Origin of the sequence: Oceanibaculum pacificum (assembly GCF_001618175.1) — a bacterium.
Lineage (GTDB): Bacteria > Pseudomonadota > Alphaproteobacteria > Oceanibaculales > Oceanibaculaceae > Oceanibaculum > Oceanibaculum pacificum.
Window position 1 is genome coordinate 54,292 of the sequence record NZ_LPXN01000116.1, and the last position, 45,102, is coordinate 99,393.

General features: G+C 63.0%; 45 protein-coding genes and 2 riboswitches (1 of these 47 only partly in view). Of the genes, 20 read left to right on the forward strand and 25 right to left on the reverse strand.

Annotated features, from left to right (window positions below; genetic code table 11):
* Nucleotides 1-439 carry the 3' portion of an IS5 family transposase gene (locus AUP43_RS11650; protein WP_084462755.1) on the forward strand. It extends 386 nt beyond the left edge of the window, so the window shows 439 of its 825 coding nt (coding positions 387-825); its start codon lies beyond the left edge, outside the window; it ends in the stop codon at nucleotides 437-439.
* 60 nt (nucleotides 440-499) lie between these two features.
* On the opposite strand, the gene AUP43_RS11655 is transcribed toward AUP43_RS11650, so the two are convergent.
* Together AUP43_RS11655 and AUP43_RS11660 are read right to left on the reverse strand one after the other, a co-directional pair.
* The gene (locus AUP43_RS11655; RefSeq protein ID WP_067556978.1) at nucleotides 500-1,765 is read right to left on the reverse strand and encodes a type II toxin-antitoxin system HipA family toxin; all 1,266 of its coding nucleotides are present in this window, start codon (nucleotides 1,763-1,765) and stop codon (nucleotides 500-502) included.
* Entirely contained in the window at nucleotides 1,755-2,096 is a 342-nt protein-coding gene (locus AUP43_RS11660; protein ID WP_067556981.1) for a helix-turn-helix transcriptional regulator, read from the reverse strand. The genes AUP43_RS11655 and AUP43_RS11660 overlap by 11 nt, the downstream gene beginning before the upstream one ends.
* A 216-nt stretch (nucleotides 2,097-2,312) precedes the next feature.
* Between AUP43_RS11660 and AUP43_RS19685 the strand changes: the two genes are divergently transcribed.
* The 8 genes from AUP43_RS19685 (at nucleotide 2,313) to AUP43_RS11695 (ending at nucleotide 13,852) form a co-directional block, all read left to right on the forward strand.
* Nucleotides 2,313-2,540, forward strand: coding sequence for a ribbon-helix-helix protein, CopG family (locus AUP43_RS19685; protein WP_084462756.1), 228 nt, complete (start codon nucleotides 2,313-2,315; stop codon nucleotides 2,538-2,540).
* Nucleotides 2,537-5,731 carry an SIR2 family protein gene (locus tag AUP43_RS11665; RefSeq protein WP_067556984.1) on the forward strand — a complete coding sequence of 1,065 codons (3,195 nt, stop codon included), beginning with the start codon at nucleotides 2,537-2,539 and terminating at the stop codon, nucleotides 5,729-5,731. Before AUP43_RS19685 ends, AUP43_RS11665 begins: the two co-directional genes overlap by 4 nt.
* Nucleotides 5,728-6,549: an AbiJ-NTD4 domain-containing protein gene (locus AUP43_RS11670; RefSeq protein WP_232315095.1), complete on the forward strand. Its 822-nt coding sequence runs from the start codon at nucleotides 5,728-5,730 to the stop codon at nucleotides 6,547-6,549. Before AUP43_RS11665 ends, AUP43_RS11670 begins: the two co-directional genes overlap by 4 nt.
* Nucleotides 6,546-7,337 (forward strand): hypothetical protein, encoded by a 792-nt coding sequence (locus AUP43_RS11675; protein ID WP_084462757.1) that lies wholly within the window; start codon nucleotides 6,546-6,548, stop codon nucleotides 7,335-7,337. Before AUP43_RS11670 ends, AUP43_RS11675 begins: the two co-directional genes overlap by 4 nt.
* A gap of 277 nt (nucleotides 7,338-7,614) precedes the next feature.
* The gene (locus tag AUP43_RS11680; RefSeq protein ID WP_067556991.1) at nucleotides 7,615-10,911 is read left to right on the forward strand and encodes a DEAD/DEAH box helicase; all 3,297 of its coding nucleotides are present in this window, start codon (nucleotides 7,615-7,617) and stop codon (nucleotides 10,909-10,911) included.
* Nucleotides 10,912-11,455: 544 nt separating this feature from the next.
* Nucleotides 11,456-11,740 carry a type II toxin-antitoxin system prevent-host-death family antitoxin gene (locus AUP43_RS11685; protein ID WP_232315105.1) on the forward strand — a complete coding sequence of 95 codons (285 nt, stop codon included), beginning with the start codon at nucleotides 11,456-11,458 and terminating at the stop codon, nucleotides 11,738-11,740.
* Nucleotides 11,741-11,750: 10 nt separating this feature from the next.
* Nucleotides 11,751-12,176, forward strand: coding sequence for a hypothetical protein (locus AUP43_RS11690; RefSeq protein WP_067556996.1), 426 nt, complete (start codon nucleotides 11,751-11,753; stop codon nucleotides 12,174-12,176).
* Between the two features lie 11 nt (nucleotides 12,177-12,187).
* Nucleotides 12,188-13,852 (forward strand): recombinase family protein, encoded by a 1,665-nt coding sequence (locus AUP43_RS11695; protein WP_067557001.1) that lies wholly within the window; start codon nucleotides 12,188-12,190, stop codon nucleotides 13,850-13,852.
* An 89-nt stretch (nucleotides 13,853-13,941) separates the two neighbouring features.
* On the opposite strand, the gene AUP43_RS19590 is transcribed toward AUP43_RS11695, so the two are convergent.
* Nucleotides 13,942-14,412 (reverse strand): EamA family transporter, encoded by a 471-nt coding sequence (locus AUP43_RS19590; protein WP_067557004.1) that lies wholly within the window; start codon nucleotides 14,410-14,412, stop codon nucleotides 13,942-13,944.
* A 61-nt stretch (nucleotides 14,413-14,473) separates the two neighbouring features.
* On the opposite strand from AUP43_RS19590, the gene AUP43_RS18700 reads away from it, so the two are divergent.
* A complete protein-coding gene (locus AUP43_RS18700; protein WP_084462758.1) occupies nucleotides 14,474-15,034 on the forward strand; it encodes a bifunctional transcriptional activator/DNA repair enzyme AdaA in 561 nt (186 codons plus the stop codon).
* Here the strand turns inward: AUP43_RS18700 and AUP43_RS19025 are convergent.
* The 18 genes from AUP43_RS19025 to AUP43_RS11790 form a co-directional block, all read right to left on the reverse strand.
* Nucleotides 14,992-15,327 carry a hypothetical protein gene (locus tag AUP43_RS19025; RefSeq protein WP_067557008.1) on the reverse strand — a complete coding sequence of 112 codons (336 nt, stop codon included), beginning with the start codon at nucleotides 15,325-15,327 and terminating at the stop codon, nucleotides 14,992-14,994. The two genes, AUP43_RS18700 and AUP43_RS19025, sit on opposite strands and share 43 nt — an antisense overlap.
* Nucleotides 15,328-15,376: 49 nt before the next feature.
* Entirely contained in the window at nucleotides 15,377-16,255 is an 879-nt protein-coding gene (locus AUP43_RS11710; RefSeq protein ID WP_067557011.1) for a nucleotidyl transferase AbiEii/AbiGii toxin family protein, read from the reverse strand.
* Complete coding sequence (locus AUP43_RS11715; protein ID WP_067557014.1) at nucleotides 16,248-16,868, reverse strand: type IV toxin-antitoxin system AbiEi family antitoxin domain-containing protein; 621 nt, start codon at nucleotides 16,866-16,868, stop codon at nucleotides 16,248-16,250. The genes AUP43_RS11710 and AUP43_RS11715 overlap by 8 nt, the downstream gene beginning before the upstream one ends.
* A gap of 132 nt (nucleotides 16,869-17,000) precedes the next feature.
* Nucleotides 17,001-18,011 carry an isopenicillin N synthase family dioxygenase gene (locus AUP43_RS11720; protein ID WP_067557018.1) on the reverse strand — a complete coding sequence of 337 codons (1,011 nt, stop codon included), beginning with the start codon at nucleotides 18,009-18,011 and terminating at the stop codon, nucleotides 17,001-17,003.
* Nucleotides 18,012-18,109: 98 nt separating this feature from the next.
* Entirely contained in the window at nucleotides 18,110-18,907 is a 798-nt protein-coding gene (locus tag AUP43_RS11725) for a MetQ/NlpA family ABC transporter substrate-binding protein (RefSeq protein ID WP_067557021.1), read from the reverse strand.
* A gap of 340 nt (nucleotides 18,908-19,247) precedes the next feature.
* On the reverse strand, nucleotides 19,248-20,855 hold the full coding sequence (locus tag AUP43_RS11730) for a long-chain-fatty-acid--CoA ligase (RefSeq protein ID WP_067557024.1): 1,608 nt from the start codon (nucleotides 20,853-20,855) through the stop codon (nucleotides 19,248-19,250).
* 5 nt (nucleotides 20,856-20,860) lie between these two features.
* Nucleotides 20,861-21,892, reverse strand: coding sequence for an isopenicillin N synthase family dioxygenase (locus AUP43_RS11735; RefSeq protein ID WP_067557027.1), 1,032 nt, complete (start codon nucleotides 21,890-21,892; stop codon nucleotides 20,861-20,863).
* Nucleotides 21,893-21,903: 11 nt separating this feature from the next.
* Nucleotides 21,904-23,214, reverse strand: a complete 1,311-nt coding sequence (locus tag AUP43_RS11740) for an O-acetylhomoserine aminocarboxypropyltransferase/cysteine synthase family protein (protein WP_067557030.1) — start codon at nucleotides 23,212-23,214, stop codon at nucleotides 21,904-21,906.
* Nucleotides 23,215-23,254: 40 nt separating this feature from the next.
* Nucleotides 23,255-24,229, reverse strand: a complete 975-nt coding sequence (locus AUP43_RS11745) for an ATP-grasp domain-containing protein (protein WP_067557033.1) — start codon at nucleotides 24,227-24,229, stop codon at nucleotides 23,255-23,257.
* A gap of 80 nt (nucleotides 24,230-24,309) precedes the next feature.
* Nucleotides 24,310-24,388: riboswitch (SAM riboswitch) on the reverse strand.
* A 171-nt stretch (nucleotides 24,389-24,559) separates the two neighbouring features.
* Nucleotides 24,560-25,720, reverse strand: coding sequence for a sulfate/molybdate ABC transporter ATP-binding protein (locus AUP43_RS11750; RefSeq protein WP_084462759.1), 1,161 nt, complete (start codon nucleotides 25,718-25,720; stop codon nucleotides 24,560-24,562).
* A complete protein-coding gene (gene cysW / locus AUP43_RS11755; protein WP_067557036.1) occupies nucleotides 25,707-26,558 on the reverse strand; it encodes a sulfate ABC transporter permease subunit CysW in 852 nt (283 codons plus the stop codon). Before cysW (AUP43_RS11755) ends, AUP43_RS11750 begins: the two co-directional genes overlap by 14 nt.
* A gap of 2 nt (nucleotides 26,559-26,560) precedes the next feature.
* A complete protein-coding gene (gene cysT / locus AUP43_RS11760; protein WP_322096432.1) occupies nucleotides 26,561-27,445 on the reverse strand; it encodes a sulfate ABC transporter permease subunit CysT in 885 nt (294 codons plus the stop codon).
* A complete protein-coding gene (gene cysP / locus AUP43_RS11765; RefSeq protein ID WP_067557039.1) occupies nucleotides 27,442-28,464 on the reverse strand; it encodes a thiosulfate ABC transporter substrate-binding protein CysP in 1,023 nt (340 codons plus the stop codon). Before cysP ends, cysT (AUP43_RS11760) begins: the two co-directional genes overlap by 4 nt.
* A 28-nt stretch (nucleotides 28,465-28,492) precedes the next feature.
* Nucleotides 28,493-29,044: a carboxymuconolactone decarboxylase family protein gene (locus AUP43_RS11770; protein ID WP_067557042.1), complete on the reverse strand. Its 552-nt coding sequence runs from the start codon at nucleotides 29,042-29,044 to the stop codon at nucleotides 28,493-28,495.
* A gap of 83 nt (nucleotides 29,045-29,127) precedes the next feature.
* Nucleotides 29,128-29,206: riboswitch (SAM riboswitch) on the reverse strand.
* 86 nt (nucleotides 29,207-29,292) lie between these two features.
* On the reverse strand, nucleotides 29,293-30,171 hold the full coding sequence (gene cysW / locus AUP43_RS11775; protein ID WP_067557045.1) for a sulfate ABC transporter permease subunit CysW: 879 nt from the start codon (nucleotides 30,169-30,171) through the stop codon (nucleotides 29,293-29,295).
* Between the two features lie 5 nt (nucleotides 30,172-30,176).
* Nucleotides 30,177-31,025, reverse strand: a complete 849-nt coding sequence (gene cysT / locus AUP43_RS11780; RefSeq protein ID WP_067557048.1) for a sulfate ABC transporter permease subunit CysT — start codon at nucleotides 31,023-31,025, stop codon at nucleotides 30,177-30,179.
* 3 nt (nucleotides 31,026-31,028) lie between these two features.
* Complete coding sequence (locus AUP43_RS11785; RefSeq protein ID WP_067557051.1) at nucleotides 31,029-32,042, reverse strand: sulfate ABC transporter substrate-binding protein; 1,014 nt, start codon at nucleotides 32,040-32,042, stop codon at nucleotides 31,029-31,031.
* A gap of 25 nt (nucleotides 32,043-32,067) precedes the next feature.
* Nucleotides 32,068-32,547 (reverse strand): rhodanese-like domain-containing protein, encoded by a 480-nt coding sequence (locus tag AUP43_RS11790; protein ID WP_067557054.1) that lies wholly within the window; start codon nucleotides 32,545-32,547, stop codon nucleotides 32,068-32,070.
* Between the two features lie 555 nt (nucleotides 32,548-33,102).
* Here AUP43_RS11790 and cysG point away from each other — a divergent pair.
* The 6 genes from cysG to AUP43_RS11820 all read left to right on the forward strand — a co-directional run bounded on the left by cysG (nucleotide 33,103) and on the right by AUP43_RS11820 (nucleotide 37,943).
* Entirely contained in the window at nucleotides 33,103-34,524 is a 1,422-nt protein-coding gene (gene cysG, locus AUP43_RS11795) for a siroheme synthase CysG (protein WP_067557057.1), read from the forward strand.
* Between the two features lie 9 nt (nucleotides 34,525-34,533).
* A complete protein-coding gene (locus AUP43_RS11800) occupies nucleotides 34,534-34,842 on the forward strand; it encodes a DUF2849 domain-containing protein (protein WP_067557060.1) in 309 nt (102 codons plus the stop codon).
* The gene (locus AUP43_RS11805; RefSeq protein ID WP_067557063.1) at nucleotides 34,839-36,539 is read left to right on the forward strand and encodes a nitrite/sulfite reductase; all 1,701 of its coding nucleotides are present in this window, start codon (nucleotides 34,839-34,841) and stop codon (nucleotides 36,537-36,539) included. The genes AUP43_RS11800 and AUP43_RS11805 overlap by 4 nt, the downstream gene beginning before the upstream one ends.
* Nucleotides 36,526-37,026, forward strand: a complete 501-nt coding sequence (locus AUP43_RS11810) for a DUF934 domain-containing protein (protein ID WP_067557066.1) — start codon at nucleotides 36,526-36,528, stop codon at nucleotides 37,024-37,026. Before AUP43_RS11805 ends, AUP43_RS11810 begins: the two co-directional genes overlap by 14 nt.
* 198 nt (nucleotides 37,027-37,224) lie before the next feature.
* Entirely contained in the window at nucleotides 37,225-37,359 is a 135-nt protein-coding gene (locus AUP43_RS19595) for a hypothetical protein (RefSeq protein ID WP_269746874.1), read from the forward strand.
* A gap of 92 nt (nucleotides 37,360-37,451) precedes the next feature.
* Nucleotides 37,452-37,943 (forward strand): Lrp/AsnC family transcriptional regulator, encoded by a 492-nt coding sequence (locus AUP43_RS11820; protein WP_067557072.1) that lies wholly within the window; start codon nucleotides 37,452-37,454, stop codon nucleotides 37,941-37,943.
* 29 nt (nucleotides 37,944-37,972) lie between these two features.
* Here the strand turns inward: AUP43_RS11820 and AUP43_RS11825 are convergent, their stop codons facing one another.
* From AUP43_RS11825 to AUP43_RS11840, 4 genes are read right to left on the reverse strand one after another with little or no spacing between them, the layout of a single operon-like run.
* Nucleotides 37,973-38,845: a TauD/TfdA dioxygenase family protein gene (locus AUP43_RS11825; RefSeq protein WP_067557076.1), complete on the reverse strand. Its 873-nt coding sequence runs from the start codon at nucleotides 38,843-38,845 to the stop codon at nucleotides 37,973-37,975.
* A 24-nt stretch (nucleotides 38,846-38,869) separates the two neighbouring features.
* A complete protein-coding gene (locus tag AUP43_RS11830; RefSeq protein ID WP_232315117.1) occupies nucleotides 38,870-39,700 on the reverse strand; it encodes an ABC transporter permease in 831 nt (276 codons plus the stop codon).
* Nucleotides 39,693-40,541 (reverse strand): ABC transporter ATP-binding protein, encoded by an 849-nt coding sequence (locus AUP43_RS11835; RefSeq protein ID WP_067557082.1) that lies wholly within the window; start codon nucleotides 40,539-40,541, stop codon nucleotides 39,693-39,695. Before AUP43_RS11835 ends, AUP43_RS11830 begins: the two co-directional genes overlap by 8 nt.
* Nucleotides 40,542-40,543: 2 nt before the next feature.
* Nucleotides 40,544-41,566, reverse strand: a complete 1,023-nt coding sequence (locus tag AUP43_RS11840) for an ABC transporter substrate-binding protein (RefSeq protein ID WP_067557085.1) — start codon at nucleotides 41,564-41,566, stop codon at nucleotides 40,544-40,546.
* Nucleotides 41,567-42,393: 827 nt separating this feature from the next.
* Here AUP43_RS11840 and AUP43_RS11845 point away from each other — a divergent pair.
* The 4 genes from AUP43_RS11845 (at nucleotide 42,394) to AUP43_RS19030 (ending at nucleotide 45,040) form a co-directional block, all read left to right on the forward strand.
* Nucleotides 42,394-42,645, forward strand: coding sequence for a hypothetical protein (locus AUP43_RS11845; RefSeq protein ID WP_067557088.1), 252 nt, complete (start codon nucleotides 42,394-42,396; stop codon nucleotides 42,643-42,645).
* A gap of 18 nt (nucleotides 42,646-42,663) precedes the next feature.
* Nucleotides 42,664-43,605, forward strand: coding sequence for a sulfurtransferase (locus AUP43_RS11850; protein ID WP_084462760.1), 942 nt, complete (start codon nucleotides 42,664-42,666; stop codon nucleotides 43,603-43,605).
* Between the two features lie 119 nt (nucleotides 43,606-43,724).
* Nucleotides 43,725-44,900 (forward strand): YeeE/YedE family protein, encoded by a 1,176-nt coding sequence (locus tag AUP43_RS11855; RefSeq protein WP_067557091.1) that lies wholly within the window; start codon nucleotides 43,725-43,727, stop codon nucleotides 44,898-44,900.
* On the forward strand, nucleotides 44,897-45,040 hold the full coding sequence (locus tag AUP43_RS19030) for a hypothetical protein (RefSeq protein WP_157089333.1): 144 nt from the start codon (nucleotides 44,897-44,899) through the stop codon (nucleotides 45,038-45,040). The genes AUP43_RS11855 and AUP43_RS19030 overlap by 4 nt, the downstream gene beginning before the upstream one ends.
* The last annotated feature ends 62 nt before the right edge of the window (nucleotides 45,041-45,102 follow it).

Here is a 45,102-nt window from a genome sequence, read left to right on the forward strand (position 1 = left end):
GGGCGCAGCGCGGGGATACGACGCGGCGAAGAAGACGGTCGGCCGCAAGCGCCACGTGGTGGTCGACACCGACGGGCGATTGCTGATGGCCAACCTGACCCCGGCCGACATCTCGGACAGTGCCGGGGCGCAAATGATCCTCGACGCCATCCGCAAACGCTGGCCGTGGCTCAAGCACCTGTTCGCCGACGGCGCCTACGACCGGACGCAGCTCATGGACAAGGCCGCGTTCCTGGATTTCGTCATCGAGGTCGTACGCCGCATCGACCACGAGCCCGGCTTCAAGGTCCTGCCCCGGCGCTGGGTGGTCGAGCGCACCTTCGGCTGGATGACCCGATGGCGGCGCCTGGTGCGCGACTACGAGCAGCGCATCGACGTCTCCGAGGCCATGATCCACGTCGCCATGGGAAGCCTTCTCCTGCGCCGCATCAGCCATTGAAGCCATTCTCAAACGGACTCTTAGCGTACACGAACGTGGACGTTAGCCCAAGCGGTCCGCTCAGGCCGCGTCTTCATAGAACAGCCCGTCATAGACGAAGGCGCTGCGGATCGCCTCGCAGTCGGCTTCGCTCGCCCCGGCGCGGCGCATGGTTGGACGCCATTCGTCCCGAACCGTGGCCGTGATCCGCTCGAATAGGAAGGTTGCCTCCTCGCGATTGAGCAGAAAGCGGCCCGAATCGCTGAGCAGATTCATCTTGTTGGCGTACCGGCCGAACCTCCCGCAGGCCATTGCGAGGTCGCGGCGATCCACAGCGACAACAGGAGAGGGGGTCAGATCAAAGGCCGGGCTCAGGCGCCAGTCTCGATCCTTGGCCAGCACCGCATGGTTGCGCGGATGATCGTCAAGATTGGACACGGCCGCATTGAAACAGATCCGCCCGAACAGCTCGCGCAAATCGTCTTCCGGACGGGTGCTCACCCGGCGGATTTCATCGGCGAGCAGAAGATAGGACCAGTCGCCGCGCTCTCCGGGAGCGTCTCCCGCCCGGAGCAGCGTGAGGGCGCTCACCATGCGGTGACGGCGGTATCCGGTCTCCGCCCAGTCGCGGTCGAAGCGGCGCACGAGCAGCACGTCACGTCCGCCAACCGTTTCCATTCGGCTGTCGGCAACATCCAGGCCGCAGGTCTCGGCCAGCTTGAGCAGGCCGTGCTCAACCCGCGGATAATTCCAGCGGTCGTCCTGGCGGCTGAACTTCGCGATCCACAGATCATTGTCCTGCTGGACCACCGCTTTGGGGCGGGCACCGCCCATCGACGTGCCGAGCATGAGAAGCTCTTCGGCCTGCCGGCCTGCCGAGCCGGCGCCGTCCGGATCGTCGGCGACAATGGCGTCGGCCGCCCTCTGGAGCCGTTCCAGGTCCACCGTCCGATTAAACCGGCGCTGCGGGGCCGGCGGTTCGACATTGAGACCAAAGCCGAGCGCGCCGGCACGGTCGTCCGGCCCCTGCAACAGATAGTCGAATTCTTCGAGTTCGGTGAGGCCGGCGTTGCGCTCGATGACGCGCCGGCCCCAGAAATCAGGCATCGCGTCGCGGATGGCTCCGAAGAAGCCGTCCATGCGCGCGGTTTCATAGACCCGGCCGGAAAGCCGGAGCTCGACCGGGTCGATTTCTACGGCATCGGCCCGCTCACGGTACGAGCGCCCATAGACGAACGCGCCGACAGCCCCGGCGCTGTCTTCGGTCCAACGGAACCGGCCCGCCGTCACGAACGCGGTTTCGCCGGGCGGGACAATATAAACGTAGCATTCCCGCTCAGAAGTCATCGCTCAGCGTCCTTCGGCTGCGGGCTGTTTTCGGGCTGCGCGCACGCTCAAGGGTCATACCTTCCTCGTCCCGCGCCGGGTCGGCGACCTCCTTCATCTGACTGAGGAGGTCCAGCACCCACAGGGCCCCCATATAGGCGGCAACACCTGTGGTCGGCTTGCCCTTTTCGACATCGGCCACGACGAATCGGGACACCCCCATGCGCCGGGCCATGTCGTCCTGCGTCAGTTTGCGTCTGACACGGGCCGTGCGGATGTTGGCGCCCAGTCGTTCCAGGGTCTCCCGGACGGCCGCGGGCGGGGATTCGGCGATTTGGCTCTGACGGGGCATGTTGTTTTCGACCTACATTTGCGCATCATATGTTGTTCCAATCTAACATGATGCCCCGTAATGTCAAACGGACGAAGGTTCCTTTGTTGCTTTTACGCACCCTAAAGGACCTATATGTTAACTCAAAACAACATTCGTAAGCTTGACCTCAAGAATTCGCAGACAGAAGCGAATCCACCTTGCGTGATGTAAAGTGGTGCAATTAACATCACCCTCATGCCCAGACCCCGCGGAACGCGCAAAACAGCTCGAATATCGGTCAGCCTGGACGCCGAGGACTACGCCGTCCTGACGGAGATCGCTCGCAGGGAGGACGTTTCGGTCGCCTGGGTGGTGCGCCGGGCCGTCGGCGAAGTCGTTCGCGCCCATCAGTCGGGAGCCGCCGAACCCGAATTGCCTCTGTCCGGAAGGTCTGCGTCGACCAAGGGAACGGGTACGCAATGAACCAGGCCGTATCTCCGCTTCCCGACCAGGAAGGCAAGGAGGATATCGTCCTCTCGCTCGACGCCTTCGTCCGCTCTGTAGGGGTCCGCAAAAGCGCACCTCTCTCCGTCTTCCTCGGAGCGGGAGCGTCGATAAGTTCCGGCTTGCCTTCGGCGGAATTGTGCATCTGGGAATGGAAGCGCAGCATCTTCCTGACCAATAATCCCGGTCTCGAGGCCCAGTTCTCCGAATTGACCCTGCCCGCCATCCGCCGCCGGATACAACAATGGCTGGACAGCCAGGGGATCTACCCGCCGGAAGGGAGCCCGGACGAATACGGCTACTATATCCGTGAGTGCTTCCCGATCGCCGAGGATCGGCGCGCCTATTTTCGGGAGAAGATCCGGACCGCCCGACCGCATATCGGTTATCAACTGGTCTGCCAGCTCGCCGAAGCCGGTTTGATGCGTTCTGTATGGTCCACGAATTTCGACGGACTCGCTGCCCGGGCCGCGGCTTCTTATAGCCTGACGCCGCTTGAAGTCGGGATTGACAGCCAGCAGCGCCTGACCCGGCCGACGTCCGATGGCGAGCTTCTTTGTATCTCCCTGCACGGCGATTATCGCTATGACGCCCTGAAGAACACGTCCGAAGAGTTGCAGACCCAGGAAGCGGCGCTGCGTCAGGCGCTGATCGAGGAAACGCGAAGCACGCCCCTCATCGTGGCCGGCTATAGCGGCCGGGACGATTCCGTTATGGAAGCGCTTTATGCCGCCTATGCCGAAGCAGGATCCGGCACATTGTACTGGTGCGGTTTCGGCGACGGCGATCCGCCGGCTCCTGTAGCAGATCTGATTCGCCATGCCCGCGAACACGGGCGCAACGCGTATTACGTGCCCACACTGGGCTTCGACGACCTCATGACGCGCCTCGCCCTCCATTGTCTTCAGGGTGACCGTCGCGAAGCCGCTCAACACGCCATTGCCCAGATCGCCCCTCAAGATGCGCTACATCGGGAGCCTTTCGACGTTCCCGAGTACGCGGCCGGCACGCTGATCAAGAGCAACGCCTTCGAGATCGATTGTCCGGGCGAGGTACTTCAGTTCGATCTCAAAACCTGGCCGACCGAACGGGTCTGGGCGACGCTCCGCGAGACCGTTGGCGACCGTCATTTGGTCGCGGTGCCGTTTCGCAAGGTGCTGGCTCTCGGCACGATCGAGGACATCCGGGACGCTTTCGGTGACAACATCAAGGGACCGATCGAGCGTACGCCGGTGACCCCGGATGATCTCAAATATGAAGACGGCGCCGTCGTTTCTCTGATGCGACAGGCGCTTGTTCGGTCAATGGCCGCAAAGGCCGGGCTGGAAACCGACGGCCGCAAACAGCTTTGGCGATCGGCCGTACTCCGTTCCGTTCAACGCTCCATAGGGCGCTATGCCGTTCACGAGGCGGCGGAAATCTTCCTGCGCCGCATCGGCGGCGTCCAGCATTTGGTCCTGATGCCGTCTCTCAAAGTGTTCGATCAGGCCGGCGCCGAGCCACCGCCTGAAATCGCCAATCCGATCAAACTCGAAATCCTCGGCTACCAGCATAACGGTCCTTTTAACAAAGCGGTCAATAGCTGGCGCAAGGAACTGTTCGGGGATGATCGCCAGGCGGCGTTCACTTTTCCACCCGACTGCGGATCTGGCTTCACGTTTCGGATCCGGCGCTCCCCCGCCTTCGGCCGGATCGGATTGCCGACCGGTGGCCGTCCACTCACCGTACCCGGGACCATGCAGCCACTGATCAAGCACAGCGGTGTGCAACTGGCCGAGCCTGCCTTGCTCTTTTCCAATAAAGGGGGCACGGCCGCTGTCCGTGATACGCATCCCATTCGCGGAATCCTGGACAACCGCCCCTATGATTATCCTCTCACCGCCCGGGGCCTCTCGCCGTCATTGCGTATCGGTGTCGTCTGTCCAGCCGCCGAAGCCGGCACGCTACAATCCTATCTCCAGAATATTCACCGGGCCTTCAGTCCGCGTCGTACTGAGCAGGACTACCTTCTCGACTATCCGGGATTCCAGGCAGCCTATGGCTTGCCCATCGAACTCCCGGCGCCGGATTCGCCGGGATGGATGACGTGTCCCGAACCCGCGGCCCGCAACGCCGCTGAGGGGTCGCTCGAAGTCGCGCGTCTTATCGACCGCAGCATCGAGGCGCTCCAGTCCTCCTACGCGCCGGATGTCGTCCTGATCTACTTCCCCGACCGCTGGCAAAGCTTCCGCGGCTACAGCACGGACTCCGAAAGCTTCGACGTCCACAACTTCGTGAAGGCCTTCTGCGTCCAGCGCGGTATCGCCACACAGTTCCTCAATGAGGATACGCTCTCCGATAACCAGCAGTGCCGCGTTTGGTGGTGGCTTTCCCTGGCGCTTTACGTCAAGGGCATGCGCACACCGTGGCTCCTGGACAACCTGGCCGACAACGCCGCTTTCGTCGGACTCGGCTTCAGCATCGATAAGTCCGCTCAGCGTGGCGATCATGTCGTGCTCGGATGCAGCCATATCTACAGCGCTCGCGGCGAGGGGCTTCAATACCGTCTCAGCAAGGTCGAGAATCCGATCATCCGCCGCGGCAATCCGTTCATGTCCAGCGATGATGCGCGCCGTGTCGGCGACACCATCCGTCAGCTCTTCTTCGACGCGCGGATGGCGCTTCCCGAGCGTGTTGTCCTTCACAAGCGCACGCCCTTCACGAAGGACGAGCGGGAAGGATTGCGCGACGGCCTGAGCGGCGTCGGCTCTATCGATATGCTCGAAATCCAGATCGATCACGCCCTTCGCTACCTAGCGTCGACCGTGAAGCCGGACGGAACGCCGGGTGAAGACAATTACCCGGTGCGCCGCGGTACGGTGATGAAGCTCGACGATTTCAGCGCGCTTCTCTGGGTCCACGGCGCAACCAGCGCGCTGAACCCCCGCTACAAATACTTCCAGGGAAAGCGCCGGATTCCTGCGCCCCTCATCATTCGGCGCCATGCCGGCAATACGCCATTGCAGGATATGGCCGGTGAGATCCTGGGCCTTTCCAAGATGAACTGGAACACCTTCGACCTCTACACCAAGCTGCCGGCGACCCTGCAATCGTCCAACGAAATCGCGAGAATTGGGTCCCTGCTGCAGCGTTTCGGAGCGGCCTCCTATGATTACCGGCTCTTTATATGACCACCGGTGCCTATCCGGAGGCGTCCATGACTGAGGCGTTTTCTGACCGGCACGGCTATAGAGGCACCGACGCCGAGATCACCGTCCGCGAAGACGCCCCCGAGGGCCTACGCTACGCTATTCCCCTGATTGCCCACGGCATCGGCATGAGCCCGACCGCCATGCGGCGCGTCATTTGTCAGGTCCTGCTCGTTCCGCCTGATCCCTCGAACTGGTCGAATTATCCGAATATTTGGGGCGAGGTGAACGAGCTCATCGAAGATTGCCCCTGGTATAAGGTCTATGATGTCGCCGAAGCTCTCCACGACGCATTTGAACGGACCGATCCAGACTGTGCTCGGCAGTTTACCGATCGTCTCAATCAGTATTTTCGCGAGAATGGTATCGGCTGGGACATGCGGAAGGGCCGCTTCGTTTTCAGAGGATCGGAAGTATTCCAGGAAGCGACCACCGAGGCCGCCAGCGTTTTGATGGATGCAGGGCGGGAAAGGGCCGCCAGCGAGATTCACGAAGCGCTGCGCGACATCTCGCGCCGGCCCGACCCCGACATTACCGGCGCCATGCAGCATGCGATCGCCGCACTGGAAGCGACTGCCCGCGACGTAGCCGGAGAGCCGAACCGAACCCTCGGCCAGCTTGTCCGCAATCTGAGCTTACCCGCTCCGTTGGATGCCGCAGTCGTAAAGCTCTGGGGTTATGCATCGGACCGCGCTCGTCACGTGCGCGAAGGCCAGGAAATCGACACGGCGGAAGCTGAACTCCTCGTCAGTGTTGCCTGCGCCGTCTGTACCTTCCTGTCGCGGCGGAACAGCCCTTGAACGCGCCCAATCCTGCCCGTCAAAAGGCGGCACGCAACACGCTCGACAGAATGTTCGCCGAGTCGGCGAACGCTTGGATCATTCATTATTCGTGTGAGAGCTTTTACGATCGTCCCGACGGACGATCCCCCCGCGTGACCTCAATTGCGCTCCGCAAACTCGATTCCGCACAAACCGTGTCGTTCTCTATCCATCAGACCGCCGAGCGCCGCGGCATCCCGTTCGACCGCATCGAACAGCATTACGACGAGCTGGAACAGGAAATGCTGGACAACTTTTTTGCCCACCTGGGCGGGCACCGCGGGATGAAGTACCTGCACTGGAATATGCGGGACGCCAACTATGGCTTTCAGGCCATTGAACACCGTTATCGCGTTCTGGGCGGCGAGCCCTTCGTTATCGACGACAACAACAAAATCGATCTGTCCCGCCTGCTGATCGACATATATGGGGTCGGCTACATCGATCATCCTCGTATGGAGCGTCTGCTCGACAAGAATCACATCGCGCCGCGCGATTTCCTGAGCGGCGCCGAGGAAGCCCGGGCTTTCGAAGACCGCAATTTTGTCGGTCTGCATCAGTCGACCCTGCGAAAGGTCGACGTCATCGCCAACATTGCCGGGCGCGCTCATGACCGCAATCTGAAGACCAACGCCTCCTGGTGGGCTATGCATGGCGGCCGCCTCCGCACAGCGCTCGTCTGGATGGCCGAAAACAAAACCTTCCAGCTTGTTACTGGGTTGGCCAGCCTTGTGGGGCTTGGCCTAGCTCTTTGGGCCTTCCTCTAGTCCAGCGTCGGTCACAAGCTATGCCTTTGGCATCCTCGTGGGCCGAGCGCGAGGTTTCCGGCGTGGGCCGGCTACTACGTTGTCGCTGTCGGTTACACGACAGAAAGAACCTCTGGATGCAACGCAAGATTATGCTTGAGATCAAGGCGAGCGACGTCGAACTCGCCGCCGCGAAGTCTGAACACCCTAGTCCTTGGACTCCCGCCCGGACAGATTGATTCCACATCTCGTTGCTATACAATGGAAAGCCCATAAATATAGGGGGTAAGAGACCGCTTTGGGCCTGTTCACCGACTGGCAGGGAAGGATCACGCTTCCGCCGGCTCCACTTCGCAAGGAGACGATCGGCGGCAATGCCGTATTCCAGCAGGCGTTTCGCGGCGGTTGCTTCGACGCGAGTGTGTCCGGGTCGGAGGTAAAGGGACACGCGCTTGTCCAAACGCGTCTCAATCCCCCGTTCGATGCCCTGTTGCTGCGGCGCAAGGGCGCGCGCCGCGCAGAGGCTAGGTACCTGGTCTTGTCCGCGCCGGACCTCGACAACATCGACGATCTCGGATTTGAGACCAGGCTCGTGTGGGACGATCTCAGCCTGCTGACCAAATACTTCAGCGCGCCCGAGCAGATACTCGAAAGCTGGAAGGACCGGTTCCTGTTCCGGGAGGAAGACCCCGATACGGGCACGAACGGCTTGCGCCCGCCGCAGGTCGGCGCGCTGCACGCGATCGCGGCGCATTTTTCGGTGGGAAGCGATTTCGAACCGGCGACGGTCGTGCTGCCGACCGGCACCGGCAAGACCGAAACCATGCTCTCATTGCAGGTCTACAGGCGGCTGAAGCGAACGCTTGTCATCGTGCCGAGCGACACGCTGCGCACCCAGATCGCCGACAAGTTCGTGTCCCTCGGCGTGCTTCCCGATGCCGGTGTCGTGCCGCGCGAGCTGATCGGCCCGGCCGTGGCGAAGCTCGCGACTGGCATCGCGTCGGCGGAGGACGCGGCGGTACTGATCGAGAGTGCCAACGTCATCGTCGCCCTGCCGCAGACATTGAGCGCTTCGGCCCCCGAAGCGCTTGAAGTCCTGACGGAGCACTGCACCGACCTGATCGTCGATGAGGCGCATCACGTTCCCGCAACGCAGTGGTCGAGCGTGCGCGAGATGTTCGCGAAAAAGCGGATCACGCAGTTCACCGCGACCCCGTTCCGCCGCGACAATCGCCGCATCGACGGCAAGATCGTCTTCAACTTCAAGCTGGGCGACGCCCAGGCGGCCGACTACTACCGGCCGATCAATCTGAAGACCATCGAGGAGTTCGGCGACGAAGAAACGCGCGACCGGCGCATCGCGGAAGCGGCGATCGAGGTGCTTCGGCACGACCGGGACACGCTCGGGCGCGACCACATCCTGATGGCGCGGTGCAGATCGCAGACGCGCGCGGAGAGACTCTTCGATCTCTACCGGGAGCTTGCGCCGGATATGGCGCCACAGCTCGTCTTCTCCGGTCCGGGGCGCGTGCGCCAAAACCGGGATGCCCTGGCGCGACTGAAAAACCGTGGAGACGGCAGCGCGCATATCGTCGTCTGCGTCGATATGCTTGGCGAAGGCTATGACCTGCCGAACCTGAAAGTGGCCGCGCTTCACGACGCGCACAAATCGCTGGCGATCACGTTGCAGTTCGTCGGCCGGTTCACGCGCAAAGGCAACTGGGAGCAGGTCGGCGAAGCGACGGTGGTCGCGAACATCGCCGACCCCGAAACCGAGACGAAGCTGGAGGCGTTGTATTCAGAAGGCGCCGACTGGGACGGCCTGATCCGGCGGCTCAGCGAGGAACGTATCGAGGAAGAGCTGCGGCTCCAGGACGTGGTTCACAATCTGCGCGAACGCGGCGATCTGCACGCGCATCTCTCGCTCTGGAACCTTCGGCCATCGCTGTCCACGCAGATATTCAAAACGCGGTGTGCGGACTGGCAGCCGCAGAACTATACCAGCGTCCTGTCGGGCGACGCGGAGAGTTGGTATGCGATCAGCGAGGACGACAACGTTCTGGTCGCCGTCGTGCATCGCAACACGCGCGTGCGTTGGGGCAAGTACCAGAACCTGCTCGATTCGCAGTACGACCTGATCGTCGCGAGATGGGACAGGGAAAATGCGGCGTTGTTCGTCTACGCCAGCGATTACGACGGGCTGAAAAGCACGGCGCTGGCGAAGGCGATCACCGATGACGAGACTACGCTTCTGCAAGGCCCCGTCATCTTCAACATCCTGAACAATGTCGAACTGCCGCTGGTCAAGAATCTCGGATCGTCGCGCATCGGTGCGATCAGCTTTACGTCGTATTTCGGACCGAACGTCACGGAAGGTCTCGCCAGCATCGAACGTGCCGAATCCGCCCTGAACAACATAGCCTGCGTCGGGTACGAGGACGGCGAGCGCGTGCTGTGGGGTGGCACGCAGAAGCGCGGCAAGGTCTGGCAGCAGGCGGCGGGTACGGTCGCGCACTGGATCGACTGGACGACGCATACCTGGGCCAAGGTCTCGACGGAAGACGAGATCGACGCCAACATCACGCGCGATTTCCTGCGGCCAAAGAAACTGACCGCACCGTACGAGGCGCATCCGATTGGCGTGCAATGGGGCGAGCAGGCGCAGGCCGGATACAGTGAGAGACAGTTTGTCGTGTTCGGCACGACCGAAGTGCCGCTGTATCTCGTCGAACTTGAAATCGCCGCCGTCGAGGAGGATGGCGCCGTCATATTGCGGCTGTCGAGCGACGCCGCCGCATCCGAATATCGCTTTCGCATCGACGGGGCGGTGGAAGCCGGATACCGGTATGAGAAGGTGTCAGGCCCCGATGCCTTCTTCCGCAAGACCAACGGCCCAAAGACGGACGTGATCGAGTACTTCGTCAGCGATCCGGTGATCGTGCGATACGCCGACGGGACCTACTCTTACAATTGCTACCACATCCCGGTACCGCTCGATGCCGGGGCGTTTCCGCGCGACCGGCTGGAAGCGTGGGAGTGGGGTGATATCCCATTAAACCGGGAATCCATCGGCAAAGCGGGGAATGAGGACACGATTCAGTACCGCAGTTTCCTGAACGTCGCCGATGAGTACGATCTCGTTTTCAATGACGACGGGAAAGGGGAAGCGGGCGATCTCGTCTGCCTGAAGGATGTCGATGAAAGCACGATCAAGCTGTGCCTCGTCCATTGCAAGGGCGCGCTCGGCGGCCAGGTGTCGAACGATATCGGCAACTTCTACACGGTCTGCGGCCAGGCCCAGAAGAGCATCACGGTCAAGCATCTCGGCATCGGGCGACTGTACCATGACCTCAAGCGCCGCCATGAGATATGGGACAGGGACGGCCATTCGCGCTTCCTGAAAGGCGATATGAAGGTGCTTTCGTACTTCAAGGAAAAGGCGAGACGATCGAAAGTGACTTTCGAGGTGATCGTCGTGCAGCCCGGCGGGTCAAAGCCGGCGCTTAGCGCGGATATTCTTAAATTGCTCGGAACAACCGAACTGTTCCTGAAGACGACGACGCAGGGCGAGTTTCGTGTTGTTGTTTCACCGTGATGGTCTGAAACCTAGATTGGTACCGCCGCCATTCGCCCTTCACGAGCTTGACCGACGATAGGCGTCAGGATGCGAAAAGTAGACAAAAGTAGCGGCGGACCCTTGGTTCCATACTGTGTTGTAGAGCCAATACACCTCCCACTTTTGTGCGACATCACGGACTCGAGCCCACTCTTCGAAGTCGAATTCGGCGAGAGCGTAAAAGGGCGCGGATAAAGGCGATTTTAGACTCTGCGTTTCTGGTGAATCCCTACTGGGTGAACGGACCGCGTGAATCGGCCGTTCGATACCCTGGGGAAGGATGCGCTATGAAGCGGAGCGATCGCCAATCGGAGCCCAAGGCGCCTGCCAACGACAATGGCAGGGGACGTGGCGAGTCCCTCGATCCTCGAATCTGTCGCATCGCCGAAGCAATCGGCCGGCATTTGGCGCGGGAGCACGCCAATCTTCTCCCGCCGGCCAATGACAACGAGCCGCGAGATGAGTGACACGGCCGGGCTTGAGCGATCGAGCTTGACATTTTCGCATTATACGGAGAATACAGATGATCGGAAGTTTACATGCCGAGGAAGCTATGGCGCAAACCACTGCGATGGAATTTCAGCGCAAATTCGGCGAATTTCAGCATCAGGCCCAGCGTGAACCGGTGGAGATCACCCGCCACGGCCGGCGGGAACTGGTTCTGATGTCGGCCGATCACTATGACTGGCTCGTCGCGGCAGCACGCCGGACCGGTCGGACGACAGAGGCAGCGGAGGTTGTTGTGGACGCCGTGCGCCGGGCCGAGATGGACCCGGAGCATGCCCCGCTCGACGATCTCATGAAGTGAGGCGGGGCTGGTGGCCTTGCCAGAGCCGAAGCCGGGTCTGGTGATCCGCTACGACTATCTCTGGTCCCACGAGGCCGCTGCAGGCCGCGATCAGGGAAAGGAGCGTCCGGCCTGCCTGGTCGCGGCGAGCGACTCCAGCCTCCGCCCAAAGTTCGTGGTCATTCTGCCGATCACGCACGCGCCGGCGGACGATGACACAGTCGGCATCGAGATACCGGCGAAGGTGAAGGAGGCGCTCGGGCTAGACGAGGCGCCAAGTTGGGTGATCGTATCGGAATACAACGTCGATGAATGGCCGAATGGCGGCCTCGCTCCGCTACCTGGCCGCCCTGACGTGTTCAGTTACGGTTTCATCCCGCCGCGCCTGTTCGCGAAGGTGAAGGAGAAGTTCCTGGAGTTGAGCGGGCAGCGCCAGAGCAGTGGCGTCCGCCGATAGGGGGATTGAGAATGATCAAGGTTGCGCTCTACGCCCGCTACTCCTCCGACAATCAGAGCGTTACCTCGATCGACGACCAGCTCCGCGTCTGCCGCGACCATGCCGCACGTGAGAACTGGCGCGTCGTCGACACCTACCAGGATGCAGCCATCTCGGGCGCCAGCGTGACCTTGCGGCGTGGCATGCAGGCGCTGCTGCAGGACGCCAAGCAAGGGAAGTTCGACCTCGTGCTGGCCGAGGCACTTGACCGCATCTCCCGCGACCAGGCCGATATCGCGACTTTGTTCAAGCATCTGCGCTTCGCCGGCGTGCAGATCGTCACCCTGGCCGAAGGCGAAATCTCGGAGCTGCACGTCGGCCTGAAAGGCACGATGAACGCGCTGTTCCTGAAGGACCTCGCGGCCAAGACCCATCGCGGTCTCCAGGGGCGCGTCGAGAAGGGCAAGGCCGGTGGGGGACTCTGCTACGGCTATGACGTCGTCAAGCGCACCAACAGCGAAGGCGAGCTGCTCCGCGGGGAACGCGCGATCAACGAAGCCGAGGCTCGGATCGTCCGACGCATTTTCCGAGAGTTCGCCGCCGGTCGGAGCCCGCGTGCGATCGCGGCCGAACTGAACCGTGAGGGCGTTCCCGGTCCGCTTGGCCGCGCCTGGGGTGATACGACGATAAGGGGGCACGTCTCGCGCGGCACCGGCATTCTCAACAACGAGCTCTACATCGGTGTGCTCGTCTGGAACCGGCAACGGTACGTCAAGGATCCGGGCACCGGCCGGCGCGTCTCCCGGCCAAACCCGGAGTCCGAATGGCTCAGGACGGATGTTCCCGAGTTGCGTATCGTCGATGACGCGCTCTGGCGAGCGGTGAAAGACCGGCAGGCGGAGCTTGCGAAGCAGTTCGAACCAACGACCATCGGCGTGCGGGAGGCACGAGCGAAGCGCATCCACGCCTTGCGTCGGCCGGCCTTCCTGTTGTCCGGCCTGCTGACTTGCGGCTGCTGCGGCGGAAAGTACGGGATCATCGCACGGGACCGCTATGGCTGCCTGAACCACTATCGGCGCAGCACGTGCGACAACAACCGCACGGTGGCCCGGCAGGTGATCGAGCGCCGCGCTCTTGCCGGCCTTCAGGATAAGCTCGTTTCAGCAGATGCCGTGGCCCTGGCGGTGCGCGCCTATGTGGAGCAGACCAATCGGCAGAACCAGGAGCGCCGCGCCCAGACCGAAGTCGACCGCCAGGCTCTCGAGAAGATCGAGCGCGCGATCCAGGGCATCATGCGGGCCATCGAGGACGGGATGTACCAGTCCTCCATGAAAGCGCGGATGGAGGAATTGGAGCGGGAGAAGGCCGAAATCACGGCGCGCATAGCTGAGGCGCCAGCCGACATGCCTGACGTGCATCCGAACATCGCCGAACTCTACCGCATGCAAGTCGCCAGGCTGACGGACGCTCTGGCGAGCCCCGATACGCATGCCGAAGCGGCCGCGGATGTTCGCGCTTTGATCGGGGAGGTGGTGATCACGCCGGGCGTCGGCAGAGGCGAGTTTACCGCCGTCTTACGCGGCGAATTGCTAGGGATTCTGGGCTTGGTTGCCGAGGAGAAAAGCGCTCCCGGACCTGAAGCTTTAACAAACGCGGTTGCGGGCCCCCGCAACCAAATTAAGCCCGCAATGTCATAGACTTGCGGGCTTTGGTGTGTCTGGGCCATGGCCCCGGCCGGCAGGCGTGGAAGCACTGTGGAAGCAAGCGGATGAGGAAATAGGAGGGGTTAGCTACCCGCCTTCTGCCATACCGCTTGAGTAAATTCCCAAGCGGCTGATGCGCTGTATAGTGTCGCCGCCAACCCCATTAGGATAGGCGATACAGCTAAAAACACTAATTTAATGTGCCTAGTGATAATGGCCATACGCCTATTTTCAAGTTCTCTTTCAAGTTTCTTGATTTCTTTATTTGCTATTTCAAATTTTTCGCCTATAGCCCCTTTCGCGAAAGGCCACCTCTCTCCTCGCAGCCGCACGATTACGAGAAGGGTGAGGGCCGCGATTCCGGTGCGAAGGGCCACGACCGTCAGCGGAGGCAATTCTTCGACGGCTACAGCGACGAAAAAGAATGATCCGCCCCAAAGGACCGAGAGCAGCAAGAGCAATGCCCAGTCCTGTAGTGTCATATGCATGGCAAGTATCCGTGAATCGTTGAACTGCCAGATATCTACAGCCTTGCTCTTGGCGACACTGGCCATTTTCGGACATCATCACCCGCGCGACCTCGCGTCGGGCCGGTTTCGCCTCTAAACTCGCCTCATGCTTGATTTTGATACATGCAACGAAGCACGATTGAGGCGTGATCCGGCCTTTGATGGAAAGTTTTTCACGGCTGTCTGCACGACCAGAATCTATTGCCGGCCGGTTTGTCCGGTGAAGCATCCGCTCACAAAAAACGTCAGCTATTACCCCACCGCCGCGGCGGCCGAACGGGCAGGCTATCGACCCTGCCTGCGATGCAGACCGGAAGCGGCCCCTTTCTGTGCTGCGTGGAAAGGAACCCGTGCCACAGTTGAACGTGCGTTGAAGCTGATTGAGGACGGTGCATTGGATACCGGCACCGTAGAGGCCCTGGCTGACCGCCTTGGTGTTGGGGCACGGCATCTTTCGCGTCTTTTCGCCGATCATATTGGTGCGTCACCGCTTCAGACCGCGCAGACGCTCCGCATCAGGCGGGCAAAACGACTTCTGGACGAAACCACACTGCCAATCACGGATATCGCATTCAAAGCGGGCTTTGGGAGTGTAAGACGCTTTAACGCGGCTTTTCAGAAGCTCTATGGGCGTCCGCCGTCTTCTATCCGAAGGCCAAAGCGATGAATGGGTTGTGTTCCACGCATATAGCAAGCCCTGTCGGAGAGCTTCTGGTTGCGGGCACCGATGACGCTCATCATTTCCTGAGCTTCCCGACAGGTCGCAAAGCGTTCGATCCGCGCCCGGAATGGTAACAGGCCGACGCGCCATGCGATGGCGTCCTCAAGGCTGTCCGGATAGCCTTCCTTTTTCACCTCCGCGTATCGCGCGTTCAGTGCCTCATCCCGCACGGTGAGGACAAGCTTCATCGCTTCCTTGAAATAGCGCAGCCCGTCGGGCGTGCGGAACCACAGGGACATGATGAAGCGGCTCCATGCGCTGCGCTGCTACACGGAGGATTTGAGGACGTCATGTTTCATCCCCGACTTTTGCTGCAATCCGCGCGCATGACGGGCCGACCAACTCCCAGACCGCTTCGATAATCGATTCCAGCGAAATATTGTCGAGTTCGAGCGATGCAGCATAGGCACGCCATTGCCTTTGCTTCCCTTCGTCCCTAGCCATCTCGTCCGATAAGCCCGAGGGGCGTTCATTCGGGATCGGCGTTCCACGACGTTCGAACGTTGCGCGGATGGCTGCATCCAGGTCGCTATCGAAAATGTCGATGGCGCGCGGGATCGCCCACAGGTCGTAATAGTCTTTCATGCGTCCGTTGAGGACGCCAAGCGCCACCATCGCCTGGAATTTCTCGGCGATTACCGTGGCGGGCGGATAGGAGCGAACCTGCGGAGCGGGAAGATCCAGCAGGGTCGGATAGTCAAGCCGCTGCGTCGCATCGGCCATAGCGTCGCCGAAACCGATGTCAATTGTAACGGGAATGCGCGTCCTTTCGAGATAGGCCGCGGTCTTGAGGCGAACCCCGCCATATTCCATCTCTTCTCGAATAACCGTCGCAGTGAGCGCGTCGATATCAAAGGCGAGCCCATCGTCGCTCTCGATTGCCATGATCTCCCCGAAGTCAGCGATCAGACGGTCAGGATCGGTGTCCCCATGTCCGAGAAAGTCTGCATCCCGCGTCACCCGATTGCCGTCGGCCACCCAGACCGTGACCAGCATGCCGCCTTTCAGGACGAAGCGGTCCCTATGCGCTGAGATCGACAGGCGATAAAGCAGTCGTTCGAGCGCGAACCGCACCAGCAGGACGTCGAATGCGCGCCCTTCTTTGCGGGCCATATTGAGCAGCCGGTCCTTGACCGATTTCGCTATATTCGTTGGTGCTTTAGCCATTGGAGGTGAGCGCCTCGAGATAGGGTTGCATCACCTTCCAAGCGCCGCCGGCCTTCGCGGCCTGGGCGATTGCGCTCGGAGTTGCCTTGCGTTGCTGAAGAGCAGCGCGCAGGCCTTCTACAGCGACTGACCGGTCGACCAGTTTGGGGTTTCGGAAGAGGTCGGCAAGGGTCTTCGGGATCGAATAGACCGGGACGTCGAGTCCAGCGATCGCGTGATGCTCGATGCCCTGTCGCAGATAGGGCTCCGTGAAACGAACCATACGCAGCGGGGGATAGGACTGCACGGGCGCCCAATCGCTCGTCCCGATCGCCATCCAAACGCGCCGTGGCATTTGGTCGGTCAGTCCATGAAAGGCGAGCGCCGACACCAAAGCGATCACGCCTTTGGGGGCACGCATGATGGCTTCAGCAAGGATCTGGTTCTCTTCGACCTCTGCGCCACGCTTTTGATAAACCCCGCGCGAGATACGTTCGATCTCTCCCTCCTCGACGGCCCGTGCGATCGTTTGCGCGCTGATGCCAGCCTCGCGCAGTTGATGCGCATGCATCATGCTCCGCGCATTGAGCAGGCTTCTGAGCTTCGTCCTTTGCGAATTTTTCGTCGAGAGCATGTGACAAAACCTATAATCGATCCCTCTTTTATCAGAGGTTTTGTCACATGTCATCCATCCGGAAACCGGCCTTTCCGCTGCCGCCCGGCTGTGCATCGACTGTCTGAAGGCGATGCAATTGCCTGGCTGACCTCACAAGCCGAACTGATGAAGGATATCGGCGTAGTGCCGTTGCGCCACATCGGGATGGGAGCGCAGGCGCTGCTTCAGCTGGTTGAGGCCGGTATCGCGGAACATCGGGTTCAGCGGGTCGCTGGCCGGGCCGCGCGCCAGGGCCGCCAGATGCGCCGGCAATGACACTAGCGGAATTTCCGTATCCAGCCGGGCGGCGAAGAAGAAAGCGATGGAGATGCGGTCCACGCCGGCCGGTGGGGCGACGACGCGGTGCGTTGTCGCGCGCAGATAGCCATTGGTCGCCAGTTCCAGCAACTCGCCGATATTGACGACGAAGCTGCCGCGGATCGGCGCCGCCGTGACCCAGCCCGCGTCCGTCTCGACCTGGAGACCGGCCTGCCGGTCCTGCAGCAGCAGGGTCAGGAACCCGCCATCCTTGTGCGCGCCCACGCCCTGCTCGTCCTCGGCGATGTCGCGCCCCGGATAATGGATCACCTTCAGCCGGTGGTTCGGCTGTTCCCGGTAGATGGCGGAGAAGGCGTCAGCCGGCAGTTCCAGCGCCAGGGCGAAAGCCTCCAGCAGTTGCACCGACACGGCCTCCAACCTTGCCTGCCAGTCACGCACCGCAGGCTCCAGTTCCGGCAGCGCGGCCGGCCATTGGTTCGGTCCCTGCAGCCGGGTCCAGAGCGGCTGCTGGCCATCCTGCGGGATCGCCGGGCGGTCCACGCCGAAATCGATCTGCTGGCGCCAGTCCCGCCGGCCGCGTGTATGTTCGTTGCCTATTCTCGTATAGCCCCGGAAATGCGGGGAGTTGGCGATGTCGATCGCCTCCTTCTCGGCCTGGGGCAGGGCGAAGAATTTCCGCGCCAGAGACACAAGACCGTCGGAAACCTCCAGCGGCACGCCATGACCGGTGAGGTAGAAGAAGCCGACTTCGCGGGCGGTCTCACCGAGCGTCTTCAGGAAGCTGGCGCGCCGGTCGCCGCCCGCCACATAGTCCTGGAAATCGAGTGTGGGCAGGGTTGCCATATGTATTCTCCGTCAGGTTTCCGTCACAAACAGGCAAGGAGCCGCCAGCGTCAATAGCCGACGGCTCCCGCAAGGCAAGGTCTGGCAGCGCCAGGGCGTTACCAGGTCGGCAGGATCGAGCCCTTGAACTTATCCTCGATGAATTTCTTGACGGGCTCGGAACGGTAGATCGAGATGAACTTCTTGATCCGCGGATCGTCCTTGCGGTCCTCGCGGGAGGCGAAGACCAGCGTCCATTCCGAATTCTTGGTTTCGGTGATGAGCGCGTCCTTCAGCTTCAGCCCGGCCAGGTGAGCGTAGTTGTTGGACACGAAGGAGGCGTCGAGATCCGACAGCGAACGCGGCAACTGGGCGGCATCGAGTTCCACGAAGGTCACATTTTTCGGATTCTCGGCGATATCGAGCGCCGTTGCGGTGCTGCCGGCGCCCGGCTTCAGTTTAATCACCCCGGCTTCCTGGAACAGGAACAGCGCGCGGGCCGCGTTGGTCGGATCGTTGGGAATGCCCAGCTTGGCACCCTTCGGCAGGGCGTCAAAACCCTTCACCTTGGCGGAGAAGATGCCGCCCGGCACGACGATTGACGCGTCCAGCGCCACCAGCTTGTAGCCGCGCGCCTTGATCTGGTTGGCGAGGTACGGACGATGCTGGAAATTGTTCAGGTCGATCTCTCCGGCATCCAGCGCCGCGTTCGGCTGGTTCCAGTCGGTGAACTCGATGATCTCGGCCTTCAGCCCCTCTTTCTCGGCAAGGCGCGCGGCCTCGCGCAGGATGTCGCCATAGGGGCCGGATGAGACGCCGACGGTCAGGGGCTTGTCGGCAGCCTGTGCGTTGCCGGTCAGGCCGGCGAAGGCAAACAAGGCCGCGCCCAGCAGGGCGAGCGAGTGACGGGTAAGCATGTTTGGTCTCCATAAACAGGAATTAAGGTCGAGTTGCCCCATCGCGCTGCCAAGGGCGCGCGCCGGGGAGGATGATCGCCATCCTTCGGATGAGGGATGAACGGCAGGGTGGAAAGGCCCTTTGGTGGAAGGGCCGTCAGCTACATCGGTTGTGAGTCATGGATGAACTCCCTTCGGAAAACGGGAGCCAGACGGGAACCGTCCTGGCGCTTTAGCTCTTGGTGACGCGGGGCAAGCTGCTGCTCAAATTCCGCGGCCCCGCCGGCAACCTGTCGTACAGGGCCGGCCGGACAGGAGGGCGAAAGGGGGCGATGACGGAGGACGCATCTCAGGCCTTTCGCTATCGGGGGACATTCTCGGCGAGAACGGCGGGTGCCGCTTCTGCCGAGAGCAGGTGTTTCTGGATCTTGCCGCTGGTGGTCTTCGGCAATTCGGTGACGAAATGGTACCGGCGCGGGCGCTTGTAGGGCGCCAGCCGGTCACCTTCGAGCAGGAAGGCCTCCAGCTTTTCCGCCGTGAGATCGCTGCCGGTGCGCGGCACGATATGGGCCGCGACGATCTGGCCCCAGAGCGGGTCCGGTTCTCCGGCCACCGCGACCTCCAGAACATCGGGATGCACGATCAGCGCATCCTCGACCTCGCGCGGGTAAACGTTCTCCCCGCCAGAATTGATCATGTGGTCGATGCGGTCGCGTATCCACAGATAGCCGTCCTCATCCAGCACGCCGAGATCGCCAGTATGATACCAGCCATGGGCGAGGGCGAGGGCGTTCGCTTCTGGACGGTTCAGATAGCCGCCCATCATGCAGGGTCCGCGCACCAGGATTTCGCCCACCTCGCCAGGCTCCGCCGGCTGGCCGGGGTCGGTCGGGCTGTCATCCGCGGTCAGTCTTGCGACCACGAGATCGTGGTTCAGCGCCGGCTTGCCGGCCGATCCGGCATGCGAGAGCTGTTCGTCGGGGCCGAGCCAGCTCATACACGGCCCCATCTCCGTCGTGCCATAGACCTGCACCAGCTTCGCACCGACCTTGCGGTCCCATTCGCGGATCAGGTGAGGCGCCATCGAGGCGCCGCCATATTCGACCAGCCGCAGGCTGGACAGATCGCGCCGCGCGAGGTCCTCGTGATGCAGCAGCATGTTGATCATGGTCGGCGCGGCGAAGAAATGCGTCACCCGCTCGGCCTCGATCAGCCGCAGCGCCTCGGCGGCATCGAACCGGCGCAGCAATATCTGCGTCGCGCCGACATGCAGCCGGGGCAGGAAGCTGGTATGCAGTTCCGCCGTATGGTTCAGCGGTGCCACCGCCAGGCCGACATCGCCGGGCGACAGACCCATGATCTGCATCATCAGGTAATTATGGGTGATCTTGCTGCGATGTGTGTGCAGCACGCCCTTGGGCCGACCGGTCGTGCCGCTGGTGTACATCAGGATGGCGGGATCGTCCTCATGCACATCGATCACCGTCGCCGTTGCCGGCTGGTACGCCGCCAGCGCGGGGAGGGACCGGCTGCCGCGCGGTGGCTCGTCCTCGTCGGCATAGAGCCAGTGCTCGACCGCTATGCGCGCGCCAGCCCGGACCTTCTCGACCGTCTCGCTGCCTTCCCGCTCGTAAAACAGGATGCGCGCCTTGCCGTCATCAAGGATGAATTCCAGCTCTTGCGCCGCCAGCCTGTAGTTGATCGGGTTGAATACCGCGCCGACCTTCGCCGCCGCGAGCAACGTGAAGACGAAAGCCGGCGTGTTGTACAGGAACGCCGCCACCACATCGCCCCGCCCGATGCCAAGCGACAGCAGCAGATTGGCGTGTCGGTTCGCGGCGGCTTGCAGCGCGGCGTAGCTCCAAACTTTCCGCTGCCCGTCCTGCCAGCAGACAAGGGCGGGTTTCGACGGGTGATATCGGGCGGCCCAGCTCAGCGTGTCGGCCAGTGTCGGTCCGGTGGCGGTCATGTCGGTTACAGCACGAATTGCTCGAGAAGGTCAGCGTGATGCCGCTGTGCGACATCGGGGTGGGAGCGCAGACGGCCTTTCAGGTAGTTGCGCCCAACCTCGCGGAACAGCGGGTTCAGCGGGTCGGCCGTCGGGCCGCTGGCTTCCGCCGCCAGTTCGGGCGACAGGTCGAGCAGCGGCACGGTGGCGTCCAGCCGTGCGCCCATGAAGAAGGCGACGGAGATGCGGTCAGTGTTGGCCGGCGGGGTGATGACCCGATGCACCGTTGCGCGCAGATAGCCGTTCGAGGCCAGTTCCAGCAATTCGCCGATATTCACGACGAAGACGCCGGGGATCGGCTCCGCGTCGATCCAGCCCTGTTCGGTCTCCACCTGCAGCCCCTTCTGCCGGTCCTGCAGCAGCAGGGTCAGGAAGCCACTGTCCTTGTGCGGCCCCACTCCCTGATCGTCGGATGTTAGATCGCGCCCCGGATAACGGATCAGCTTGATCAGCCGGTTGGGCGCGCCATTATAGATCGGACTGAACACATCCTCGGGCTGGCCGAGCGACAGGGCGAAGGCGCGCAGCACCCGCACCGCGAGATCGGTCACGGAGGCCTGCCATTCCAGCAGGGCGTTGCGGAATTCCGGAATCGCCTCCGGCCACTGGTTCGGTCCCTGCAGGCGCGTCCAGGCCGGCAGGTCCGGATGGCGCGGCAGGGCGGGAAGTTCCGTGCCGATATCGATCTGCTCGCGCCAGTCCTGCCGGCCACGGGTAATTTCCCAGCCGGCGCGGGTGTAGCCACGGAAATGCGGCGAGTTGACCATCTCGATTGCCAGTTTCTCCGGCTCCGGCAGATCGAAGAGTTGCCGGGAAAGCCTGAAGATGCCGTCGATCTCCCGGTCCGGGATGCCGTGACCCGTCAGATAGAAGAAACCCACATCGCGCGCGGCGGCGCGCAGGGCGGACAGGAATTTCTCCCTCTCGAACGGTCCCTGGTCGAACTGCCGGAGATCCAGCAGCGGCAGGTTCAGCGAGGATTGTGCGTGCTGAAGCATGACAGCCCCCCTCAGGCCGCGATGGTGCGACGGCCGGCGGCGGAAAGACCACGTTCGATATCGGCGAGAATGTCGTCGATATGCTCGATGCCGACCGACAGGCGGATATAGCCGTCGGTGACGCCGGTCGAGATCTGGTCCTCCAGCGCAAGCTGCGAATGGGTGGTGGTCGCCGGGTGGATTGCCAGGCTGCGCGCATCGCCGATATTGGCGACATGGTAGAACAGCTCCAGCGCGTCGATGAACCGCCGGCCGGCCTCGCGCCCGCCCTCCAGCTCGAAGCCGAGCAGCCCGCCATAGCCGCCCTTCAGGTATTTGTCGGCGCGGTCCTTCGCGGCCCCGGTCTGCAGGGCGGGATAGATGACCCGCGTCACCTCCGGGCGGTTCTTCAGGAAATCGGCGACCGTCGCGGCATTGCTGGAATGGCGCTCGATGCGCAGCGCCAGCGTCTCGATGCCCTGCAGCGTCAGGAAGGCGTTGAAGGGCGACAGAGAGGCGCCGAGATCGCGCAACAGCGTGGTACGCGCCTTCACGACATAGGCGACCGGGCCCAGCGATTCCGTCGCTTCCACCCAGACCGCGCCGTGATAGCTGGGGTCCGGCTGGTTCAGGTAGGGCTGGCGCTCCGGGTAGGCCTTCCAGTCGAAATTGCCGCCATCGATAATCAGCCCGCCGATGGAGGTGCCATGACCGCCCAGATACTTCGTCGTCGAATAGACCACCACCGCCGCGCCATGGTCGAACGGACGGACGAGCAACGGGGCTGCCGTATTGTCCACGATCAGCGGCACGCCGAATTCGCGGCCGATGGCTGCCACCTCGGCGATCGGGAACACGATCAGCTTGGGGTTCGGCAGGGTTTCCGCGTAATAGGCGCGGGTGCGGTCGTCAGTGGCGCGGCGGAAATTCTCCGGATCGGCGGGATCGACGAAGCGCACCTCGATGCCCTGTTCCTTCAGCCGGTTGGCGAACAGGTTCCAGGTGCCGCCATACAGATCAGTCGAGCTGACGATATTGTCGCCGGCATGGGCGATGTTCTGGATGGCGTAGGCCGAGGCAGCCTGCCCCGAGGCCACGGCCAGCGCCGCCACGCCGCCTTCCAGCGCTGCCACACGCTTTTCCAGCACCTCGGTCGTCGGGTTGCCGACGCGGGTGTAGATGTTGCCATGCACCTTCAGCGCGAACAGGTCGGCGGCGTGCTCCGTGTTCTCGAACTGATAGGAGGTCGTCTGGAACAACGGCACGGCGACGGCGCCGGTGCCGGGGTCGGAGCGCCAGCCGGTATGCAGGGCGATGGTCTCGGGGTTCTTGTAGTCGCTCATTTCTGCGTTTCCTTCTGTCTGCTGATGTGCCGGATGCCTGTCAGGCGGCGTCGGCTTCGGGATAGAGCCGGCGCAATTCCACGCCGAGATAGGCGGCGAGCGCCTTCATGCCGTATTTGCCGGCGACCCGTTCGGCGTCCGGGTTGTAATTGGTGTTGGTGTTGACGTCGTAGGTGAAGGCCACACCCTCGGCGTCAAGCACGTACTCGATCCCCGCGACGTCGATGCCGGCAGCTTCCAGGAACCGCTCATAGGCGGCCTGCTGTGCCGATGCGATGCCGTGAATGATCTGGAATTTCGGTGGTTGCTGCGCCGGCGGCGATGCTGCTGCTTCGCCGGCCGGGCAGAAGGCGTCGCCAACCTGGCAGGCATCGGCAGGGCACAACTCGAACCCGTCGCTGGTATCGACGCGGACGGCATAGAGGAAGCGCCGGCCGATGAACTCGGCACGCACGATGTAGGGCACGGGGGCACGCACATAGTGCTGCAGCAGATGGATGCCATCGGCAGAAGCCTCGTAGGCGTCGCTTTCCAGATAGGCTTCCAGCGCGCCGACAGTCTGGAACAGCTGGACGCCCAGCCCCTTGCCGCCGCGATTGGGCTTCAGGATGAATGGGCCGTCCCCGAAATGCCGCCGCGCGGCGGCCGGCAAACGCTCCTTGCCGAGCACGGCCACGGTACGCGGCGTGCGGATGCCGGCGGCATCCAGTGTCGCGTACTGGCGGGCCTTGCTGATCTCCAGATCCAGCGCCGGGGCGCCGTTGACCACCTTGCGGCCATGACGCTGCAGCCAGGCGAGCAGGGCGGCGGTGTATTCGGCGGAATAGCGGTGGTCGCGCGTGTGCGACGACGCGCTCATCCGGTTGTAGAAAATGCCCTCGGGCGGCGGGGCGGACAGGTCGAACTCGCCTTCCGCCAGATGCCAGTTCACCCAGGACAGCCCCTGCGCGGCGAAGGCTTCCGCCAGCGGCTCGACCCAGACGGAATTCTCGTGAATGACATGTATATCGGTCATGACCGGTACCTCTTCTCGACCATGTGGGAGAGAGGACCGGAAGCGGCGGAGCCGACAACACGCTATAGGAACGGGGGGTTCGCTTGTGAACTCCGACCTTTTAGCGAGTTGTTTAACGTGGCCGCAAGCCGGTCGGCTCAAATCACCACGGATGAGAACGAGATTATGTGATTGGTGGAACAGGCGTCAATAAAAATACGATACTGAGGTGATGATTTATTATTTTTACATTATTTAAATGTTGTTAATGGGTTGGTGTCTGCACAGAATTCCCCACATATCCCTTTTCGAAGGGCTGTTGACCAAAATCCTGCGAAGCACGGGCCGCATTCAATCAGAGAAGATATAGGCCTGTGTCGCAGCAACGGTGACTATGCTGCCTTTCTCATGGTCAAACCGTTGAACATCCTGCCGACTGACGATGGCATCCAGTTCACCCAGCCCCCGGATGCCGAGGCGCAGGGTGAGTACAGCTCCTGAAAGGGTAATGCTGATCACCTCGGCCGTTACGCCGTTGGCGGTGCCCTGTGGCTGTACGGACACATCGTGCGGGCGGATGTAGGCGACGGCGCGGCCTTCCGGCGTGCCGGGGGCAGCGGGGAAGCGGGCACCCAGCACCTCGGCCTGCCCGTCCGTCACCTGGACCGGAAGGGTCAGCGTGTCGCCGATGAACTGCGCGACGAAGGCGGTGGCGGGGCTGTCATACACCTTCTGCGGGGAGCCATCCTGTTCAATCAGCCCCTTGTTCAGCACGACCACGCGGTCGGCCAGTTCCAGCGCCTCTTCCTGGTCATGGGTGACAAACAATGTGGCCAGGCCCAGCTCGTCGTGCAGGTTGCGCAGCCAGCGTCGCAGTTCCTTGCGTACCTTGGCATCAAGCGCGCCGAACGGCTCGTCCAGGAGCAGCACGGAAGGGTCGATGGCGAGCGCCCGGGCCAGTGCCACACGCTGGCGCTGGCCGCCGGAGAGCTGTTGCGGATAGCGTTTCTCCAACCCCTGCAGATGCACGCGCTCCAGCAGCAGGCGGACACGCTCGGTGATCTCGGCGCGGGCGGGCCGGGCGCCACGCGGGCGCACATCCAGGCCGAAGGCGACATTCTGCGCCACTGTCATATGGCGGAACAAAGCATATTGCTGGAACACAAAGCCGACGCGCCGCTCCCGCGCGGTCATCGACAGCGCGTCGCGGCCGCCGAACAGCACGTCGCCGCTATCGGGGAATTCCAGCCCGGCGATGACACGCAGCAGCGTCGTCTTGCCGGAGCCGGAGGGGCCCAGCAGCGCCACCAGCTCGCCCGGCGCGACCGAGAGGCTGACGCCGTCCAGCGCGGCGAAATTATCGAAGTGCTTGACGACGTTGCGCACCTCGATTCCAACGGAGGCGTTGCCCACAAGGCGCGGCGTGTGGCGGGCGTCAGCAGGGCTGGTGGCAGCTTCGGTACGGGTGGATGACGGCACGGTCGGACTCTCGATGGTTTCAAAGGCGCTCATGACTGTCTCTCCGGCGTTCGGCCCAAAGTTTGATGAACAGGGTGATGAGGGCAATAACGGTCAAGGTGGAGGCGGCGGCGAAGGCGCCAGCCGTATTCTGGTCCTGAAACAGCAGTTCGATCTGCAGTGGCAGCGTATTGGTTTCCCCCCGGATGCTGCCGGACACCACGCTGACCGCGCCGAATTCGCCCATCACCCGGGCGTTGCACAGCACGGCGCCATAGAGCAGCGCCCATTTGATATTGGGAAGGGTGACCTTCCAGAAAAGCATGTAACCCGATGCGCCAAGGCTTACGCCGGCCTCCTCGTCCTCCACGCCCTGGCTCTGCATCACGGTGATCAGCTCGCGCGCGACGAAGGGGCTGGTGACGAACAGGCTGACCAGGAAGATGGCGAACACCGTGAACATGATCTGGATGCCGCTTGCCGCCAGCCAGGGGCCGAACAGGCCTTGCGCGCCATACAGGAACAGATAGGCGGTGCCGGCGACGATCGGCGAGATGGAGAAGGGAATCTCGATCAGCGTGGTCATCAGCTTCTTGCCTGGAAAGGTGAAGCGGGTGATCGCCCAGGCCGCCGCGATGCCGAAGCCGATATTGATCGGCACCACGATCAGCGCCGTCAGGACGGTCAGCCAGATGGCATACAGCGTCGCCGGCTGCAGGATGGCCGCCATATACACCGACGCACCGCTGGACAACGCCATGCCGAAAACGGCAACGACCGGCAGGCCGATCACCAGCACCGACAGGGTGACGGCGAGGCCAATCAGCAGGGCATGCGCGACCGGGCCGGCGAAGACCCGGCGGCGTGGCGCGGTCAAATCGATGGCCGCCATGATCAGGACCGCCGCATGTAGCGCAGCTGCCAGAGCTGTAGCGCGTTGACCGCGAACAGCATCACGAAGGCCGACAGCAGGATCACCGTCGCCAGCGCCGCGGCGGCCGGATAATCGTACTCGTCGATGCGGATATAGGTCAGCAGCGCGGTGATCTCGGTGCGCATCGGCAGGTTGCCGGCGATGAACACCACCGCGCCGAACTCGCCCAGGCTGCGCGCGAAGGCCAGCGACGCGCCGGCCAGGAAGGAAGGCATCAGCACCGGCCAGATCACCCGCGCGAAGAGCTGCCCGTCGGTCGCGCCCAGCATATGGCCGGCCTCCTCGATCTCGACTTCCAGATCCTCCAGCACAGGCTGTATCGTGCGCACCACGAAGGGCAGGCTGGTGAAGGCCATGGCGATGACGATGCCGGGCTGCGCATAGGCGATCTTGATGCCCATCGGCTCCAGCCATTGCCCGAAAATTCCGTTGCGCGCGAACAGCGCGGTCAGTGCGATGCCCGCCACCGCCGTCGGCAGGGCGAAGGGCAGGTCGATCATCGCATCCAGCAGCCGCCGGCCGGTAAAGTCGTAGCGCACCAGCACCCAGGCCAGTAGCAGGCCGAAACCCGCATTGAACAGCGTCGCATAGAAGGCGGAGCTGAGGGTGATGCGGTAGGTCGCCACCGCCCGGCGCGAACTGACGATGGCCCAGAATTCGGCCGGGCTGAGGCTGGCGGCGTGCAGCAGCAGGGCGGCGATCGGCAGCAGCACGATCACCCCCAGATAGGTTGCCGACAGGCCCAGCGTCAGGCCGAAGCCGGGCAGGGCGCGCCGTTGCCTGCGCCGTCTGGACGGCGCAGGGGCGGCAGCCCGACCGGAGGGAAGGGAAGACAGGCCAATCACCGCTGGCCGAACAGCTTGTCGAGTGTGCCGCCGGAGGCGAAATGCTCTTGCGTCACCTTGTCCCAGCCGCCGAACGCATCCTCCACCTTGATCAGCCGGATCGCTGGCAGCGGCGCGGCATATTTCTTCGACACGGTTTCATCCTGCACTCGGTAGAAGAAGTCGCGGGCCAGCACTTCCTGCGCGACCGGGGCATAGAGGAAGTCGAGATAGGCCTTGGCGACCTTCTGGCTGCCGCGCTTCTCCGCAACGCCATCGACCACGGCGACCGGGAACTCGGCAAGCAGGCTGACGGAGGGGGTGATGGCTTCGTACTTGTCCTCGCCATGCTGCTTGCGCATCGCATGGACTTCAGATTCGAAGGTGATCAGCACATCGCCGATGCCGCGTTCGATGAAGGTGGTGGTGGCCCCGCGACCGCCGGTATCGAACACCGGCACATTGTCGAACAGCTTCTTTACGAAAGCCTCGGTCTTGGCCGTGTCGCCGCCGAACTTCTCCTGCGCGAAGCTATAGGCCGCCATATAGGTATAACGCGCATTGCCGGAGGTCTTCGGGTTCGGGAAGATCACCTCCACCCCGTCGCGGACCAGATCGTCCCAATCCTTGAGCGCCTTGGGATTGCCCTTGCGCACCAGGAAGGCCGGCAGGGAATAGTAGGGCGAGGCATTGTTCGGGAATCGCTGCTGCCAGTCGCCGGCGACCAGCTTGCCCTTGTCGTGCAGGATCTGCACGTCGGTCACCTGGTTGAAGGTGACCACATCGGCCTGCAGCCCTTCCAGGATGCTGCGCGCCTGGCGGGAGGAGCCGGCATGCGACTGCTTCACCTCGATATCCTGGCCGGTCTTGTGCTTCCAGTCGGCGACGAACAGCGGATTGATCGCGGCGAACAGCTCGCGAGCGATGTCGTAAGAGACGTTCAGTATGGCATCCGGCTCTGCCGCCTTGGCGGGGCTGCCCAGGGTAAGTGCGCCGGCGATCAGTGGCAGCGCCAGCAGACGCGATAGTCGCTTCGTCATGATGTCTTTCCTTCCATTCTGTTCCGGTTCAACTCGCCAGACGCTGGGCGGTTGGGGTTTCGTCCCCGATCCGCAGCGCCTCGTTGAACTTGTTGAAAAAACCGCAGAGGGTGATGCGCAAGGTCAGTTCGACGATCTGCGCCTCGCTGAAATGCAGGCGAAGCTGCTCAAACAGCGAATCGGGAACATGGCCGGGCCGGGTCCAGGCGATGGCGGCGTATTCCGCGACCAGCTTATCGATGGCGTTCAGCTCGGGGTGGTTCGCATAATCCAGCAGCCGCTCGATGCCAGCCTCCGATACGCCTTCCTCGGCCAGGAAAGGAGCGTGGCGGGAAACGCAATAATCACACTCGTTCAGTTTCGAGACGGTCAGGATCGCGATTTCCAGATAGCGCTTCGGCAGCGTTCGGGCACGCCGCAGCTCCAGCAGCATCGGCATGAGATGCCGCAGCGCGGAGGGTACATGCGCGAGCACAGCTACCTGATTACGGAAGGGGCCGTAATTATCAGCGAACTCCTCGTAGACCGCCGCCAGATCAAGCGGTATTTCCATGGATGAAAGGGGGCGCACTCGGGTCATCGCTCGACTCCTCTGAACGGGGGCGACGCGAGGCGACCGGTGCGGCATAAGCCCAAACCCACGATGGAGATCAGGGCCCGGCTATCAACCGAACACCGACCTTTTAGCGAGTTGTTTAACGTGGCCGCAAGCCGGTCGGCTCAAATCACCACGGAATAATCGGACGGTATTGTACAGTATCACAGTGAGTCAACAATAAATTAACGTGTAAGTTTGTTTTGTTATATATTTAACAGTATCGAATTGTATTAATGCTTGCCGCCAGTCGATAACTCATGTCCGAAGCGCCATTCCAGCACACTCTTGGCGACCAGCGTCACCAGCGCCAGCAGGGCGAGGATCGAGGCGACGGCGAAGGCGGCGACGAAATTATATTCGTTGTAGAGAATCTCCGCATGCAGCGGGATCGTGTTTGTCTTGCCGCGGATATGGCCGGAAACCACGGACACCGCGCCGAACTCGCCCATCGCGCGCGCATTGCAGAGCAGCACGCCGTACAGCAGGCCCCATTTGACGTTGGGCAGCGTCACCTTCCAGAACGTCTGCCAGCCGTTCGCCCCCAGCATGATGGCGGCTTCCTCCTCGTCCGTCCCTTGCGACTGCATGAGCGGGATCAGTTCTCGCGCGACGAAGGGAAAGGTGACGAACACGGTCGCCAGCACGATGCCGGGCAGGGCGAAGATGATCTGGATGTCGTTCTCGCGCAGCCAGGGGCCGAGATAGCCTTGCGCGCCGAACAGCAGCACATAGACCAGGCCGGAGATAACCGGCGACACTGAGAAGGGCAGGTCGATCAGCGTTATCAGGAACGCCTTGCCCCGGAACTCGAATTTGGCGATAGCCCAGGAAGCGACGACGCCGAAGACGATGTTCAGGGGCACCGAGATCGCGGCCACCAGCAGTGTTAGCCGGATCGCCGACAGCGCGTCGGGCTCGGCGATCGCCTCTAGAAAGGGAACGATACCGCGCCGCAGCGCCTCGATGAAGACGGCGATCAGCGGCAGCAGGATGAACAGCAGCAGGAAGCCCAGCGACAGCGCCATGACCGACCAGCGCACGGCGCGCGAATCGCGCTGCGCCTCGCGGTTAACGCCGCCGGTCTGGCCATGGGACAGAAAAATCGTCATGTGCCTCACCTTTCGTCCCAGCGACGGCTGTAGCGCTGCAGCAAATTGATGATCAGGAGCAGGACAAAGGAAGCGAGCAGCATCACCATGCCAATGGCCGCCGCCGCCGCGTAGTCGTACTGTTCCAGCTGAACGACGATCAGCAGAGGCGCGATTTCGGAGACCATCGGCATGTTTCCGGCGATGAAGATGACCGACCCGTATTCGCCCACGGCCCGCGCGAAGGCCAAAGCATAGCCGGTGAGCAGCGCCGGCATCAGTGCTGGCAGCACGACCCGTCGGAAAGTGACGGCGCGGCCAGCGCCCAGGGTTACCGCAGCCTCCTCCAGTTCCGGGTTGAGATCCTGCAGAACCGGCTGCACCGTACGCACCACGAAGGGCAGGCCGATGAAGATGAGTGCCACCACGACGCCCGCCGGGGTGAAGGCGATCTGAATACCCAGAGGGGCGAGGAACTGGCCGATCCACCCGTTCGGCGCATAGAGCGCGGTAAGAGCGAGGCCCGCCACCGCTGTCGGCAGGGCGAAAGGCAGATCGACCATCGCATCGACGATCCGTTTCAAGGGAAAGTCGTATCGCACCAGCATCCAGGCCACCGCCAGCCCCAATCCGACATTGACCGTCGCCGCAATCAGCGCCGCCCCGAAGCTGAGCCTGAGAGAGGCCAGCACACGCGGCGAACTGACCACGTCCCACACGCCTTCGGCACCCAGCGTCCAGGGCCGCAGAACCAGGGCCGCAAGCGGGATCAGGATGACCGCGCCCATATAGGCCAGTGTGAAACCCATTGCCGGGCCGAAGCCCGGCAATGGGCTGCGCCGCCTGCGGGTGAAAAGGAGAGCGGCGGTGCTCATCGGTTAACGGCCGACCTTGTATATCTGGTCGAACTCTCCGCCATCGGAGAAATGCTTCTTTTGCGCAACCTGCCAGTCGCCGAAATCCTGGATGGTGAACAGCTCCAGGTTGGCGAAGCGTTTCCCGAACTCGCCGGCATATTCAAGCTGGCGCGGACGGTAATAATGCTTGGCCGCAAGCCGCTGGCCTTCAGGCGAGTAGAGGAAATTCAGATAGGCCTCGGCCTGCTTGCGGGTGCCGCGCTTGTCGACGACCTTGTCGATGATGGCGACCGGCGGTTCCGCCAGGATGGAGACGCTGGGAACCACGATCTCCAGCTTGTCCGGCCCCAGTTCGTCGATCGCCAGGAAGGCCTCGTTCTCCCAGGCCAACAGCACATCGCCAATATTGCGCTGCACGAAGGTGGTGGTGGAGCCGCGCGCCCCGGTATCCAGCACCGGCACGTTCTTGTAGAGCGTGGTGACGAACTTCTTGGCGGCTGCGTCACTCTTGTTGTTGTGCTTCAGCGCATAGCCCCAGGCGGCCAGATAGTTCCAGCGCGCGCCGCCGGAGGTCTTGGGATTGGGGGTGATAACCTGGATGCCGGGCTTCACCAGATCTCCCCAATCTTTGATGTTCTTCGGGTTGCCCTTGCGGACCAGAAACACGATGGTGCTGGTGTAGGGCGTGCTGTTGTGCGGAAACTGCTTCTGCCAGTCCTTGTCGAGCAAGCTGGCATGCTCGGCGATGGCGTCGATGTCGTAAGCCAGGGCCAGGGTGACGACGTCCGCTTCCAGACCGTCGATCACGGCTCTTGCCTGCTTGGCGGAACCGCCATGGGAGACGGAAATGGCCAATGTCTCGCCGGTTTCCTTCTTCCAGTGTTCCGCGAAGACCTGGTTGAACTCCTTGTAGAGTTCACGGGTCGGATCATAGGACACGTTCAGCAGCGTCTGCTGCGCGGCGGCGCCATAGATCGATCCGCTGGCCACTAGTGCGCCCAGTGCGGCGGCGAAGAAATGTCGGGTGAGTCTCATGATAAAATCCTTCTGATGAAGAGGGTCAATCCTGCCGCCAGGGCAGGCCAGCGGCCTTCCAGCCGTCCAGGCGGCCGCGATGGCCCGAATCGTCGCGTGGACCTTCGAAGCCGCCACGAATGCTGTAACTGTTGGGAAAATCGGGCAGCACATGCCGCACGGCGGCTGCGCTTCGTCGTCCGGTTCGGGACAGAAACAGCAGCGTCTGGCGCGAACTCAGGACAGACATGATGAGTTGCCCGCGAAAATCCGGGTTGGGGTTGGCATAGGGACGCAGCAGCCAGCTCAGCAGCAATGGCCGTTTGCGCAGGCTGTCCAGCACCGGGACGCCGGCGTAGCGCCATTCCGGTTCGCAGCGTACATCGATGAGCACGGCGTTCGGATTGGCGCTGAGCCATTCCCAGGCGGTTTTCACGGTAACGTAGGGGACCGAGTCGTTCATCGCGGTCCGGCGGAAGCTGTTATCGTCGATACCGCTCGATATCGACGCGGTTTGGTGGTGCATAGCGGTCTTCCCAGGGCGGGGCTGGGGGGCGCGGTAAGCCGCGCCGACCGGTCCCGGCCGATCGTCAAGCCTTTGAACGTTGCCCCGTCTTGCGGGGCTGCTTTGGGGAAGCGCCAACGCCGTCCGAACGACGCTTGGCAGCTTCGGCAGGTTCTAGCCTGCGACAGCTATGTGTATCGACAACAAAGATAGCGAACCATGGTGCCCGTCCTTCTCTAGCAGGGGCTACCACGAAACAAGTTCGTGGCGCTTTAGCGTTTGGTCACGCGGCGCAAGCTGCTCAATCAAATTGCCGCGGGCTGTTCAGGGGCGGAGCCACCGCCGATCACGCTAAAAGAGTGCGGGCTGGCCTTGGGAAAGTCAATTAATTCCACATAAAAAAAATGTTTAAGTTGAGGATCGCAAGGAGAAATTTGTCCTATCTGCGTGCCAAACAAGAGAAAAATATTATTCGCCCAACACTGTATCGTCGCTTTTGGAAATCGACATCCAAACAACAGTACACTTCCAAAGTGTAAATATGGCTCCTTCTTGAGAGCGCCGGATGGGACAGCGATGCAGCTTGACGCCACATTTCCCGTCTTTCACCTCGTCTCCGGGCGGAAAGTCCTGTTCGTAGGCGGTGGCGATGCTTGTCTGCGCAAGCTGCGGCTGTTCGCTGGCAAGGGCTGCAGGCCGGTCGTTGTCGCCCCTGTGATCGACCCGGCCGTTGCCGCGCTGGTCGAGGCCGATGGCGGCGCGCTGTATCATCGTGTTTTTGCGCCCAAGGATTTGGACGGAGCCGCGCTGGTCTTTGCTGGCTCGGCGGATGAGAGCGAACTACAGGCCGTCAGCGCCGCCGCCCGGAGGGCCGGGGTGCCCGTGAATGTGCCCGACCGGCCCCAACTCTCCAGCTTCATCATGCCGGCGATCATCGACCGCGCGCCGATCACAGTCGCTGTCTCCAGCGCCGGCGCGTCGCCGGTCCTGGCGCGGCGGATCAAGTCGCGTATCGAGAGCCTGCTGCCCGCCAGTCTCGGCCGGTTCGCGCAGTTCCTGCAGCGTTTCCGGGAGGCGGCGAAGCAGGAGCTGACGGATTTCGAGCAGCGCCGCCGGCTTCAGGAGAGCCTCGCCGAAGGGCGGGTCGCCGAGCTGTTTCTGTCGGGTGACGAACCCGCCGCGGAGGCAGCCGCACAGGCGGCCCTACGCGGCGCAACTTCCGCCGTTTCGGAGGGGTCGGTCGTGCTGATCGGGGCCGGCCCGGGGGACCCCGATCTGCTGACCTTGCGGGCCGTGCGCGCGCTGCAGGAGGCGGAGGTGATCGTCCACGACAAGCTGGTCGATCCGCGCGTGCTGGATTACGCCCGCCGCGATGCCCGGCGCGTCTATGTCGGCAAGTCGCGGGCCAGCCATACCTGTTCGCAGGCGCAGATCAACGAGATATTGATCGCCGAGGCCAGGGCGGGCCATCGCGTCGCCCGGGTGAAGGGCGGCGATCCCTATGTGTTCGGGCGCGGGGCGGAGGAGATCGCCGCGCTGCGCGATGCCGGTATCCGTACGGAGGTCGTGCCCGGCCTAACGGCGGCGCTGGGTTGCGGCGCCGCAGCCGGCATACCACTCACCCACCGCGATCTTGCCAGCGGCGTGACGATCCTTTCCGGCCATGGGCTGAAGGGCGAGCCGGCGCTGGACTGGTCTGCGCTGGCGCGCTTGAACCATACGCTGGTGATCTATATGGGGCTGGCCAACCTGGCCTTTCTGTCGGCCCGGCTGATCGAGGGCGGTCTGTCACGCGCAACGCCGGCGGCCATTATCGAGAACGGCACTAGGCCGGACCAGCGCATCGTCGCCGGCACGCTGTCCGACCTGCCGGCCCTGGCCACGGCACGGGGGCTGACCGGCCCGGCGCTGATCATGGTCGGCGATGTCGTCGCTCTTTCGGATGCCTTGCCTGAGGCCGCGCGCAAGCGCCTGGTCCCGCTGCGCTTTGCCTCGTAAGGAATCGATATGCCGCAGAAAATCATCACCGCCAATCGTCTGATCGACGGCGAGGTGGTCTGGCTCGGTCCTGACGGGGATTGGGTGGAGGCCGTTGCCGCAGCCGCGATCTTCGATGCGGCGGCGCTGGAGGTGGGGATGGAAGGCGCCAGGCGCGGCGTGGCGGCAGGGCTGGTCGTCGATCCTCTCGCCATCGATGTCGTGCTGCGGGGTGGCGCGCCGGTTCCGTCCCGCCTGCGCGAACGAATCCGGGCCTTCGGACCTACCGTCCACCCCGATTACGGCAAGCAGGCCGACGGGAAGGGAACCCATCCATGAACATCCAGGCACCTTACACCCCGGCCCCGCATGCCGGCGTATACCGTTATGACGAATTCGATCGCGAGTTCGTACGCCAGCGCACCGAGGAATTCCGTTCCCAGGTGCAACGCCGCCTGTCGGGCGAGCTGACCGAGGAAGAGTTCAAGCCGATCAGGCTGATGAACGGCCTCTACCTCCAGCTTCACGCCTACATGCTGCGCGTGGCTATTCCCTATGGGCTACTGAATTCCGACCAGTTGCGCCGCCTGGCCCGCATCGCCCGTGTTTATGACAAGGATTACGGCCACTTCACCACGCGGCAGAACATCCAGTTCAACTGGCCGACGCTGGCGGACACGCCGGATATCCTGGCCGAGCTGGCGGATGTCGATATGCACGCCATCCAGACCAGCGGCAACTGCATCCGCAATGTCACCACCGATCAGTATGCCGGCGCCGCCGCCGACGAGGTGCTGGACCCGCGCGTCTATGCCGAGATATTGCGGCAATGGTCGACCCTGCATCCGGAATTCACCTACCTGCCGCGCAAGTTCAAGATCGCCATCACCGGTGCGCCGAACGACCGGGCCGCGGTGAAGGTGCACGATATCGGACTGCTGGCGAAGCGCGCGCCCGATGGCAGGATCGGCTTCGAGGTCTATGTCGGCGGGGGGCTGGGTCGTACGCCCTATATCGGCATCAAGACCCGCGACTGGCTGGAGGAACGGGACTTCCTGGCCTATATAGAGGCCGTGCTGCGGGTCTATAACGAGCTGGGCCGGCGCGACAATATCTACAAGGCGCGGATCAAGATCCTGGTCAACGAGATGAAGCCCAAGGCATTCATCGCGATGGTCGAGGAGGAGTTCGCCCGCGTGCCGCGCGACACATACGGCCTGGACCCGGCCATCGTCGAGGCGATCCGGCAGCATTTCGCGCCGCCGCCGCTGGCGGACCTGCCCGCCAGGTCCGACCGCTTCGAGACAGATTACGCCGAGGACCGTGCCTTCGCCTGCTGGGTCGATGGCAACACGGCGGCGCATCGGGCGAACGGCTACCGCATCGTCAATATCTCGCTGAAGCCGATCGGCGGCATTCCGGGCGATGCCAGCTCCGCGCAGATGGAACTGGTCGCCGAACTGGCCGACCGCTACAGCTTCGGCGAAATCCGTGTCGCGCATGAGCAGAACCTGGTGCTGGCGCATGTGCGGCTCGACGATCTCCACGCGCTCTGGCAGGCGCTGGTCCCGGCCGGGCTGGCGACGCCCAATATCGGCCTGGTCAGCGACATCATTGCCTGCCCCGGCCTGGATTACTGCGCGCTGGCCAATGCCCGCTCGATCCCGGTCGCACAGCGCCTGTCGGAACGCTTCGCGGATCTGGACCGGCAGTTCGACATCGGCCGCCTGCAGGTGAATATCAGCGGCTGCATCAACGCCTGCGGCCATCACCATGTTGGCCATATCGGCATTCTGGGCGTTGATAAGAAGGGCGAGGAATTCTATCAGATCACGCTGGGCGGCAAGGCGGAGGAGGATGCGGCCATCGGCTCCATCCTCGGCCCCGGCTTTTCCAGCGAGGCACTGATCGATGCCATCGAGACGCTGATCGAGACCTATCTAAAGCTGCGCCGCGACCGCACGGAAAGCTTCATCCAGGTGGTCGAGCGCCTGGGCAATGCGCCCTTCAAGGAAGCACTCTATGCCGCTGCTTGATCAGGGACGCGTGGTCGAGGACGCCTGGATCCGGGTCACTGATGACGCACCCTTGCCCGATGGTCCGGCCATTCTTAGCCTGGAACGTTGGCGCATGGATAGCGGGCGGCTGGGCAACCAGCCCTATCCGCTGGGCGTGCTGCTGGAAAGCGACCAGGGTGCCGCGCTGATCGCCGAGGATTTGCCGCGTCTGGCGCTGGTCGCCGTGGCGTTTCCGAAGTTCCGCGACGGCCGCGGATTCACGACGGCCCGCACGCTGCGCGAACGCTATGGCTTCACCGGTGAGGTGCGCGCGGTCGGCCATATCCTGCCGGACCAGTACAGGCACTTGCTGCGCTGCGGTTTCGACCGAGTGGAAACCCCGCCCGGCAGCCCGCCCGCCAGTTGGGAGGCCGCGCTGGGCCTGGTGGATATTGCCTATCAGCCCGGCCAGGGGGAGGATCAGGCGCTCTCCCTGCTGCGCCGCCGGCTAATAATGCAGAAATAAACTGTTATTTTCTTCATATAACATATTTCTTGACGGGTTTATTTTTCGGCCACACGATACCAGAGTGATTAATTCGCCGATTGGCCTGCGTAACGGGCTCGCGGGAATTTGACGGGACAGCTTGCGCCGCGACACCAAATGCTAAAGCGCCACGAACTTGTTTCGTGGATCCCCCTTTTGTCAGGGAGTTCCATGCTCATGGCCACTCGATTTCTTCAGTCTCTGTTCGTCCTTATCTCCGCCGTCTGTGACCGGGCGGTGGGCGCCTATGCGACCGGCGATGGCGACGATCCGGACATCGCGATCTTCTGTCATTTCGGCCCCTGCTGCTGAGAGTCCTCGCCGCAGACGCGGCTGTACCGCCGATTCGCTCGGCCGTCAGCCGCGCTGCGATCTCTTTTGGGATTTCAGCGGGAGCAGAGATCATGGACCGAATAGACCGCAAGATACTGGTTGCCCTGCAGGAAAATGCGAACATCTCGGTGGCTGAACTGGCCGACCGCGTCGGCCTGTCGCAGACTCCCTGCTGGAAGCGCGTGCAGCGCCTCGAGGCGAGCGAAATCATATTGAAGCGCGTGGCCCTCGTGGCGCCGGAGAAGATCGGCCTGGGCCTCACCATCTTCGTCGAGGTGGAGACCGCGAACCATTCCAACGACTGGCTGCGCAGCTTCGCCGAAACTGTCTCGGCGATGCCGGAGGTGATGGAATTCTACCGGATGGCCGGCGATGTGGATTACATGCTGCGCGTGGTCGTGCCCGACATGGCCGGCTATAATGATTTCTATACGCGCCTGATCGCCAGCGTGCCGCTCAAGAAAGTCACCGCGCGCTTTGCGATGGAGAAGCTGAAATTCACCACCGCCTACCACATCCAGGTGGAGGAGCCGGCGGCGCGGGTCGGCAGGCCGGCCGCCTGACGGGCGGCCGGCGCCCCTTCATACCCGCATCATACGGGCACGTCGCCCTTCACGGTCGTGCGATAAAGCGTGCGGCGCTGTCCCGGCGGGCAGCCGACGGCCAGGTGCTGGATGCATCGATTGTCCCAGAACACCAGGTCGCCCGGCCGCCATTTATGCCGATAGATCAGCGACTCCCGGGTTGAATGCTCGAATAGATAGGCCAGCAGGCTGTCGCTGACCGGCTTTGGCAGCCCCTCGATGGTGCCGGTGAAGCCCTCGCTGACGAACAGCGCCTTGCGCCCGGTCTCGGGATGCGTCCGCACGACCGGGTGGGATTCCGTCGGCACCTGGGCGAGCTGTTCCGTCGATAGCGGGTTGCGCGCGTCGGATTTCTGCCGCAGCTCGTCGTAGCGCAGCGTGTAGGAATGCGTGGCCCGCAGCCCCGTGACCTGCCGCTTGATGTCCTCCGGCAGGGTCTCATAGGCCAGGTACTGGTTGGCGAACAGCGTGTCGCCATCGTCCTGCGGCAGCTCCTGCGCGTGCAGCAGCGAACCCAGGCTGGGTTCCGCCTTATAGGACAGGTCTGAATGCCAGTAGCGCCCAGCATCGCCCAGGCCGATCTTGCGCCCATTCTCCACCACGTTGGACACCACAAGTATCTCGGGATGGCCTGGCAGGTGGAATTCCTTCAGCACATGGATCTGCAACTCGCCAAAGCGGCGGCTGAAGGCGATGTGCTGTTCCGGTGTCAGCGCGTGCTGGTCGCGGAACACCAGCACCTGGGCGTCGAGGAACGCCTCATGCACCCGCGCGAAGGCCGCGTCGTCGAGAGGCCGGGACAAATCGATGCCGACGATCTCGCCGCCCAGCGGCGCGTCGAACCGGCGATACTCGAACGCCGTCTTCTGTAGAACGCCCATGAAATTCTCCTTCTAGAAAGGGGGTTAGCGCTGCATGCCCCAGCGCCGGACGGTGCGCGCCTCCAGCGTGCGGAAGATGCCGATCTCGACAATCAGGCCGATCAGGATGACCGCCACCAGCCCGGCGAACACCTTGTCGGTGAACAATTCGTTGCGGTTGCGGAAGATGAACCAGCCCAGGCCGCCGGAACCCGACGAGACGCCAAACACCAGTTCGGCCGCGATCAGGGTGCGCCAGGCGAAGGCCCAGCCGATCTTCAGGCCGGAAAGCAGGGAGGGCAGCGCCGCCGGCACCAGAATCCGCAGCACGTAGGACGCGCCGCGCAGACCGTAATTCCGGCCGACCAGCCGCTGCGTCTCCGGCACCGACTGGAATCCGGTAAGCGTCGCCAGCGCGAAGGGCCAGATGACCGAATGGGCCAGCACGAAGAGCAGGCTGGTCTCGCCAAAGCCGAACCACAGCAGCGCCAGCGGCAGCAGGGCGATGGCCGGTAGCGGGTTGAGCATCGCGGTCAGGGTCTGCAGCCCTTCGCGCAAGAAGCTGTTGCTGACTGCCAGCGCCACCAGCACGAGGGCGATCAGCACGGACATCACATAGCCCTTCACCAGCACACTTACCGAAACCGCTACCGCCGGGAGCAGGTTTTCCGTGCGGATCGCTTCCCACAGCGCGGCGGCCGTTTCGCTGAAGCTGGGCAGCATGATCGGGTTGTCCTGCCAGATCGCCGCCACCTCCCACACCGCCGCCAGGATCAGCAGGACCAGCGTTCGCTTGACGAAGACCGAGTTCCCGAAGGCCTTCCATTTCGGTTGAAAGGATATCAACGCGCCTGCTTGCGCCGTGCCGTCAGACATGCGCAGCCTCATTTTCGTGCGAGAAGAGAAGGCCGTTCACGTCGCGTATTATGCGCTCGAAAGCCGGGCTGCCCTGATCATCGAAGCCGAGATGACCGGTGCTGAATGTGCCAACCGTGCGCCCGGGATGCGCCGACAGCAGATGCAGGTCGGTGCCGATCAGCACCGCCTCCTCAATCGAATGGGTAACGAACAGCAGAGTCACCTCGATATCCTTGACCAGGGCGAGAAGATCGGCCTGCAGCTTGCGCCGGGTCAGCGCGTCCAGCGCGGCGAAAGGCTCGTCCATCAGCAGGATGTCCGGCTCCATCGCCAGGGCGCGGGCAATCGCCACACGCTGCTTCATGCCGCCGGACAAGGTGTGCGGATAGGCGTCCAGGGCACGGGTCAGCCCGACCCTGGCCAGCGCCGCCTCGGCACGCTGCCGCGCCTCATCCCGGCCCAGCTTGCGCGCGAGGCGCAGCGGGAAGGCGACATTGCCGGCAACTGTCTTCCAGGGCAGGAGTTGGTCGAACTCCTGGAACACGACCACGCGGTCTGGTCCCGGTCCCTGAACCTTTCTGCCACGTAGCAGGATGCTGCCCTCGGAAACCGGGATGAAGCCGGCAACCGCCTTTAGGATCGAGGATTTGCCGCAGCCGGAAGGACCCAGCAGCACCAGCCGCTCGCCCTTGCGCACAGTCAGGCTGACCCTATCAACCGCGCGCAGCGTCTCCTGCTCTCCCACGTAATCGAGGGAGACATTCTCGACGGACAGCACGGTTTCCTGCGGCGTTGCCCCTGGCGACGCTTGCGCGTCGCCAGGGGAGGACCGCAGCGCGGCCTTGCTCTGGGCAGTCATGCTCAGCTGCCCGTCCGGTCGTGGATGTCGGGGAAGAAATAATCCTTCCAGCTCGACGCCTTGTTCTTGATGGCACCGATCTCGTGCAGGAAGTCGGCATAGATTTCGGTCCGCAGCGGGGTCGGATCGAAGCTGATCTGCGGATCGCTGACGATCGAGAGAATCAGTGCCTTGTCCAACTTGGAACCGGTAACCCGGATATAGGTATCGGCGGCCGCATCGTGATTGGCGTGAATCCACCGGCTCGCCTCGTCCAGCGCGGCAAGGAACGCCTTGTAGGTCTTCGGATTCTCCTCGCGGTACTTAGCCGTGGTGTAGATCGTCACCGAGGTGGCGGGGCCACCCAGCACTTCATAGGAATCCAGCACCTTATGAATCTTCGGGTCTTTCAGCACCTGATACTGGAACGGCGCGCTGGAGAAATAGCCGGTGATGGTGCCGGAGCCGGACAACAGCGCCTGCGTGGCGTCAGGATGCGGCAGCGAGACTGTGAGCTTGTCCAGGGCGTCGAACTTGTCCTTGCCGAACGCCTTGGCGGCGGCGATCTGCAGGGTCCGCGCCTGCACCGAGACGGTGACCGAGGGCAGGGCGATCTTGTCGGCCTCGGTGAAGTCGGCCAGCGTCTTCACCTTCGGGTTGTTGCTGACCAGATAGAACGGTGCCGCGATGCCGGCGGCGATCCCCTTCACATCCGCCCGGCCCTTGGTACGGTCCCAGATCGTCAGCAGCGGCCCGACGCCGGCGCTGACGATATCGACCGAGCCGGACAGCAGCGCGTCATTGGCGGCAGCACCGCCGCTGACACGCTGCCATTCCGTCTTGATCTCGATCCCTTGCGCCGCGCCATGCTTTTTCAGCAGATCCTGGTCACGGATGACATGGAAGGGCAGATAGGAAATGCCGAATTGCTCGACGATGCGGATGGTGCCTTCCGCATGGCTCGGCGCGGCGAAGAGCGTTGCCGCGGTAACGGCGACGAGCCCGGCCAGGATGGCCCTGCGGCTGCGGGAAAGAAGAGTTCGCATTGCGTGTCCCCTAATCTGGAGCGCCCACGAGCGGGCGTATGATTGGATGGAAGAAAGCAGGCAGAGGCCGTAACGGCCGCCACCAAGGCTCAGCCGCGATCAGAAGCGCGTTCCGTCAGCAATTTTTGGAAATGCCGTGTGTCGTCTGGTGGAATGCAATTTCCATTGCGGCCTCGCCAATGTTGGGAGCCCACGAAGACACTTCGTGGCGCTTTAGCATTTGATGACGCGGTGCAAGCTGCTCGATCAAATCCCGCGACCGGTGGATGCCGGTTCGTAAACGCTAGCCAAATACCATCGGCCCCTCAATAGGCGGGTATTTCCAATTTTGGAACGAGTGGAGAATATATTGCCTTTTTTTAAATGCCGGATAGATTTGTATTCTAGATTTTCGTCATAAATATTTGTTTTTAAAGGAAAAAATACAGTCGACGAGCACCGGTAAACTTGGTTTCCATGGTTGACTGGGCACGGAGCCGCTTTCACTATAACCACGTGATTTTCACCGGTTGGTCCGCGTAACGGACCCGCGGAGATTTGACGGGAGCAGCTTGCGCCGCGACACCAAACGCTAAAGCGCCACGAAGTCGCTTCGTGGTTCCCCTAATGAAGGAGAACCAAGCTATGTCCATGCGACAGATGCCTTTGCGCCACATCTTCCCTGCGATCCATGCAGCGGCCCCCTCGGTCGCTCCTGAGCGAATGTGCTGTAGCTGCGGCTGTTGATGCCGCCGTCCTGAGCGGCCTTATCAGGCCGCGACCTCTCCCATCGACTGACAACAGCACAGGAACCCGGCCGAATGGCCGGGTAGCAGGGAAGTTGCACCATGCTTCAAATTCGTAACGACGCCTTCCTCATCGAGGTCGGCACCTTGGACGCCGGCGTCGCGATCCGCGACGGCCACGCTTTCCACTTCGTGTCCGCCGATCCCCGTTTCCAGGAGCTGGAGACGCGGAAATTCGGCGATCTCGGCCAGCTGCAGCGCGCGGCGGATGCGCTGGGGCGCCACAAGCCCAGGGGGAAGGGGCGGCGTATCGGCCATCCCATCCTCGAAGGCCGACAGAACGCTACCCAATAACAAAGAGGAGATCGAGCCATGTATCATCGTGTTTTGCGGTTGGCGACCATTGCCGGCCTTGCCTTTGCCGCCGCCGGTCTTGACGGCGTAGAATCCCGCGCCGCGACGCCGGAGGGACCTCTGGTCTCGACTGAATGGCTGGCGGCCAATCTGAACGATCCGAAGGTGCGGGTGATTGAGGTCAGCGTCCAGCCCGGCGTTTTCGAGCGTGGCCACATCCCCGGGGCTACAAATGTGCGCTGGCATTCCGATCTGGTGGATCCGGTCCGGCGCGACATCGCCAGCAAGGAGGCTTTCGAGACGCTCGCCTCCACCCATGGCGTGACGCCGGACAGCACCATCATCCTCTATGGCGACAATAATAACTGGTTCGCCGCCTGGGGCGCCTGGGTGTTCAAGCATTACGGCGTCGATAATGTCCGCCTGCTGGATGGCGGCCGCAAGAAGTGGGAGGCGGAGAAGCGCGAGCTTTCCAGCCGTCCCGCCAGCGTGACGCCGGGCAGCTTCAAGGTGACCACCGTCCGGCCGGAACTGCGTGCCCGCCTGGCTGACGTTCTGGAAGCGGTCGATGGCAAGCGCGATGCCCGTCTGGTCGATATCCGCTCCAAGGATGAATATGAGGGCCGCATCTTCGCCCCGAACGGCGTGCCCGAACTGGCCATTCGCGCCGGTCATATTCCCACCGCCGCCAATGTGCCTTGGGTGAAGGCGGTGCAGGAAGACGGCACCTTCAAGAGCAAGGAAGAGCTGAGGAAGCTCTATGCCGACGCGGGCATCGACGGCAGCAAACCGGTGATCGTCTATTGCCGTATCGGCGAACGTTCCGCCCATACCTGGTTCGCGCTGAGCCAGATACTGGGCTACGAGACCCGGCAGTATGACGGGTCCTGGACCGAATATGGCAACGCCGTTGGCGTGCCGATCACTAACCTCGCCGGGACAGTCTGGACCGGCAAGTAAGAGGTTCCGGGGCCTGTCCGGCACCCGGGACGGCAAGGTGATCCCTTGTCCTTCATGTTCCTCCTGAAACTCGGGTGGCCCGGCGCGGCCACCCGCTTTTTCCGTTCAGGTGAGCCGCTATGCACACACTTCTCCCCTACGGGCCGGCGGCGCTGGTCCTCTGCCTGATCGATCTGGCAGCGGACCGGTTGCAAGCCGGCATGGGCGCCACCGCCGGCTTTTCGCTGCTGCTGGGGGCCGCCCTGGGCATTGTCTTCCAGCGCGGCCGCTTCTGCTTCCAATGTATTTTCCGCGACCTGTTCGACGGCGACGGCCGGCCGGCGCAATCCATCGTCGTCGCGCTTCTGGTCGGCATGCTGGGCTATTGGCTGATCTTCTCCGCCTGGTTGCCGGACCCGCAGACCGGCCGCCTGCCGCCGGGCGCGCATATCGGGCCGGCCGGACCGGTGGTGATTGTCGGCGGCATGGTGTTCGGCCTGGGCATGGGGCTGTCGGGGGCGTGCATCAGCGGCCATCTCTACCGGCTGGGGGAAGGGTCCGTGCGCGCGCCCTTCGCGCTTGTCGGCGCGCTGCTCGGCTTCGCGCTCGGCTTCTGGAGCTGGGAGCCGCTCTACACGCTGTACGTGTCGCGCGCGCCGGTGCGCTGGCTGCCCCAGGCGCTGGGCTATGGGGGAGCGATGGCCTTGCAGGCCGCGCTGCTGCTGGCCGTTGCGCTGTTCCTGGACCGGCGCCGTCCGCCCGACAAGGCCGCGCTGTCCGCGAGTTCGCTGCCGCGCCGGCTGCTGGTCGAACGCTGGCCGCCGGTCATCGCCGGAACCATCGTCGGGCTGATCGGCGTCGCCGCCTATTTCCGCATGGAGCCGCTGGGAGTCACACGGCAGATCGGTACCCTGGCCCGCGCCGGCGCGGAACGGCTGGATCTGATTCCCGGGCGGCTGGTCGGGCTGGACGGCCTTGCCGGCTGTATCAGCCGTGCCGGCCAGTTGCTTACCGATAACGGCCTGCTGATCGGCGGCATCGTGCTCGGTTCCTTCGCCGCCGCGCTGGCCGCCGGGGCGTTCCGGCCGGCGCGCCAGCCGCCCGGCAAGCTGGCCAGCGCCCTGTTCGGCGGGGTGCTGATGGGCTGGGGTGCGATGGTGTCCCTGGGCTGCACGGTGGGCGTGCTGCTGTCGGGCATCATGGCCTTCGCCGAGGCCGGCTGGCTGTTCCTGGTCGCCACGCTGATCGGCAGCTATGCCGCCCGGATACTGGAACCGTCCATCAATCCCCTCGGACAACAGGAGATGACGCGATGACACACCGTATCCGGACAGCGCTGCGCAGGTGCATGGCCTTTATCGCCGGCCGCAGCGACAAGCCGCTGGGTATGGTCTATCCCGTCGACCTGCCGGAAGCCGAGCAGGCGATTTACTGGCACATAGGCTTCTACTGCTAAAGCCGCTGGTTCTTCCCTCAGACAGCAAGGAACCTGTGGCAACTCTCGGTGGATTCACGCCC

Bases quoted from the DNA above. Each gene is read 5' to 3' on its own strand.
- AUP43_RS11655 (WP_067556978.1), bottom strand. From the start codon at position 1,765: ATGACTTCTGAGCGGGAATGCTACGTTTATATTGTCCCGCCCGGCGAA.
- AUP43_RS11660 (WP_067556981.1), bottom strand. From the start codon at position 2,096: ATGCCCCGTCAGAGCCAAATCGCCGAATCCCCGCCCGCGGCCGTCCGG.
- AUP43_RS19685 (WP_084462756.1), top strand. From the start codon at position 2,313: ATGCCCAGACCCCGCGGAACGCGCAAAACAGCTCGAATATCGGTCAGC.
- AUP43_RS11665 (WP_067556984.1), top strand. From the start codon at position 2,537: ATGAACCAGGCCGTATCTCCGCTTCCCGACCAGGAAGGCAAGGAGGAT.
- AUP43_RS11670 (WP_232315095.1), top strand. From the start codon at position 5,728: ATGACCACCGGTGCCTATCCGGAGGCGTCCATGACTGAGGCGTTTTCT.
- AUP43_RS11685 (WP_232315105.1), top strand. From the start codon at position 11,456: ATGATCGGAAGTTTACATGCCGAGGAAGCTATGGCGCAAACCACTGCG.
- AUP43_RS11695 (WP_067557001.1), top strand. From the start codon at position 12,188: ATGATCAAGGTTGCGCTCTACGCCCGCTACTCCTCCGACAATCAGAGC.
- AUP43_RS19590 (WP_067557004.1), bottom strand. From the start codon at position 14,412: ATGGCCAGTGTCGCCAAGAGCAAGGCTGTAGATATCTGGCAGTTCAAC.
- AUP43_RS18700 (WP_084462758.1), top strand. From the start codon at position 14,474: ATGCTTGATTTTGATACATGCAACGAAGCACGATTGAGGCGTGATCCG.
- AUP43_RS19025 (WP_067557008.1), bottom strand. From the start codon at position 15,327: ATGTCCCTGTGGTTCCGCACGCCCGACGGGCTGCGCTATTTCAAGGAA.
- AUP43_RS11710 (WP_067557011.1), bottom strand. From the start codon at position 16,255: ATGGCTAAAGCACCAACGAATATAGCGAAATCGGTCAAGGACCGGCTG.
- AUP43_RS11715 (WP_067557014.1), bottom strand. From the start codon at position 16,868: ATGCTCTCGACGAAAAATTCGCAAAGGACGAAGCTCAGAAGCCTGCTC.
- AUP43_RS11720 (WP_067557018.1), bottom strand. From the start codon at position 18,011: ATGGCAACCCTGCCCACACTCGATTTCCAGGACTATGTGGCGGGCGGC.
- AUP43_RS11725 (WP_067557021.1), bottom strand. From the start codon at position 18,907: ATGCTTACCCGTCACTCGCTCGCCCTGCTGGGCGCGGCCTTGTTTGCC.
- AUP43_RS11730 (WP_067557024.1), bottom strand. From the start codon at position 20,855: ATGACCGCCACCGGACCGACACTGGCCGACACGCTGAGCTGGGCCGCC.
- AUP43_RS11735 (WP_067557027.1), bottom strand. From the start codon at position 21,892: ATGCTTCAGCACGCACAATCCTCGCTGAACCTGCCGCTGCTGGATCTC.
- AUP43_RS11740 (WP_067557030.1), bottom strand. From the start codon at position 23,214: ATGAGCGACTACAAGAACCCCGAGACCATCGCCCTGCATACCGGCTGG.
- AUP43_RS11745 (WP_067557033.1), bottom strand. From the start codon at position 24,229: ATGACCGATATACATGTCATTCACGAGAATTCCGTCTGGGTCGAGCCG.
- AUP43_RS11750 (WP_084462759.1), bottom strand. From the start codon at position 25,720: ATGAGCGCCTTTGAAACCATCGAGAGTCCGACCGTGCCGTCATCCACC.
- cysW (WP_067557036.1), bottom strand. From the start codon at position 26,558: ATGGCGGCCATCGATTTGACCGCGCCACGCCGCCGGGTCTTCGCCGGC.
- cysP (WP_067557039.1), bottom strand. From the start codon at position 28,464: ATGACGAAGCGACTATCGCGTCTGCTGGCGCTGCCACTGATCGCCGGC.
- AUP43_RS11770 (WP_067557042.1), bottom strand. From the start codon at position 29,044: ATGACCCGAGTGCGCCCCCTTTCATCCATGGAAATACCGCTTGATCTG.
- cysW (WP_067557045.1), bottom strand. From the start codon at position 30,171: ATGACGATTTTTCTGTCCCATGGCCAGACCGGCGGCGTTAACCGCGAG.
- cysT (WP_067557048.1), bottom strand. From the start codon at position 31,025: ATGAGCACCGCCGCTCTCCTTTTCACCCGCAGGCGGCGCAGCCCATTG.
- AUP43_RS11785 (WP_067557051.1), bottom strand. From the start codon at position 32,042: ATGAGACTCACCCGACATTTCTTCGCCGCCGCACTGGGCGCACTAGTG.
- AUP43_RS11790 (WP_067557054.1), bottom strand. From the start codon at position 32,547: ATGCACCACCAAACCGCGTCGATATCGAGCGGTATCGACGATAACAGC.
- cysG (WP_067557057.1), top strand. From the start codon at position 33,103: ATGCAGCTTGACGCCACATTTCCCGTCTTTCACCTCGTCTCCGGGCGG.
- AUP43_RS11800 (WP_067557060.1), top strand. From the start codon at position 34,534: ATGCCGCAGAAAATCATCACCGCCAATCGTCTGATCGACGGCGAGGTG.
- AUP43_RS11805 (WP_067557063.1), top strand. From the start codon at position 34,839: ATGAACATCCAGGCACCTTACACCCCGGCCCCGCATGCCGGCGTATAC.
- AUP43_RS11810 (WP_067557066.1), top strand. From the start codon at position 36,526: ATGCCGCTGCTTGATCAGGGACGCGTGGTCGAGGACGCCTGGATCCGG.
- AUP43_RS19595 (WP_269746874.1), top strand. From the start codon at position 37,225: ATGGCCACTCGATTTCTTCAGTCTCTGTTCGTCCTTATCTCCGCCGTC.
- AUP43_RS11820 (WP_067557072.1), top strand. From the start codon at position 37,452: ATGGACCGAATAGACCGCAAGATACTGGTTGCCCTGCAGGAAAATGCG.
- AUP43_RS11825 (WP_067557076.1), bottom strand. From the start codon at position 38,845: ATGGGCGTTCTACAGAAGACGGCGTTCGAGTATCGCCGGTTCGACGCG.
- AUP43_RS11830 (WP_232315117.1), bottom strand. From the start codon at position 39,700: ATGTCTGACGGCACGGCGCAAGCAGGCGCGTTGATATCCTTTCAACCG.
- AUP43_RS11835 (WP_067557082.1), bottom strand. From the start codon at position 40,541: ATGACTGCCCAGAGCAAGGCCGCGCTGCGGTCCTCCCCTGGCGACGCG.
- AUP43_RS11840 (WP_067557085.1), bottom strand. From the start codon at position 41,566: ATGCGAACTCTTCTTTCCCGCAGCCGCAGGGCCATCCTGGCCGGGCTC.
- AUP43_RS11845 (WP_067557088.1), top strand. From the start codon at position 42,394: ATGCTTCAAATTCGTAACGACGCCTTCCTCATCGAGGTCGGCACCTTG.
- AUP43_RS11850 (WP_084462760.1), top strand. From the start codon at position 42,664: ATGTATCATCGTGTTTTGCGGTTGGCGACCATTGCCGGCCTTGCCTTT.
- AUP43_RS11855 (WP_067557091.1), top strand. From the start codon at position 43,725: ATGCACACACTTCTCCCCTACGGGCCGGCGGCGCTGGTCCTCTGCCTG.
- AUP43_RS19030 (WP_157089333.1), top strand. From the start codon at position 44,897: ATGACACACCGTATCCGGACAGCGCTGCGCAGGTGCATGGCCTTTATC.